Annotated in this window: 42 protein-coding genes and 2 pseudogenes (1 of these 44 running past the window's edge); 22 read left to right on the forward strand and 22 right to left on the reverse strand. The window is 42.6% G+C overall.

The annotated features are described in order from the left end of the window. The 3 genes from FNW02_RS14815 to FNW02_RS14825 form a co-directional block, all read left to right on the forward strand. Positions 1–431: the 3' portion of a 30S ribosomal protein S1 gene (locus tag FNW02_RS14815; RefSeq protein WP_191758299.1), read on the forward strand. 742 nt of this gene lie to the left of the window's left edge; the window shows 431 of its 1,173 coding nt (coding positions 743–1,173); the start codon falls outside the window, past its left edge; its stop codon occupies positions 429–431. Between the two features lie 139 nt (positions 432–570). Beyond that, entirely contained in the window at positions 571–1,305 is a 735-nt protein-coding gene (locus FNW02_RS14820; RefSeq protein ID WP_191758300.1) for an HAD family hydrolase, read from the forward strand. Positions 1,306–1,475: 170 nt separating this feature from the next. Then, positions 1,476–2,183 (forward strand): Uma2 family endonuclease, encoded by a 708-nt coding sequence (locus tag FNW02_RS14825; RefSeq protein ID WP_191758344.1) that lies wholly within the window; start codon positions 1,476–1,478, stop codon positions 2,181–2,183. Between the two features lie 7 nt (positions 2,184–2,190). Here FNW02_RS14825 and xseB read toward each other — a convergent pair whose 3' ends face one another. Then, positions 2,191–2,424, reverse strand: coding sequence for an exodeoxyribonuclease VII small subunit (gene xseB, locus FNW02_RS14830; RefSeq protein WP_191758301.1), 234 nt, complete (start codon positions 2,422–2,424; stop codon positions 2,191–2,193). A gap of 48 nt (positions 2,425–2,472) precedes the next feature. After that, a complete protein-coding gene (gene xseA, locus FNW02_RS14835) occupies positions 2,473–3,705 on the reverse strand; it encodes an exodeoxyribonuclease VII large subunit (protein ID WP_191758302.1) in 1,233 nt (410 codons plus the stop codon). A gap of 464 nt (positions 3,706–4,169) precedes the next feature. Between xseA and FNW02_RS14840 the strand changes: the two genes are divergently transcribed. Further along, positions 4,170–5,639: a histidine kinase dimerization/phospho-acceptor domain-containing protein gene (locus FNW02_RS14840; protein WP_191758303.1), complete on the forward strand. Its 1,470-nt coding sequence runs from the start codon at positions 4,170–4,172 to the stop codon at positions 5,637–5,639. Positions 5,640–5,701: 62 nt separating this feature from the next. Here FNW02_RS14840 and pip read toward each other — a convergent pair whose 3' ends face one another. Together pip and FNW02_RS14850 are read right to left on the reverse strand one after the other, a co-directional pair. Further along, entirely contained in the window at positions 5,702–6,640 is a 939-nt protein-coding gene (pip, locus tag FNW02_RS14845) for a prolyl aminopeptidase (protein ID WP_191758345.1), read from the reverse strand. A gap of 147 nt (positions 6,641–6,787) precedes the next feature. Continuing rightward, entirely contained in the window at positions 6,788–8,266 is a 1,479-nt protein-coding gene (locus tag FNW02_RS14850) for an amidase (RefSeq protein ID WP_191758304.1), read from the reverse strand. A 73-nt stretch (positions 8,267–8,339) separates the two neighbouring features. Between FNW02_RS14850 and FNW02_RS14855 the strand changes: the two genes are divergently transcribed. Next, entirely contained in the window at positions 8,340–8,933 is a 594-nt protein-coding gene (locus tag FNW02_RS14855; RefSeq protein ID WP_191758305.1) for a TetR/AcrR family transcriptional regulator, read from the forward strand. A gap of 300 nt (positions 8,934–9,233) precedes the next feature. Then, entirely contained in the window at positions 9,234–9,626 is a 393-nt protein-coding gene (locus tag FNW02_RS14860; protein WP_191758306.1) for a DUF1499 domain-containing protein, read from the forward strand. A 5-nt stretch (positions 9,627–9,631) separates the two neighbouring features. Here FNW02_RS14860 and FNW02_RS14865 read toward each other — a convergent pair whose 3' ends face one another. Further along, positions 9,632–10,717 carry a glycosyltransferase family 4 protein gene (locus tag FNW02_RS14865; RefSeq protein WP_191758307.1) on the reverse strand — a complete coding sequence of 362 codons (1,086 nt, stop codon included), beginning with the start codon at positions 10,715–10,717 and terminating at the stop codon, positions 9,632–9,634. Positions 10,718–11,567: 850 nt separating this feature from the next. Between FNW02_RS14865 and FNW02_RS14870 the strand changes: the two genes are divergently transcribed. Together FNW02_RS14870 and FNW02_RS14875 are read left to right on the forward strand one after the other, a co-directional pair. After that, positions 11,568–12,371, forward strand: coding sequence for an ABC transporter permease (locus FNW02_RS14870; protein WP_191758308.1), 804 nt, complete (start codon positions 11,568–11,570; stop codon positions 12,369–12,371). Positions 12,372–13,013: 642 nt separating this feature from the next. After that, positions 13,014–14,456, forward strand: a complete 1,443-nt coding sequence (locus FNW02_RS14875; protein WP_191758309.1) for an AAA-like domain-containing protein — start codon at positions 13,014–13,016, stop codon at positions 14,454–14,456. A 274-nt stretch (positions 14,457–14,730) separates the two neighbouring features. On the opposite strand, the pseudogene FNW02_RS14880 reads toward FNW02_RS14875, so the two are convergent. After that, positions 14,731–14,850, reverse strand: a pseudogene (locus FNW02_RS14880) (four helix bundle protein); the annotation flags it as partial. Between the two features lie 257 nt (positions 14,851–15,107). Here FNW02_RS14880 and FNW02_RS14885 point away from each other — a divergent pair. Further along, positions 15,108–18,671 (forward strand): AAA-like domain-containing protein, encoded by a 3,564-nt coding sequence (locus FNW02_RS14885; protein WP_191758310.1) that lies wholly within the window; start codon positions 15,108–15,110, stop codon positions 18,669–18,671. Positions 18,672–19,302: 631 nt separating this feature from the next. Continuing rightward, the gene (locus FNW02_RS14895) at positions 19,303–21,141 is read left to right on the forward strand and encodes a bifunctional serine/threonine-protein kinase/formylglycine-generating enzyme family protein (RefSeq protein ID WP_191758312.1); all 1,839 of its coding nucleotides are present in this window, start codon (positions 19,303–19,305) and stop codon (positions 21,139–21,141) included. Positions 21,142–21,200: 59 nt separating this feature from the next. Here the strand turns inward: FNW02_RS14895 and FNW02_RS14900 are convergent, their stop codons facing one another. The 3 genes from FNW02_RS14900 to FNW02_RS14910 all read right to left on the reverse strand — a co-directional run bounded on the left by FNW02_RS14900 (position 21,201) and on the right by FNW02_RS14910 (position 22,862). Continuing rightward, positions 21,201–21,401: a hypothetical protein gene (locus FNW02_RS14900; RefSeq protein ID WP_191758313.1), complete on the reverse strand. Its 201-nt coding sequence runs from the start codon at positions 21,399–21,401 to the stop codon at positions 21,201–21,203. A gap of 94 nt (positions 21,402–21,495) precedes the next feature. Further along, a complete protein-coding gene (locus FNW02_RS14905; protein WP_191758314.1) occupies positions 21,496–21,723 on the reverse strand; it encodes a DUF433 domain-containing protein in 228 nt (75 codons plus the stop codon). Positions 21,724–21,878: 155 nt separating this feature from the next. Then, positions 21,879–22,862, reverse strand: coding sequence for a DUF1517 domain-containing protein (locus FNW02_RS14910; protein ID WP_191758315.1), 984 nt, complete (start codon positions 22,860–22,862; stop codon positions 21,879–21,881). A 2,411-nt stretch (positions 22,863–25,273) separates the two neighbouring features. Between FNW02_RS14910 and FNW02_RS14920 the strand changes: the two genes are divergently transcribed. Further along, entirely contained in the window at positions 25,274–26,488 is a 1,215-nt protein-coding gene (locus tag FNW02_RS14920; protein ID WP_191758317.1) for a glycosyltransferase family 4 protein, read from the forward strand. Positions 26,489–26,519: 31 nt separating this feature from the next. Here the strand turns inward: FNW02_RS14920 and FNW02_RS14925 are convergent, their stop codons facing one another. The 3 genes from FNW02_RS14925 to FNW02_RS14935 all read right to left on the reverse strand — a co-directional run bounded on the left by FNW02_RS14925 (position 26,520) and on the right by FNW02_RS14935 (position 28,513). Then, entirely contained in the window at positions 26,520–27,038 is a 519-nt protein-coding gene (locus FNW02_RS14925; protein WP_191758318.1) for a GNAT family N-acetyltransferase, read from the reverse strand. Positions 27,039–27,088: 50 nt separating this feature from the next. After that, positions 27,089–27,301, reverse strand: coding sequence for a sulfur carrier protein ThiS (gene thiS / locus FNW02_RS14930; RefSeq protein WP_191758319.1), 213 nt, complete (start codon positions 27,299–27,301; stop codon positions 27,089–27,091). Positions 27,302–27,388: 87 nt separating this feature from the next. After that, positions 27,389–28,513 (reverse strand): thiamine phosphate synthase, encoded by a 1,125-nt coding sequence (locus FNW02_RS14935; protein ID WP_191758346.1) that lies wholly within the window; start codon positions 28,511–28,513, stop codon positions 27,389–27,391. A 246-nt stretch (positions 28,514–28,759) separates the two neighbouring features. Here FNW02_RS14935 and FNW02_RS14940 point away from each other — a divergent pair, with 246 nt between their 5' ends. Then, on the forward strand, positions 28,760–30,667 hold the full coding sequence (locus FNW02_RS14940; protein WP_191758320.1) for a DUF1565 domain-containing protein: 1,908 nt from the start codon (positions 28,760–28,762) through the stop codon (positions 30,665–30,667). A 563-nt stretch (positions 30,668–31,230) separates the two neighbouring features. Here the strand turns inward: FNW02_RS14940 and FNW02_RS14945 are convergent. Together FNW02_RS14945 and FNW02_RS14950 are read right to left on the reverse strand one after the other, a co-directional pair. Next, complete coding sequence (locus FNW02_RS14945) at positions 31,231–31,974, reverse strand: hypothetical protein (RefSeq protein WP_191758321.1); 744 nt, start codon at positions 31,972–31,974, stop codon at positions 31,231–31,233. A gap of 126 nt (positions 31,975–32,100) precedes the next feature. After that, a complete protein-coding gene (locus FNW02_RS14950) occupies positions 32,101–34,191 on the reverse strand; it encodes an S-layer homology domain-containing protein (RefSeq protein WP_191758322.1) in 2,091 nt (696 codons plus the stop codon). Between the two features lie 300 nt (positions 34,192–34,491). On the opposite strand from FNW02_RS14950, the gene FNW02_RS14955 reads away from it, so the two are divergent. Continuing rightward, positions 34,492–34,983, forward strand: a complete 492-nt coding sequence (locus FNW02_RS14955) for a hypothetical protein (RefSeq protein ID WP_191758323.1) — start codon at positions 34,492–34,494, stop codon at positions 34,981–34,983. A gap of 431 nt (positions 34,984–35,414) precedes the next feature. Here the strand turns inward: FNW02_RS14955 and FNW02_RS14960 are convergent, their stop codons facing one another. From FNW02_RS14960 to FNW02_RS14970, 3 genes are all read right to left on the reverse strand, one after another. After that, on the reverse strand, positions 35,415–36,143 hold the full coding sequence (locus FNW02_RS14960; RefSeq protein WP_191758324.1) for a PEP-CTERM sorting domain-containing protein: 729 nt from the start codon (positions 36,141–36,143) through the stop codon (positions 35,415–35,417). A 162-nt stretch (positions 36,144–36,305) separates the two neighbouring features. Continuing rightward, the gene (locus tag FNW02_RS14965; RefSeq protein WP_191758325.1) at positions 36,306–39,407 is read right to left on the reverse strand and encodes a CARDB domain-containing protein; all 3,102 of its coding nucleotides are present in this window, start codon (positions 39,405–39,407) and stop codon (positions 36,306–36,308) included. Positions 39,408–39,528: 121 nt separating this feature from the next. Next, positions 39,529–40,263, reverse strand: a complete 735-nt coding sequence (locus tag FNW02_RS14970; RefSeq protein ID WP_191758326.1) for a hypothetical protein — start codon at positions 40,261–40,263, stop codon at positions 39,529–39,531. A 629-nt stretch (positions 40,264–40,892) separates the two neighbouring features. Between FNW02_RS14970 and FNW02_RS14975 the strand changes: the two genes are divergently transcribed. Further along, positions 40,893–41,657 carry a peptidylprolyl isomerase gene (locus tag FNW02_RS14975; RefSeq protein ID WP_191758327.1) on the forward strand — a complete coding sequence of 255 codons (765 nt, stop codon included), beginning with the start codon at positions 40,893–40,895 and terminating at the stop codon, positions 41,655–41,657. Here the strand turns inward: FNW02_RS14975 and FNW02_RS14980 are convergent. From FNW02_RS14980 to FNW02_RS14990, 3 genes are all read right to left on the reverse strand, one after another. After that, positions 41,654–43,378 (reverse strand): ABC transporter ATP-binding protein, encoded by a 1,725-nt coding sequence (locus FNW02_RS14980; RefSeq protein WP_191758328.1) that lies wholly within the window; start codon positions 43,376–43,378, stop codon positions 41,654–41,656. The genes FNW02_RS14975 and FNW02_RS14980 overlap by 4 nt on opposite strands. A gap of 67 nt (positions 43,379–43,445) precedes the next feature. Continuing rightward, the gene (locus FNW02_RS14985; RefSeq protein ID WP_191758329.1) at positions 43,446–43,985 is read right to left on the reverse strand and encodes a hypothetical protein; all 540 of its coding nucleotides are present in this window, start codon (positions 43,983–43,985) and stop codon (positions 43,446–43,448) included. A gap of 41 nt (positions 43,986–44,026) precedes the next feature. Beyond that, entirely contained in the window at positions 44,027–44,650 is a 624-nt protein-coding gene (locus FNW02_RS14990; RefSeq protein ID WP_191758330.1) for an exopolysaccharide biosynthesis protein, read from the reverse strand. Between the two features lie 543 nt (positions 44,651–45,193). Between FNW02_RS14990 and FNW02_RS14995 the strand changes: the two genes are divergently transcribed. The 3 genes from FNW02_RS14995 to FNW02_RS15005 all read left to right on the forward strand — a co-directional run bounded on the left by FNW02_RS14995 (position 45,194) and on the right by FNW02_RS15005 (position 48,731). Next, positions 45,194–45,976, forward strand: coding sequence for an ABC transporter permease (locus tag FNW02_RS14995; protein ID WP_191758331.1), 783 nt, complete (start codon positions 45,194–45,196; stop codon positions 45,974–45,976). Positions 45,977–46,141: 165 nt separating this feature from the next. Continuing rightward, positions 46,142–46,519 carry a hypothetical protein gene (locus FNW02_RS15000; RefSeq protein ID WP_191758332.1) on the forward strand — a complete coding sequence of 126 codons (378 nt, stop codon included), beginning with the start codon at positions 46,142–46,144 and terminating at the stop codon, positions 46,517–46,519. Between the two features lie 31 nt (positions 46,520–46,550). Then, entirely contained in the window at positions 46,551–48,731 is a 2,181-nt protein-coding gene (locus FNW02_RS15005) for a caspase, EACC1-associated type (protein WP_191758333.1), read from the forward strand. Positions 48,732–48,850: 119 nt separating this feature from the next. On the opposite strand, the pseudogene FNW02_RS15010 reads toward FNW02_RS15005, so the two are convergent. Both FNW02_RS15010 and FNW02_RS15015 read right to left on the reverse strand, forming a co-directional pair. Beyond that, positions 48,851–49,263 (reverse strand): annotated as a pseudogene (locus tag FNW02_RS15010) (hypothetical protein); the annotation flags it as partial. A gap of 88 nt (positions 49,264–49,351) precedes the next feature. Further along, positions 49,352–49,990 carry a Uma2 family endonuclease gene (locus FNW02_RS15015; protein WP_191758334.1) on the reverse strand — a complete coding sequence of 213 codons (639 nt, stop codon included), beginning with the start codon at positions 49,988–49,990 and terminating at the stop codon, positions 49,352–49,354. 193 nt (positions 49,991–50,183) lie between these two features. Between FNW02_RS15015 and FNW02_RS15020 the strand changes: the two genes are divergently transcribed. The 5 genes from FNW02_RS15020 (at position 50,184) to pabB (ending at position 55,374) form a co-directional block, all read left to right on the forward strand. After that, positions 50,184–50,906 carry a pyridoxine 5'-phosphate synthase gene (locus tag FNW02_RS15020; RefSeq protein ID WP_191758335.1) on the forward strand — a complete coding sequence of 241 codons (723 nt, stop codon included), beginning with the start codon at positions 50,184–50,186 and terminating at the stop codon, positions 50,904–50,906. A 172-nt stretch (positions 50,907–51,078) separates the two neighbouring features. Continuing rightward, positions 51,079–51,798 (forward strand): ester cyclase, encoded by a 720-nt coding sequence (locus FNW02_RS15025; protein ID WP_191758336.1) that lies wholly within the window; start codon positions 51,079–51,081, stop codon positions 51,796–51,798. Between the two features lie 64 nt (positions 51,799–51,862). Next, the gene (locus tag FNW02_RS15030; RefSeq protein ID WP_191758337.1) at positions 51,863–52,192 is read left to right on the forward strand and encodes an MgPME-cyclase complex family protein; all 330 of its coding nucleotides are present in this window, start codon (positions 51,863–51,865) and stop codon (positions 52,190–52,192) included. 192 nt (positions 52,193–52,384) lie between these two features. Continuing rightward, complete coding sequence (locus FNW02_RS15035) at positions 52,385–53,176, forward strand: hypothetical protein (RefSeq protein WP_225225652.1); 792 nt, start codon at positions 52,385–52,387, stop codon at positions 53,174–53,176. 29 nt (positions 53,177–53,205) lie between these two features. Continuing rightward, positions 53,206–55,374: an aminodeoxychorismate synthase component I gene (pabB, locus tag FNW02_RS15040; RefSeq protein ID WP_191758338.1), complete on the forward strand. Its 2,169-nt coding sequence runs from the start codon at positions 53,206–53,208 to the stop codon at positions 55,372–55,374. Positions 55,375–55,527: the final 153 nt, after the last annotated feature.

Genomic DNA, 55,527 nt, shown 5'->3' on the forward strand with positions numbered 1-55,527 from the left:
TGATGATCATTGACTTGGATGCAGAAAGAGGGCGAATTTCTCTTTCTACCAAGCAGTTAGAACCAGAACCCGGTGACATGATTAAAAACCGCGATTTGGTTTATGATAAAGCCGAAGAAATGGCTGCTAAGTATCGAGAACAGCTACTAGCTAAACAGCAAGGTATTACAGCTACAACTGCTGCGGCTGCGGAAGCTGATGCTATAGCTGAAGAAGATATTCCATCTGCAATGGAAGAAATTGAAGAAGATATTCCAGCTGCAACCGAAACTGAAGAAAATATTTCAACTGAAGAAAATATTTCAGCAGTAGCTAGTGAAGAAATTCCAGCCGCAACCGAAACTGAAGAAAATATTTCAGCAGTAGCTAGTGAAGAAGTTCCAGCCGCAACCGAAACTGAAGAAGAAATTCCGGTAGCTATTGAAGAGTAATACATTTATAGTTTTACTTGTCTGTAATTAAAAGTATCAAAGCATAGTAAAAAGAGGGATTTACCCTCTTTTTTTATGATATAAAATTGCTAAAAGTTAAGAATAAAACCTTATAAATTAATCAGCGAGGTAGAATTTTTTGCTAACTATTAAATGTGGAAAGATCACGTTTCCAAATATCCAAGCAATTTTGTTTGACAAAAACGGTACTCTAGAAGATTCAGAAACGTATTTGCGATCGCTTGCACAAAAAGCAGCACGGTTAATAGATGCTCAAATTCCTGGAATCGGCGAACCTTTATTAATGGCATTCGGTATTAATGGTAATAATCTAGATCCAGCGGGTTTAATCTCGGTAGCAAGTCGTCGTGAAACAGAAGTTGCAGCTGCGGCATATATTGCTGAAACTGGTAGGGGATGGTTTGAGTCCTTAACAATAGCTCGTCAAGCTTTGGATGAAGCTGAAAAATACATTGGAAGAACTCCTTCACCTCTGTTTGTAGGTAGCTTGGAGGTGTTGAAATATCTACGAGAGAGAGGATTGAAACTTGGTATCCTCTCAGCAGCGACAACTCAGGAAGTGCGTAAGTTTGTTGCAGATCACCAGTTAAGCGATTACATCCAGCTGGAAATGGGAGTAGATGAGGGGCCGAGTAAACCAGATCCCATACTATTTTTACAAGCTTGTCAAGCTTTAGGAGTTGAGCCGGGCGCTACGCTGATGGTAGGAGACTCTGTTGGGGACATGCAAATGGCGCGTAATGCCAAAGCCGCAGGTTGTATTGGTATCACTTGGGTGGGTAAGTCAGAGAATGTCCAAGGTGCAGATGTGGTAATTAATCAACTTGAAGAAATCCAAATTTTAGCAGCTTAATTTAGTTTTAGCGATCGCCTCGACCCCAAAATGGATATTATTTTCGCTATGTCGTTAAAACTGATGATGCAAATAGAAACATCGCCGTATCTTGTCTATTGCCGAATACCCTCATTGAACATCAATGCACTGCGGTAAAATTAACTTACTCATCTCTACCAGCTGCGATCGTGGTTAACACGTCTCCACAACATCCGACTCCAATCAATTCCCCTGTTTACATTCCGCCTCTTGAGAGTGGCGATCGTCTCACACGCTTTGAATTTGAGCGCCGCTACACCGCTATGCCTAATCTCAAGAAAGCCGAATTAATTGAAGGAGTCGTTTACGTGGCATCTCCCTTGCGCTTTGAACCCCACGCCGAACCGCATGGTGATTTGATGATTTGGCTGGGAAATTATAAAGTAGCTACGCCCGGTGTTAGGCTAGGTGATAATCCAACTGTACGGCTAGATTTAGATAATGAACCCCAACCAGATGCCATTTTGTTAATCGATGCAGCCTGTGGTGGTTCATCTAATTTAGGTACTGATGGTTATGTAGAAGGTGCGCCAGAACTAGTAGCAGAAGTTGCTGCCAGTAGTGCAACCAAAGATTTATATGATAAAAAACGTGCCTATCGTCGCAATGGCATCCAAGAGTATATTGTTTGGCAAGTTTTTGAAAGCACTGTGAGTTGGTTCAGCTTGCAGGATGGTGAATATGTAGCACTAGTACCAAATGCATCAGGCATCATTCAAAGTCAAGTTTTACCAGGATTGTGGCTTGATGTCTCAGCATTAGTTGCGGGAAATATGCAACAGGTATTGGCAGTGTTGCAGAAAGGATTAAGTTCAGTTGAGCATGAAGCGTTTGTTCAACAGTTAAAAAGTAACTAGAATATCTCTACTCATCGTTCAACGTTTCCATCAACAAATTTACCTGCTGCTGTCGTTGCTGTAAAAAAGTTTCACACTGACGTAAATACTCAACGGCGCTAGCAAATTGGTCAAACACCTCTGCTAGTTCCAACTCACCTGCTTCAATGCGAGCAATGATTGCTTCTATTTCCACAACCTTAGCTTCATAACTCCAACCCTCCATTGAATCAGAACTTGAAGCACTCTTACGTTTAACCATTCAACTCTTGGCATCCTTCTCTACGAGACGCTGCGCGATGACGGTGCATTAATGATTAACTTCCGTAACTTTCACTTTAACCTCACCTTGTGCCAATTGAATCAACAAATCTTGCCCTACAGCCAATTCAGCAGCAGAACGAGCGATCGCCCCATCTTCCTGTCTCACCACCGCATAACCACGCTGTAACACTGCTTTCGGGTCAAGACTTGCCAACTTTTGCCGTAACATTTCTAAATGTTGCGTTGCTTGCTGCGATCGCCCCATTGTTACTTGCACTAATTGCTGACGCTTCCAAGCTAGCTGCTGCGTCTCTTGTTGCACTTGTCGATCTAAGCGCAAACGTCGCAAACGGTTTCGTAACACTTGCAGTTGATTAAGATCAGTTTCCTCAGAGAAAAGCATCGCCTGATGCAAAGCCGCAACTCTCTGCCGATGCTCAGCATACAACTCTGAGAGTGCCGGTACAACTTTTTGTGCCGCCGCAGTTGGTGTATGCACACACGCATCTGCAACTAAATCTACCAAAGACTCATCTCTTTGATGACCAATACCAGTAATTACGGGAATCGCACAATTAGCAACAGATCGCACCACCCGCTCATCATTAAAGCAAGCCAATTCTTCAACCGCGCCACCTCCTCGCGATAAAATTAGCACCTCGGCGCGTCCATCTCGTTCCACCCGCTCAATTGCTTTAACTATAGATTCTGGTGCTTGATCACCTTGGACTGTGGCGGGAGAAAATAAAACGTGTAAACCCGGATACCTTTGCTTAAGTGTTTTTTGAATATCTCCCCAAGCCGCAGCAGTCGGTGAAGTGACGACGGCGATCGTTTGGGGATGAGGGGGGAGCGATCGCTTTCTTTGAGCGTCAAACAACCCCTCAGCCAGCAAGCGATTTTTCAGTTGTTGATAACGCAATGCCTGCAAACCAACACCAGCGGGTAAAGCCTGCCAAACTGATAACTGATACTCTCCTCTTTGCGGATATACTCGGATACTACCCAAGATAATTAACTGCTCACCAGGAATCGGCATTTGCGCGAGTTTTGCTACTTGGCTATTCCATGCCACACATTTAATTCCTGCTGTTCCATCAGTATCTTGCAGCGTAAAAAATAACCCACTGCGATGGTGGTTAGCACTGGAAACTTCGCCAGTAACCCAAACTTGCCGTAGCTGCTCATCTTGCTCTAACAGCAAGCGGATATAGTCAGTTAATCCGGCTACTGAAAGCGCTGTATCGAGAATGAGAGATTGGGGAACGTCGAAAGTCATCAAAGATGCCTGAAAGCATTAGTGCTGGAGCGATTTTAGCATTTTTCATCAAAAACTAAACCCAAACGGCTGGGTTCCAGCAACGCCTACAAACAGAGGAGCTTTGCCACCGCTTTCAATGAAAATGGGACTGAGGATTGGGAAGATAAGTCTGTGGATTCATACCCCAACCCAATCTTAATTATATTTTCTTTCCTAGTCCCCAGTCCCCATCGCCCCTTATCCCCAGAGGGGGCCCCGAGTTCCCCAGTCCCCAGTCCCGGAGCGTCCATTACAGTAAGTTGGGGAATCCTGGGCGCGACCCGATGAACTTTGGACTAATGATTAATAACAGGGGAAATTGCGCCCGAATTGTTCGGTTCTACGACTGTTACGAGTACACAAATGAATATAACCTCGTAATTAGTAGTGAAATGCCTACCCTATATGCTGTTAGTTGCTGTTGAGTTAAGGGGTGAAAATCTGTGTACGAATGGATCTTGCCGAGTCTGAGTGAAGTTTTAGCCGAAAGTCAATCAAGTGTGGTTGAATGTTCACCTGCTAAAGCAGAGCGGCAATGGCGTGTCAGCTTAGCAGCGACAGAACATCTGCTATTAAATACTTTAGCAACTGTTTCACCTGACGCTACCCAAGGATTAGTTTTAACTGCACCAGCACCTCTGTTTAGTCAGCCAAAATTGACGCAAAGCTTGCAGACAGTAACTTTTACAGCAAAACCATTTAACCCATTGGCATTAATGCCATTTCAAATGCCAGTTGCGATTGCAACTGTAGATGAAATTACTCCTCAAGAATCAGTGCTCGGTTTATTACCTGCCGATCCACTGGCGTCTGAGCAATTTTGCCTGGTTTTCACAGAAAAATTTAGATTAGTGCTGGTTTTAGCAGAACACAAAAACGGCAAAAAAACGTTTTCATTTTCCTTTGAGCCAGAAGTAGTACAGCAGGCGTGGCGATCGCTAGGAGCACGGGTAATGCTGACTAATCCAGAATTTTTCGTCGATTTGGATGCATTAGTACAAAAGTATTCCCCAGTTGCACCAGATTACCGTACTGTAATCCAGTTTAGCCAATTACTACTTCAACAATTACCAGAACCAGAAACCGACACCGGAAATCTCCCCCTCTCCTCCCCTCCCCCTCTCCCCCCCTCCTCTTCCCGTCCCGATGTCGAATTACTCCAAGCCTTTGCTCACGAAGTCCGTACACCCTTGACAACGATTCGCACCATGACTCGCTTACTGCTGAAGCGGCGGGACTTACCTGCAAACGTGCTCAGTCGCCTAGAGATAATTGATCATGAGTGTACTGAGCAAATTGACCGGATGGAGTTGCTGTTTAAAGCCGCAGAACTAGAAACTTCTGCCTCAACAAAATCTTCAAGAACTCAACTCACACCGATGTCTTTGGATCAAGTTTTGCAGCAGAGCATTCCCCGTTGGCAACAAGCAGCGCATCGGCGAAACTTGACTTTGGATGTTGTTTTACCTCAGCAATTACCAACGGTGGTGAGCAATCCCACTATGCTAGATCAGGTACTCACTGGTTTAATGGAGAATTTTACCCGCAGCTTACCATCTGGTAGCCATATTCAAGTTCAGGTTATTCCAGCTGGGGATCAACTAAAGTTACAACTATCGCCTCTTCAATGCAAAGACACAAGTAAACCAGCTACACCTGCACCGCCGCCAATTCGTAAAGCTCTTGGTCAACTGCTGATGTTCCAGCCGGAAACAGGTACGATTAGTTTAAATATTGCTGCCACTAAGCATCTGTTTCAGGCGATCGGTGGAAAACTGATTGTACGTCAGCGTCCACATTATGGCGAAGTGTTGACTATTTTCCTACCTTTAGAAGTTAGCAGTCAGCAGAAGTCAGGAGATGGGAGACAGGAGACGGGAGACAGAAGACGGGAGACAGGAGTTATGAATTAGCGGGAGATGGAGTTAGCGGTTAGGAAATGGGAGACAGGAGACGGGAGATAGGAGTTAAGAATTTAGAATTTATCAGTTGCTTCAATTAAAGCGCTGGTAATTCCTGGTTCACTCATCGAATGTCCGGCATCAGGAACTACAATAAATTCTGCCTCCGGCCAAGCGCGATGTAACTCCCAAGCGGATATCATTGGACAAACTATATCGTAACGTCCTTGAACAATTACAGCAGGAATATGGCGAATGCAGTCAATATTTGAAAGTAATTGATTTTCTGTTTCAAAAAATCCTTTATTAACAAAGTAATGGCACTCAATACGAGCGAAAGCTGAAGCAAATTCACTCTCACCAAACTTTTGCATCAGATCTGGATCTAAGAAAAGTCTACTTGTACTCGCTTCCCAAATTGACCAAGCACGCGCTGCTGCCAATTGAATTTCTAAATCAGGACTGGTTAAGCGTTTATAGTATGCAGTAATCAAATCATCCCGTTCAGAAATGGGAATTGGTTTTAAATATTCTTCCCAAGCTTCAGGAAAAATATAGCTAGCACCTTCTTGGTAGAACCATCGCAATTCTTTTTGTCTCAACATAAAGATGCCACGCAGAATTAATCCCGCGCATCGAGAGGCATGAGTTTGACTATAGGCTAATGATAAAGTGCTGCCCCAACTACCACCGAAGACTACCCACTTTTCTATACATAAATGTTCGCGCAGTTTTTCAATATCATTTACTAAATTCCAAGTGGTATTTTCTTGTAATTCAGCATGGGGTGTACTTTGACCACAACCGCGTTGGTCAAACATGACCAACCGCCATTTTTCTGGGTGAAAATATTGTCGATAAAAGGGTGGACATCCACCACCAGGGCCACCATGCAGTAAAACGATTGGCTGGCCTAACGGGTTGCCAGACTCTTCAAAATGGATAGTATGAAGGTCGGAAACCTGTAAACTACCTTCTAAATAAGGTTTGATCGCTGGATAAAGTTCTCGCATTCTGAAAATTTTACCAGTAATCAAGCAAGTGCGATCGCCACAGCTTCTTGGTGGCAATTGTGTGTTGCTTTGTTCTCTCGCATTGAGATTTGTCAAAGCAAATAGGAATAGTAGACTCATAGCGAATTGACAGGCGACATAAACTGCTCAATAGCCAGGTGGGTATTGAAAGTTACCAACCACTTTGTTGATCTCTTGAGCAATCGCGAACAATTCCATCTCGCGCCACCGCTTACCAACAATTTGCATTCCCATCGGTAGACCATTCTGAGTCTGCCCAATCGGAATCACCACGGCAGGATGTCCACTCAGATTAAAGGGCATGGTGTAAGCCCCGTTTGCCACTGCATGGGGATAGCGTCTGCCATCAATGTCAACAGCACTCCAAGCAGGACGATGGGTAAAAGCAGGGGTTGCAGCAACTGGCCAGAGCCACACATCCCAAGGTTCTAATGCCTCATCTATGTAGGCAGTGAAGCGATCGCGCTCTGTAAGTGCCTCGAAATATCCTTTAAGGCTTGGATTTAATAGCTCAGGTAAGAAACTGGTAAAATTTCCCATTTTTCGGAGTTTCTTGTCGCCTTGGGTTGCAGTACGGAAAAGCAGCTCCAAGCTGCGGCGCATATTATATCGATCCTGCGGTTCAGCATAGACGTTGAGGTATGCTGCCATCCGCCCATAGAGGTTAAATATTTTGGAAAAATCAAAGTCTTTAGTTAACCAACGCTCGATTTGAGCACCTGCTTGAGAAAGGCTTTGCGCGATCGCAGCCATTGCAACTCGAATTTCGGACGCAACCGGAACCTCCGCCCATTCATCAATCCAAGCAATTTTGAGAGCTTGCAAAGACTTACCAGAGGGTGTATCGAAGTCAATTGGCGGCACATCAGGACGGCGAATATCAGCACCTGCAATTAACGAAAAGCAGAGTTGGATGTCTTCGAGCGATCGCGCAAAACAGCCTACTGTCATCATTTGCCGAATACATACTGGCATCCCAGGCACTTCCGGAATTTGTCCAGCTGTAGAAATGCGGCGATCTGTAGGCTTTAAACCATACACTCCACAAAAGTGAGCAGGCTGACGCACTGAACCCCCGAAGTCGTTGCCTAAATCCAACGGTGAAAGCCCTGCGGCGACGGCTGCGGCACTGCCTCCAGAACTACCGCCAGGTGTGTAGTCGAGATTCCAAGGATTATTCACCCGTGGAAAAAGGGAATTCGTACTCTGATAATCGCCTGCCAGTTCTGCCATGTTTGTTTTTCCCAGAATGACAGCTCCTGCCGCCCGTAGCCTAGCAACGACGGTTGCATCTTGTTGAGGAATATACTCTTTGAGAGGAATGTAGCCTGCTGTAGTGCGTAGTCCCGCTGTTTCAAAAATGTCTTTAATCGTGATGGGGACGCCATGCAAAGCACCCCAGTTTTCTCCTCTGGCTAAAGCTTCATCAGCAAGCTTTGCTCTGGTACGGGCATTGTCTTCATCCAGTATGCAAATGGCATTCAGCTTCGAGTTGTATTTGGCGATTTGAGTTAGATAAGCGTCGGTAACTTCAACGGCAGAGACTTCGCGATCGCGAATCATCCGCGCCAGCTGATAGGCAGAGGCAAATGTCAGACTACTCATAGGCGACAAACGGGTAGTTTTTGATAAAGTTAATTATATTCACTTTTAGTTAATACAATTAACTAAATTTCTAATGGGTCGGCCAGTTAAAGAAAAGTCATTGACGCAGCAAGATGTGATTGCAGCTGCAATCGCTTGCCTCGACAAAGAGGGGGAAGTTGCTTTGGGCGTGAATCGGGTTGCACGAGAATTAGGCATCAAGCCTCCAGCAATCTACAAGCATTTGGATGGCAATACAGCCCTACGACGGGCAGTTGCACTCACCATCTGGCAGCAATATATTGAATGGTGTCAGCAGCGAACTGATGGTTTAGACGAGCCTCAAGCGTTGCTGCGGGCAGGTGGACGCGCAACACGAGACTTTGCCCGATCGCATCCAGAACGCTATCGAGCCATGACCCAATTTCAACTCAACTTCAACGACCCAGAAACAGCACCGCTGATTCAAGAAGTCTTCAGCTTCCTTAAGCGTGTGCTGCAATCCTACAATCTCAGTGAAACAAAATTAATTGATGCAATGCGAATAGTTAACGCAGCAATTACTGGATTTATCGCGATCGAACAAGCTGGATTAATGACGCTAGAAAGATCCACTGATGCCAGCTATGAGGTGATGCTCGATGCCTTAGCAGTTGCAATCCAACATATTGAACAAGTTGAGCCGTGATACTTAAAGCGTTTCTTACGTCTATCAGGAAGGATTACAATGGCGAGTGCATAGCCGATAAACGTAAAGTAACTTAAGTTTTCTTTGCTCTGGTAGTGGGCATAACTGCTTTGTAGATGGAGTTAAAGTAATTCGTAATTGAATGAGTTGGAGCCTAAATTCCCAGCTAATCCAAGAACACCAATTTGACAATTTAGTGGAGGACTTAAACTCGAAAGTTACAAATTACGAATTAGTAATTAATAAGTATTTAAATATGTGACAGTGTATTTGTTAAATTCTTACTTAAAAGATACAATTATGGTTTTTGCAGGCAAACGACCAAATAATTTAGGTGTTAGCAATGGTAAATTAGCACCCTGTCCCAACTCCCCTAACTGTGTTTCTAGTCAGAGTTCAGACGCAACCCATCAAATTGCACCGTTGATCACATCTAACCCAGAGGGAGCGATCGCCACCCTTAAAGGTATCATTCAATCCTTACCCAGAACTAAGATAATTACTGAAAGTCAGGATTATTTGTATGCAGAATTCAAGAGTGCTTTGATGGGATTTGTAGATGATGTCGAGTTCTATCTAGACCGGAAAGCTAATGTGATTCACGTTCGCTCAGCCTCACGGTTAGGTCAGAGTGATTTGGGTGTCAATCGTCAACGCATAGAGACGATTAGAGCGAACTTGAAAAAAGTTTAGACCGACTAGGTAGGACTATTAGCTAAACCAACCAAGCTGCGAAAATGCCCATTTTTAGCAAATTTCTCTGCTAGGATTTGTTGATAAACTGCTTCATAGCCATCAGTCATATGCTGAATACTAAAGCGGTTTTCAACATACTTGCGACAAGTATAGCGATCTAATTCTGTTACTTGATCAATAGCACTGATGCACTCTTGAATGTTATTGCACAGAAAGCCTGTCTGACCGTGAGAAATTACCTCTTCTGTAGAACCCAGTTTCATAGCAATGACTGGAGTACCCGAAGCCATTGATTCAACCATCACTAACCCAAACGGTTCTCGCCAAGTAATAGGGAATAAAGTTGCTACTGCACCTCCCATGAGGGCATTTTTTTGCTCATGGTTAGCTTCACCCAGATATTCAATTTGTTGACCGTCAATCTGTGGTTTGATTTCCTTCTCAAAGTATTCCACATCAACAGCATCAACTTTACCAGCCATTTTTAAATGCCAACCAGCTTTTTTGGCAATTTCTATAGCTAAGTGCGTTCCCTTCTCTGGTGATATCCGACCCAAAAACGCTAGATAGGGAGGATCTTCTGATTGAGCGTAAAACTTATAACTGCTGACATCAATCCCGTTGTAGACTGTCGTTAAATAGTTCAGCCCTAACCTTGGTTCCCGCTGTGCATTGGAAATACTAACGAAAGGTTGGTTTTTACCATAACTAAATATTTTTTCGTTATCAGGGGTAAAAATGCCATGCAATGTATGAACTGTAGGAGTTGTAACGAGCTTCGCACAGGCTAGTGGGCCATGCCCCGTATGGGAATGAATAATGTCAAATTCTTCCGCCCGTTCATACACTGAAGCTAGTTGCAGCATCTCATAGATACTGTAATCTTTGATAGTGGAATCGAGTCTTAAGGCACGGGGATGAACTGACAAGATTTTCGCCAGACTGATAGAATCTCCTGATGCAAATAGGGTGACTTCGTGTCCTCGTCTAACTAATTCATCAGTCAGTAACCCTACCACTAACTCTATGCCACCATAGGCGGGAGGTGGTACTCTTTCCCATAATGGGGCAATTTGAGCAATTCTCATCACAAATCTCCTAAAGAGTAAGAATTGAATTAGAAGTGTTTCTTTGTTGTTTAATTGGTGCTTACAATCTATTAACTCTGGACTAAATACTTAACTTAAAACACCAATCTTATAAGAATCTTCCTCGTATCTTATACCGTTACTTTTGAATATTTCGTCTATCTAAGTAGGGAAATCACCCTCTCCGAAGAGGTAAAATATGTTTTTTCTCTATTAAAAGTTGCTACTTTGATGGTATTTTTTATGGCAGATATTTTATGTAAAAATAATTTCTTCCAATGGCTAGAATGTAGGCTAGTAACTATGATTTAGCAAAATAGCTGTGCTATCAGACATTAATTATCCAATTTTAAAATGCCAATGAAATGTCAATATATGTAGACACATGAAGGGCGGTTTCCCGTACATTTAAGGAAAATCTATGGATGTCAAAAGGTTCTATTATTGTAGGCTTTTCTGATTGATAAATAGCCAATTATCCGGGAAAAAGCTGAAATTCTCTTGATATTTTATCTTTTGCGTTCTCCCTAAGTTTTTAACGGCAACTATCAAACTTTTTTAAGCTCATCCCACCCCTAAAAGGGGATGGGATAACACGAAAGACTGTTGACTGTTAACCGTCAACCGTCAACGGCGTCGGTGCGTCTTTCATCCCATCTCTAGAAGAAATGGGTTTTCCCGACGCCTTTTGATAAGGAAATTCAAACGTAATTAGAAAATTATCAGAGTCAACTTCTTTCTAGCTCTCACCACAATTCCCCAGTAGTTAACTACGAGGAGAAGAAGTCAGGGTATTGACTTATGAGATTAAGTATGATATTTTTGACTACCGTAATAAACACATATAAACATGAATATCTCTTCATCACTAAAAAAACCGCGTGTTGCATGGCAAGCGGTTTTCTCTCTGCTGATGTTTGTGTTCATGTATTTGCCTATATTAGTGCTGGCCTTTTATAGCTTTAACCAGTCACCCTACAGTGCAAATTGGCAAGGATTCACCCTAGAGTGGTATGGCAAGTTGTTTAGTGACGATCGCATCTTATCAGCTTTGAAAAACAGTTTGATAGTTGCTGGTTGTGCAGTGGGAATTTCAGTCGTACTGGGAACTTCAATGGCTGTAGGGTTGGCACGCTACCAATTTCCTTTTAAAAAATTGTATCGCGGTACTGCTTACCTACCGTTGATTATTCCCGATATTGCGATCGCAGTGGCGACTCTCGTTGTTTTAGCCGCATTTGCCATTCCTTTGAGTATATGGACAGTAGTGGCGGCTCATGTAGTGTTTTGTCTGGCCTACGTCGGACTTGTGGTTTCTTCACGACTTACCAATTTAGATCCCCACTTAGAAGAAGCAGCACTTGATTTAGGAGCAACACCAACGCAAGCCTTCATCAAAGTATTGCTACCGCAATTAATGCCCGGTATTGTAGCTGGCTGTCTGTTAGCCTTTGTCCTCAGTTTAGATGACTTTTTGATCGCCAGTTTTACTGCTGGTAGCGGTTCTAGCACTTTGCCAATGGAAATCTTTAGTCGGATCAGAACAGGAGTCAAGCCTGATATTAACGCTCTTAGCGTCATGCTGATTTTAGTATCTGCGATCGCTGCTTTTGTAGCCGAATTGATTCGCGCTTCTGGAGAGAGTCAAAGGTAATTTATAGTTGTTTGCGTAGTCAGGTGAGTTTTTACTCATTATTTATTATCATAAGCTTGGTTTGTATCCTCCGTAGGCAGCTTACTGTGTACGGTAGCTTTAGCAAAGGCAGGGTACTTGAGATTAAGTGTATGCTTTAGTATTCTAATTAACAGATAATTACTACAATACCAAGTTGTCATTAATTGTCATTCTAAATCTAGAGTAACCTGCGGAACGCTGCGCTTAGCTCGCTTTCCGCAGGAAAGAATCTCACCAGATACTTCCTTGTAAGCGTACAATACACTGCGTTTTGTACCCTGCGGGAACCAAGGCAAACAGTATGACAATATACTATCTTTGACAACTTGGTATAAGTGCTTAGTTAAATAATGTTAAACAATAGTCTACTAATATACTAACTAGGTTTGTTAGATGATTTATTTAGTAGGTATAAATAAATAAAACTCAGTATTTGGCGTTTAAGTGCTAAATTGCTAACAATATGTCACAAAGTATCTTTTGTTTAATTATGCCCACTTACTTTAAAACCAAGCAACAGCTTACAAGCAGTTAAATAACAGTTGAATAACTGATTCAAAATATGGAAAAATTAGAAAGCAGTTAAAAAAGTTAATAAATAGCAGAGTAACAACTAGCGAAATGAAACCACCTAAAAGCACGCGAAGGCGGGGATTTGTGCTGACTCCTGTTGGGCTGAAGCGCTTACAAGCGGCGATTTTAGCTATGGAGATAGCAGAGAACAACGGCGAGCATTTTACTCTAGAACAGCTCGGTGATCGCATGAATGTTTCTACCAAAACACTCAGTCGATTGTGGTCATTGAATCGGAGTGTGGATCAAAAAACACTGAGACTGTGCTATGAGACCTTTAACTTGGAATTGCGTAGAGAAGACTACGCAATCATGAATGAATCAAACAAGACTGAAATATCTAAAGATTTCTCACCGAGTATAGACACAAGAGACAGCGATCCGGTTCAGTATTTACCCGTAAAATCATTTATTAACGAACACCATGACCAACATGAACACCTTTGGTCATACCCAGATGGCCCTGTATCTTTAGATTCTCCATTCTATGTTGAACGCCCCGCGATTGAGGAACTAGTCTATCGGGAAGTGATTCAACCAGGCTGTGTGATTCGGATTCGAGCTCCAAGAGGAATGGGTAAAAGTTCTCTTGTGTTGCGGCTGTTAGCCTTTGCAGAAACGCAAGGATATCGCACGGTAAATTTAAATTGCAGCCAAATCGATGCAAACTGTCTAACTGACTTAAATAGGCTGTTGCGTTGTCTTTGCTGGCGAATTGCGATGGAATTAGGCATTGATCCCAACTTAAATGATCGATGGGATGAAGAAATTGGCTGTAAGTTGAGTTGTAGCCTTTACTTCCAGAGCTATTTGCTCAAGCAAAGTCAAAGCCCAGTGGTTCTAGTTTTAAATGAAGTTGACCGCTTTTTTGAACACCCTCACATTGCTCACGAATTCTTTGCTTTGTTGCGCTCGTGGTATGAAGAAGCACGGCATAATTCCAACTGGCAAAAGCTGAGACTAGTGGTGGTTTACTCCACAGAAGTATATGTATCGTTGGATATTAACCGCTCTCCATTTAATGTCGGACTACCAATCCGCCTCCCAGAATTGACTCAGCAACAGGTAGAAGACTTAGCAAGTCGGCACGGATTAGACTGGACTTCTGGGAGCGAGGCGACTCAGCTGATGTCACTCGTGGGGGGACATCCAGCATTGATTCAGATTGCTCTGTATCATCTGTGCTGTCAAGGCATGACCTTAGAACACCTGATAAACGAAGCGATCGCCAACGGCGGCATCTTCCGCTATCATTTATGGCGACACTGGGTACTCCTGCAAACAAAACCCAATCTGGCAAAGATATATGCTGGACTTGTAGAGGCAAGGCAAAGTATTTATCTTGATCCAATTGATGCTTACAAACTCGACGGCATAGGATTGATCAGCTTTGAAGGCGATCGCATTAAACCGCGTTGCGAACTTTATCGCGCTTACTTTGAAAAACAGCTGTCTACAGTTTTTAATGATAGGGATTGTCAAGCTGTCTAATTACCCAAATAATTAGCTGATAAGTAGGTAAGTATAATTAACATAAAAAATCTTAGTTCGTAGTGAGCGATGAATCGCTCACTACAAGGATTACCAGGACTAAAGTCCTTACCCTCCGGGTTCGTTAGTCGCTCATGGGGGAAACCCCCTTCTCTACGAGACACTACGTGAACGCGTAGCGTCTCGTAGAGAAGACCGCGCTAACTCACTACAAACTTTAATTTATTTACGCCTAGCTACTTATCATCTTTGCCGTTAAAGAATCATCCAGCAAGCGTCTAATCTGACTAGTTAATCCGTAAAGTTCACACTTGGGGAATTTTTCGGTAAGTCGATAGCAGTTAATGGCAACTTTGACTTGACGCTGCCAGATAAATTGCTCTCTGTAGCTCATGGTTTAGTTTAGAAGTTTGAAGTAAGAAGTTGGAAAAAGCTACTTAAGCTCATGCCACCCCTAAAAGGTGATGGGATAACACGAAAGACTGTTAACTGTTAACCGTCAACTGTCAACGGCGTTGGCGCGTCTTTCATCACCTACCGAGAAAGAATGGGTTTTCCCGACGCCTTTTTATAATTTTACACCTCCTGCCTCATCTGACTTTTTCGCGTTGCTCCCGTGCAGATTAGGATTTTCCCAACCCAAAATCAAAAATGAGATACCAAGTTGGCGGCAGTCTCCACAGTGATGATCCCACATACGTTGTCCGTCAGGCAGACGAAAAACTTTATACCAGCCTAAAAGTTGGTGATTTCTGTTATGTCTTAAACTCTCGCCAGATGGGCAAATCATCCTTACTACAGCGCACAAGTCATCGTCTTAAGCAAGAAGGCTATGAATGTGCTTACTTGGATGTAACCAGATTGGGAAGTGAAGATACCACACCTGAACAATGGTATAAAGGCATCATTATCAGCCTGTACCACAGCTTAAATCTGGCAAAACACATCAACTTTAAGCATTGGTGGGATATGCAAGTAGGCATATCTCCAGTGCAACAACTACACCAGTTCGTAGAAGAAATATTGTTGCCAAATGTTCAAAACGGTTATCAGTTAGGTCAAGGCGAACGCATTTTCATCTTTATTGATGAGATTGATAGCTTGCAGAGTTTGAGTTTTCCTGTCAATGACTTTTTTGCCTGGATTCGTCATTGCTACAATCAGCAGGCATACGATCCCAATTTTCAACGTTTAGGATTTGCCTTGTTTGGGGTAGCCAGTCCATCTGACCTAATTACCGACAAACGCCGGACACCCTTTAACATTGGGACAGCGATTGAGTTATACGGCTTTCAATTACATGAAGCTACACCATTGCTAAAAGGGTTAGAGGGAGCAGTAAGCCAACCTCAAACCGTGCTGCAAGAGATTATCTACTGGACACAAGGACAACCGTTTCTGACCCAAAAGCTTTGTCAGCTAATTGTTCAGACTGCCTTAGAAACATCAAATAGAACAATTTTCCTACCTCCAGGAACCGAAGCATTATGGGTAGAGCAATTTGTGCGATCGCATATTATCCAATATTGGGAAGCCAAAGATGAACCAGAACACCTCCGCACCATCAGAGATCGTTTACTTTTCAATGAACAACGAGCAGGAAGATTACTAGGACTTTACCAACGAGTATTGCAAGCTGAGGTAGCAGGTAATGAAGAACAGACAGAGAATCCTGTACCAACCGATGACAGTCGAGAACAGACAGAACTGTTATTATCTGGTTTAGTCGAGAAACACAACGGCTATCTCAAAATTAAAAATCCCATCTATCGGGATGTTTTCAATACCGAATGGGTGATCAGGCAGTTAGATAATCTCCGCCCTTACTCGCAAACTTTCAATGCTTGGGTAGCATCAGGCTTTAAAGATGAATCGCGTCTGTTGCGAGGAAAGGCTCTAAAAGACACTCAAAATTGGGCGCTTTTGAAAAGTTTGAGCGATTTGGACTATCAATTTTTGGCTGCAAGTCAAGAATTTGAACAGCTAGCAGTACAAACGGCATTAGAAGCAGCAAGGGCAAAAGAGGTAGAAGCACGACTAGCCCAAGAAAAAAGAACGGCTTTATTACAAAGATTTTTGCTAGTTGCAGTGGGTATTGGGTTACTCGTTTCTAGCAGTTTAGGGGTAGGAAGTTTCATTTTGTATCGCCAAGCCAAGAAAAGCGAAAGTCAAGCTAGGAACAGCGAAATTCGAGCGCTTGTATCTTCTTCTAAGGGGCTGTTTGCCTCAAATCTTAATTTAGATGCGCTCATAGAAGCAATTAAAGCCAAACATAAACTGCAAAAACTAGATAAACCAAATAAAAATATTCAGCGTCAGGTAAACAATGTATTACGGCAAGCAGTTTATGGAGTAGATGAATATAACCGTTTTTCTGGTCATACAGCAGCAGTTCTAGCAGTAGATGTCAGTCCTGATAGTTCTCTGATTGCCTCTGCAAGTATAGATAAAACAATCAAACTTTGGCGGCGTGACGGTACAGAAGTTACAACTCTCAAAGGTCATCAGGCAACAGTTAGAGCAGTAGATTTTAGCTCTGACAATCAAAGACTTGTCTCGGCTAGTGAAGATGGTACTGTTAAAATCTGGAAGCGAGACGGTACTTTGCTCAACACGTTTCAAGGTCACACAGCTTCGATTTGGGGAGTAGCGTTTAGTCCCGATGGTCAGTTTGTTGCCGCTGCTAGTTTTGATAGAACGGTGAAACTCTGGAAGCTAGATGGAACTTTACTGAAAACGTTTCAAGGTTACAAAGCAGGATTTTGGGGAGTAGCGTTTAGTCCCGATGGTCAATTCGTTGCTGCCGGTAATTTAGATGGGACAGTAAAACTCTGGAAACGAGACGGTACGGGCTGGCAAAACGCCAAGCCTCTGCAACCTCTCCAAGGTCATACAGGTTGGGTTGTAGGAGTAGCTTTCAGCCCTGACGGTCAGACCATTGCTTCAGCGAGTGAAGACAAAACTATCAAACTTTGGCAGCGAGACAGCAATGGCAGCTACCGCCTGAATAAAACTCTTAAAGCTCACAGTGCCGGGATTTGGGGAGTCGCATGGAGTCGCGATGGTCAGACTATTGCCTCCGCCAGTCTCGACAAAACGATTAAACTTTGGAACATTGATGGTACAGAACTAAGGACGCTCAGAGGACATAGTGCGTCAGTTTGGGGAGTGACTTTTAGTCAAGATAATAACTTTATCGTTTCGGCGGGTGCAGAAAATGTTGTGAGATTGTGGCAGAAACAGAATCCATTCCAGAAGAGTATCATTGCCCATAAAACCGGGATTTGGTCAATCGCTATCTCCTCCGACAGTTCAACCATCGCCACCGCAAGCCACGAAAACGCCGCTAAACTTTGGAGTCGTCAAGGTAAATTGCTCAAAACTTTTACTGAATCTGGGAGCACAATCTTCGAGGTTTCATTTAGTAGCAATGGCAAGTTAATTGCTCTGGGCGTTAATAATGATATTGTAAAACTCAAGAAGCCAGACGGTACTTTGGTCGCTACTTACAAAGATCCTCTCGGTAGACTCTTAGCAGGAGTATTAAGCCCAGACGGTCAAGCGATCGCAATGGCAAATGTTGATAAGATTGTTCAAATATGGCGGCGTGTTCAGTTAGCACCGAAGCTTCTCAAAGGACATCAGGCGGAAGTTTGGCATGTCGCATTTAGTCCAGATAGTCAGCTCGTGGCCTCAGCCAGTGGCGACAATACTGTTAAGCTGTGGACGCTTGATGGCAAGTTGCTCACAACTCTTGTAGGACACTCTGCGGCAGTATGGAGAGCTGCCTTTAGCCAAGACAGTAAAATGATTGTTTCTGGAAGTGGCGACAATACCGTTAAGCTGTGGACGCTTGATGGCAAATTACTGAAAACTCTCAAAGGTCACACAGCCGCAATTTGGGGAGTTGCATTTAGTCCCGATGGACAAATAGTTGCTTCTGGCAGTGTCGATACCACAATCAAGCTTTGGAAAGTTGATGGTACGGAACTAACAACCCTCAAAGGACATACCGCAGCGATTAGGGATATTGTCATCAGCCGCGACGGTACTTTGCTAGTCTCAGGGGGTGATGACAACCAGCTTATTGTGTGGAACTTGCAGCGAATTCTCCATCTAGATGCACTAGCTTATGGTTGTGCTCTAGTGCAAGACTATTTGAGAACTAACACAGCATTAGAGGAGAGCGATCGCTCTATTTGCAACTATGATTAGGGAACACTAGTAGTCTGCCAAGGAAACTTTGCATGGTGATAGGCTGAGGAAGCTGGAGAGGCTGGGGGAGAAAAAGCATTATTGAAAAAGAATTCTTTCTCCCCCTGCTCCCCCTGCTGCACCTCTCCCCCTGCTTTGCCTACACGGCAAAATTGGGTTGGTGAACTACTAGCTAGATTCAAAGTCTAACAAAATTAATATTCTTAGTTGATGCAATTAACTAAGTGTATAAATATATATTTACTGAGTTATTTGTATATCTAAGGCGGATAATTTTTATTGGATCATGTCGCTGTTTATATGCAACTTTCTAGTTAGAAAAATATCTTTCAAATTAGTCAAATAATTGGCTATTATCAATAAGTTTTTACCCTAAGATAACTATTTTTAATATTGACATAGTTCAAGGTATCGCGTAATATTGTATATGTAAAAATAATTTATTGTTTCTATCTACTAATACTTAGAAATGCCCTAAAACAGATAAATAAAGTTAATTCATCTTTATATTCTTGGATTGAGAGAACTTTTAAGCACATCGAATAATATCCGTGTTCGTTTCTCTACATAACTATTTTCAATTAGATAAAATTGGGGCTAACTTTGGACAAGATGCTATTTCCCCCTCGTTATGCAAATTTGCCAAAATCCCAATTGCTCAAATCCATTCAACCCTGACAGCAATAGATTTTGCGTGAGTTGCGGCCAAAGCAACTTTGGCAAACTTCTCAGAAACCGTTACCGTGTATTGAGACTGTTAGGTGAAGGTGGGTTTAGCAGAACTTATGCAGCCGAAGATGCAGATAGACTAAATGCTCCTTGCGTTATCAAGCAATTTTTTCCCCAAGTTCAGGGAACAGGACAACGTACCAAAGCCGCAGAATTCTTTAAAGAAGAGGCTTTTCGGTTGTATGAACTAGGAGAAAATCATACCCAAATACCGAGATTGCTTGCTTACTTTGAACAAGGTTCTAGTTTATATCTCGTGCAAGAATTTATTCAAGGGCAAACCCTCTTAAAAGAAGTTCAGCAACAAACTTATGACGAAACACAAATTCGGGAACTTTTAGCCGATTTATTGCCAATTCTGGAGTTTATTCATTCTCATAATGTTATTCATCGGGACATTAAACCAGAAAATATTATCCGTCGGGACAGTGATGGCAAACCTGTATTAATTGACTTTGGTGGTGCGAAACAGGTAACACAAACCAGTTTAGCAAGACCAGCTACGGTAATTTACACAATCGGTTATGCCCCAACCGAACAAATGGCTGGATTTGCTTGTCACGCCAGTGATTTGTATGCTTTGGGTGTAACTTGCGTGCGTCTTTTAACTAAATGTTTGCCCTTTCAGGATGCTTATGGACAGATTAATGATCCTATTTATGATGCCATGAATGTTAAATGGTTGTGGCGTGAACGGTTACAGGAAAAAGGTATTACTATTAGCGACAACTTAGGAAAAATTTTAGATAAATTGTTAAAACATTTACCAAGTGAAAGGTATCAAACAGCAAAAGCTGTTCTGGATGATTTAAAGTCTACAACATCTGTTTTGACGCCAGTTGCCTTAAAAATTGTGGCAATTCCTGAATATACATTATTGCGATCACCCGAAAAAATAATCCTACCATTACCCCCGCTGGAAACCTTTGAATTTGACGTCGTGACAGTAGATACAGCAGGTAGAGAAGTTAGCCGCGATCGCCGAAATGCAAAATTATTTACTGAACAATTGAGTCAAACCATCACATTAGAAATGGTATCGATACCAGGTGGTACATACATGATGGGTTCACCAGAGTATGAAGGAGATGCTGACGAACGTCCTCAACATCAAGTTACAGTAGAACCCTTTTTTATGGGCAAATTCCCTGTAACTCAAGCACAATGGAGAGCCATAGCAGCTCTACCTAAAGTCAAACAAACCTTAAATCCCAACCCATCCAAATTCAAAGGTTTAGATAGACCGGTAGAAAATGTATCTTGGCATGAAGCTGTAGAATTTTGTCTCAGGCTGTCGGAAAAAACCGGACGCAAGTATCGTTTACCCAGTGAAGCTGAGTGGGAATACGCTTGTCGTGCGGGAACTACGACATCCTTCCACTTTGGCGAAACAATTACCCCTGAGTTAGTTAGCTACGCTGCTGAACCAAAAAGCAAATTCCGTAAAGAAACAACAAATGTAGGCAGTTTTCAGGTAGCCAACGCTTTTGGATTGTACGATATGCACGGGCTAGTTTGGGAATGGTGCGCTGATTCGTGGCACAACAATTATAAAGACGCACCTTTAGATGGAACAGCTTGGGAACTTGGTGGCGATGCTCATCGCCGGGTATTACGCGGTGGTTCTTGGAATTTCAACTCAGAACTCTGTCGCAGTGCTAGCCGTAGTTGGAACGAGTCAGACGGTGGGTTGAGGATTTGTGGTTTTAGGATAGTATTTTCCACAGAGGAGATTATTTAGCCAAAACATTAGCGATCGCTGCGAAGCGAAAAATCTTAATCAACAAAACTAGCATCTAGCTAAAGAGAGATTTGCACGTACATTCCTAATGAAACGCTCTCAACTTCTGTCAAAATTTTGCCGATGATAGTTGCCAATATCTTTAATCGATTTGTGGGAAGCTCAATAATCGCTATGCTTTTTCCAGTCAAATTTTGCTGGTATTTCAAATTCTTATCTGATGTGATAAAAATATCATACACACCATCAATCTTTACCATCAGTTCGCCATTCTTAACTCCAGCCCATCCCTACTCGTGAACAGTAGTTACTTCATAAACTGACAAATAGCGCTTCAAAGCTCTTGGTAAATTCTCATCCAGAATAATTTTCATTTTGAACTTGTTCACGAGCAAGTTTCAGAAAATTCACTGCATCTACACGAGTGACAGATGGGAAATTGTCCAAAAACTCCTCAAGAGAAAATCCATCATCTAAATACTCAAGAAGCGATTGGGCTGGGACTCTCGTATTTCGGAATACCAATGTCCCGCCCATCACTTCTGGATCGGAACTTACTGGACTTTGGAGTAAGGTAATCATAATCTTTGTTTTTGCTATTTTTTCGTCCAGTATATCGTCTCTAAACCCTTTCCCATCTAGAGCTACAAAAAAAAGGCTGCTACCGTGCAGCCTTTTTTTGTGAGCTAGTGACTTCCAGTTTGTGGTCATCAACAGACTTAGATAACAGGTTGAAGTTAAACGAGTCTTAAATCGGGATACTCCGCTAACACATCATCAGATGTGAGGGTATCACCTTCAGCTTGCGGAGTCCAAAGAACTTCAATTGCTAGAAGTTTTTCGCTGGTGATGCTACCAATTTGGCGCAAAGCTTGACGCAGATCTTCAGCGCTATTAACTGTTGGGATTTCAAACTTACCTAATGTCGCAGCTAACAAGGTGACGATAATATATTCACCAGGGCCTTCGGTAATTAGACGAGTTGGGTTATCCAGTTCACCAGCAGGAGGTAAAGCATCTTTGGCACGAGCTGCTTTTAGCTGATTATTGACATTAGTAAGAGTTTCTTCACTAAATTTGCTGCGTTCTGCTAGCGATAGGCGGTTGAACTGAGCTTCGGCGGAATTTAAACTTGCTTGTTGGGTTCCACCACCTGCATACACACAGTATTCAGGGTGGCGCAGTAAAGCCAGACTAGTTTCTTGGAGAATTTCTGCTCTCCCCTCTGGGGAGTTAGTATCAGCGGTTTCGGCAATATGGTTGAGTTCAGCTTGCAAACCACGAGCCTGAGCTAATAAACCTACCTGTAAACGAGTTACAGAAACAGGCGGGTTACTGCTGTAACCAACTTCTTCCGTTTCACCACTAGAGACGCGGCGGAAAGATTGGACTAAGAAGTTAGCGATCGCCAAGAAAATTAAAATGCTAAACAGACCGCCAAAGCCTCCCCCAATACCCCAAAAAGGAATTAGGAAGGGAAAGCCAAAACCACCACCAAAACCACCACCAGGATAGGGAGCGTAGCCCCCACCAGGAGGCGCGTAGGTGCGCGGTGTATAAGTGCGGCTAGAAGGCGCTCTAAAAGAACCACCGCCGATCCGACCACCACTACGGGCAGCTAATGCTCCATCGGCGTGACTAAGCGCCAAACCTAACACTAGGCTCAGTACAAAGAAAGTTTTTAACAGAGGTTTGATGGTTTGTTGTAGTTTCTTACGCATAATACAGTCGAGTCGTTTGAAAAACGCTATTGGTTATGTCTCCTCACGCTGGTAGGAGTGTCACGATATTTAGGTGAAGCCAGCCCGTAACAAGAAGCGTCTAAATTAGCTGTGGATCTTTGTTAGGCTACATACTTAATCTACCGCGTCTTATCTTGGGTAGACAGCGATCGCAGGGGGGATTTCTTGAGCAGATAACCGTACCTCAAAACATGTCCCATAAGTCTTTAGGCTCAACTAATTATTTCTGGCTCGCAGGGTTTCACCACCTCTAAGAAGAATTCATCACTTCCACGTCCTAGGATAGTGCTTTCCGGCCACAGTCTGGAATTATACAGATGATTTTAATTTTTTGTGATTATTTTGACTGATTTTTTTAATGCTAGTGAGATAAACTTTAACAGTTGCAGGGAAATAGTTTTAGTTATCATTGCCTTCAGAGGTTAAATTGTGCACTTACCACCCATGATCCTCAATCAACCTTAATATGGAGTGGCAAAGTAATACGGTGCTTGAAAATTAAATCTCATTTGGGAAGTTAATCATTTAAATTACAGTGATTTCGCATAAACTAGATGCGGATATACACTTGTGATACAAAATCACTTGCAAAAATATTCTTACGCCTAACAAATGTAGAGACATGATAAGCTGTCGCGCACTGAACTTGCATATTGTTTCGTTTAGGCAGTCAAGAATCTAGAGTCCAGATTTACCTTGACTTTTGAGCACCACTTGCTTTAGACGGAGAAACCCCTACAACGCAGTGGCTCCTCTTGACAACCCTCATGAGTAACTATGCAATTTAAAAGCGTAATAGCTTAACTCTCAGATTTATCTATTAAAGTCAGAGCAACTCTAGCCAGCACATAAAAGCTAGAAAATAGATGTCATAACCGATGCTATAAGTATTAGTTCTTTACATCAGCAATTAAAAATCATTACTAGTAGTCTGCCAAGGAAACTTTGCATGGTGATAGGCTGAGGAAGCTGGAGAGGCTGGGGGAGAAAAAGCATTATTGAAAAAGAATTCTTTCTCCCCCTGCTCCCCCTGCTGCACCTCTCCCCCTGCTTTGCCTACACGGCAAAATTGGGTTGGTGAACTACTAGTTGCTGTCGATAAGTGTTTTCGGTAAAAAGCAAATTTATTGAATACGCTACTCAATACTTAGAGACATTTTGGCATTTTGGCACAACAATACACGGTATTAACGATAATCTGTTGAGAGTAGGCGTAGTAATCCGATCTGAGTCGTGAACGTTATTTTGACATAAATGCATACTCTTGCAAAAAAGCAAGCTACGCATTAAGTATTTGAGATAAGAACCTGCTTCCTTTTGGCTGATAGCGTTCCCGTGTTCCCATGTTCCTGCGCGAAAGTAAACAATGGGAAGCATTGACCACAACAATGAGGTAGAGCATATAGCATCAAAAAAAATATAAAGATGATTTTACGAATTATTTAGTGCTGCTTATATATCAACCATTTCCGCAGCAGGTTTACCAGTAATTAATTGAGGATAAATACTAGTTATTAGTTTTTGACAGTCCTATATAAAAATTATTAAATGGTGAAAGATTGACAACAACAAATAAAATTTACTAAAGTAAAAAAGTATTTAAAAAACATAAAATTGCTACTTTTATCGATCTATGTAGTTTAATATATATAACGGATTTTTGTTCTATATCAATAGATTATTTATCATTATTCTAAATATTTTTGTTATTAAAAATCGTTATAATATGTGAAAACAAATTACTAAAAAATGCTACATATACATTTTTCTTGTGCAAATCGTTTCGTTAGCCAAAATAAAGGATAAACAATGATAAGAGAGCAAAAAATCGAATATAGAGTCAGCGAATTCATAAGTAAAATAACAAATAAGTATTTTTGCTCATGGCATGATATGATAGATTCTTAAGTCTGTAATCATTAGCAAGTAACATAAGCAGAGACTAGCAAGTAAAGTCTTCTTGTTATAGTCCCAGCTTGATTTGTGGCGTATATTCCTAACTTCATCCTACTCTAGGTAAAACGCTATCCAGTACTACAGACTTCATCCTTCATTTGATTCAAATGCTTTAGCTCAAGCAATGTCAACACTGATAAAAAATTTTAATTAAAAAATGGGATAGCTAGGGTGAAAACGATTTATCAACTCCTATTACTGGTAGTCAGCTAGTATTCTTTTTAGGAATCACGCAAGGGCCATATTTTTTCGTAGAGGCTGAAAGAAATCAAAGGTTAATAGCCAAAGTCCAAAGACTTTTGATGCTTAACCCTTGACTCTTGACCCCACAACAGAAAATATATGTGCCAGTTGTGTAAGTTCTGAATTTTCTTGTTCTAGTTGACAGTATGAAAAAACTAGAAATTATTTGAAGTTTAGTTATCAAGTTGATCATGGAACATATTTCTCAACTGACAGCAAAAATCAGAGAGAAAACTGCATACCCGGACATCCTAGTCATATCCCGTATCTTTCTACCGAAAGAAGCTGTAATTGGGGAATATATTTACAATCGATGTCTCCAAGATCCAGAACGAGTGATTGTATTGGCGGCTGGTTGCTCAGGGGATAAAGTATTTGATCAAACTCAGCAGTTTCCCGTATATCGCTGGACTTACCCAGAATACTGGCGTAGTGGTTTTATCGGCAGTATCCTAAAGTCTTGCCTCAATATGGTCTGGTCATTTGTGCTAGCAATTAAACTCTATTTTCGCTATCACTACCGCTATATTGAGTGGGGCCACGGCTATGAGTTTCCTTCGCTGTTGCTATTGAGCTACTTTCTACCTATTCGCTTTTTTATCTACCTGCACGGTAACGATATTGTTTGTGCTTTACGCAACCCCGTGCTGCGATCGCTATTTAAATTGACACTTCATAGAGCTGAAGGGATTGTTTGTAACAGTTCCTACACACAAGATTACCTCAGAACCACTTTTCGATTAAATACCCCTACCCATGTAATTAACCCAGTAGTTAGACCAGAAAAATTTGGCATTGGAGCGAATTCAAGCAGTCTTGATGATTTACGGGTTAGCGTACGTCAGGCTCATAATATTCCAGAAACAGCAATAGTAATCCTTTCAGTTGGCAGCCTGGTCAAGCATAAAAACTTTGATCGAATAATTGATAACATCCCACTACTGCTAACTATTGGAGTCGATGTCCACTATATACTCTGCGGACAAGGGCCTTGTGAGTCTGAGCTGCAATCTCAGGCGAATCGCTTACGAGTAGACAAACGGGTGCATTTTGCCGGACATATACCAGATCGAAAATTAGCTAGCTACTATGCAGCCTGTGACATCTTTGCAATGCTGATATTGGATACCAAAGCTAACAATATAGAGGGTTTTGGCATCGTTTACTTAGAAGCAAGTTACTTCGGAAAGCCTGTAATTGCCTCTCGCTTAGGTAGTGTTCTAGATGCAGTTCAGCACGAAGAGAATGGCATACTAGTTAATCCCGATTCTGGCTATGAAGTTTTTCAAGCTTTTAATCGGTTGTGTCAAGATCAGCAGCTACGCGAGCAACTTGGGCGCAGAGGTAAAGAATTAGCTAAGCGCAAAACTGCTTATAAATGTCTATACAAATTTGAACACAGGTGAGCAAACTTGTTAATAAGCGTGTCTCTGTAGCTCAGAAGGTTAGACGGTAAATAAATTCATCAGATGATCTGCCTTTGACTAACTCTGCGTTCTGATTAACTTGATACAACTCGAAGCCAAGCTTCTCGATTACCTTACGAGAGGCAAAATTGTGCTCGTTCACCGATGCGTGTAGTGCAAATAAGTTAAAGCGCCGTTGAGTTTCAGCAATGGCTAAAGAACAGTAGACTGGGGCATATCCCCGTTTCTGGAAATCAACGAATGTCATAAAGCCAATTTCCGCGTACTGTTTGTCAAAAATACCTATCTCGACAACACCTACAGGTTGATGTTGGGGAATTATAGCAACCCATTTGAGCCAGATCATGGTATCGTTATCGGGTGATTTTTCTAGCGCGGCAAACTTGAACTTTTGCTTAACCTCCATGAAGGTTGGGATTTGCTCCTCAAGATATTCGTACAGATGCGGATTGCTCATGTAGGAGTACAGGATATCAGCGTGCTGTTCTGTAACCTTTTCTAAGCGCAAGATACCCGCGTTTGTTGCCATGATTTTTCAGATTCTTCTGTTAGGTTGACTTTATCTATTTAGAAGTTTATTTAACCTCCGCCGACAATAGTTACTACTTCTAAGCGATCGCCTGGCTGCACTTTTGTTTCCGGCCAAAACTGGCGGTGTAAAATTTCGCCGTTATACTCCACCGCCACCAGGCGAGGATTAAAACCCAATTGTTGGAGTAATTCAGGTAAAGGAGTTTGAGACAAACAGGTTTGATTTTCCCCATTTACCTGAAGGGTAATCTCATTAGACATAAGTTATGTGGGGCATTGGGCATTAAAGGAGGTTTTTATTGTTTGTGGTGAGTAATAGGTTATGGGGTATAACCCAGTTACCAAAAATCATTTTGAATTTTGAATTTCTAAAGGCTGTGGTTTAATGCGATTGAGCTGGGAGAGAAAATATTGTGTTACTAGGGTAGGTTGTTCAGCTTGCATGAGCGATCGCACTACCGCCACACGTTCTGCTCCTGCATCAATCACATCATTGATATTATTCGCATCTATTCCGCCAATGGCAAACCAGGGAATTGAGCAATTTTTGGCGGCATAGCTGACGTACTCTAAGCCTGCTGCTGCTTTACCTACTTTCGTGGGAGTTTCATAAACTGGCCCCACGCCAATATAATCTGCACCTTCCGCAATTGCCCCTTGCATTTCATCTGGATTTGTGGTAGAGCGACCTATCAAGCGTTGTGAACCGAGTAATTGCCGGGCCATGGCAATAGGCATATCTTGCTGTCCCAGATGCACCCCATCTGCATCTACCGCCAAAGCTAGATCCACGCGGTCATTGATGATGAATAGAGCACCGTAGGTGTGACATAACTGCCGCAGCTTCTTAGCTTGTTCTAGACGAAAGGAATCATCGGCGGTTTTGTCGCGATACTGTAGGAGCGTTAATCCACCTTTGAGTGCAGCCTCAACGGTTCCTAACAAGGTTTCACTAGGAGAAGTAACAAGATATAGACGCGATCGCCACAACAGTTGATGCCGTTGATAACCCATCAAACTACTTTCTAGAGCATAAACCTGATAGCGCATCTGCTTACAAGCTTTAGACATATTTGGGTGATAAAGCTTGCCATATTCTTCCAAAACCCGCAGTGCTTCTTCTGTGCGGCAAAAATTCGCCTGCAACAAAGATTTGATGCTGGCCCGTTTTTCTTCTTGAGGATGGGTTAATTCAGTCCCAGGATCACCTGGTGTATCTCGCGCCGCCCGCAATTCAGATGTATGCCATTTAGCTATCTCTTGCCGCAGGTGCTTGCATTCAAGGGTCAACTGTGCGTCATTCAACCCAAAACGACACCATTCTTCGATAATTCGCAAACCCTCACGAGCGCGGTCTAAATTGGCGTCTAAAATGCGGTGAACAACTTGCTGTATTTGCTCTTTTTGGCTGTATGGCTCGACCATTACAACAACCCCATTAGTGCTTTCATCGAAACAGCCAGCCTCTTTCATATTTGTACTGTTTTTCACATTGGTGATTGTTTACAAGGGATTGAGGATTGGGGATTGGGTATTGGGGATTGATTAATTTATTCACCTTGTACCCAGTCAACAGTCAACAGTCAACAGTCCCCAGTTCCTTCGTTTATTACTCTGTATTAAAAATCCCCAATTGGTCAATATGTGAGTAATATTATCGACATATTAGTGTTTGAGAGTATAAGAATTTATTGTTACTTATAAGGAGTTGCGTTAAAGATGATACCCCCTGTTGAAGTTTCTCAGTACCGTGAAGAAGATATCTCGAAAGCATTGCTGACGTTTCTGGAATCAGCAATGCTTTCAATTTTTCGTCTTTCAGTATTATCTTTGACCGTAAGCATGGGAGTAGTAAGTATGGCGTTCCTAAGCGTAAAACCTAATAGCGCCATTGCTCAGATCCCATCTGCACCAGATTCGATCCCACCAGGTGAGAAAACAATTTCTCAGGTTAACGTGCTGTTTGTCAACCCAAGTGTCGGAGATGACAGTGCAGGCAATGGCGGTGATGTCTCTCGACAAGCCACTACGCGTCTACGCGCTCCTTTGAAAACGATCGCCCAAGCACTGCGATTAGCTAATGCCAATACTGTAATTATGCTCTCCACTGGCACTTACAGTGTTGAGACTGGAGAGGTATTTCCCTTAATACTAAAATCGGGGGTTTCCATTCAAGGTGATCCTGGCAATAAAGGCAAGGATATTATCATCCAGGGAGGCGGTGCATACCTCAGTCGCAGTTTTGGCGGTCAAAACGTCACAATTGTTGGAGCAAACCAAGCCTTGCTCACTGGGGTAACGGTGACGAATTCCAATCCCCGTGGTTATGGTTTGTGGATTGAATCCAGCAATCCAGTAATTGCGGAAAATACCTTTACTGGCAGCACTCAAGATGGAATTTCTGTCAATGGTAACGCTGCACCGACCATTAGCAAGAATTACTTTTATCTAAATGGAGCAAATGGGATCACAATTAGTGGAAGTTCTCGTGCCGAGGTACGGGAAAATCTCTTGCAAAAAACAGGCTTTGGGATCAATATTGCCCAAAATGCTGCTCCTGTAGTGATAGGCAATCAAATTCAAGACAATAGATCAGGAATTTTAGTCCAGGCAAATGCCCGCCCAATTTTGCGGAATAATTTTATTCAAAATAGTAAAGAAGATGGTGTAGTAGCGATCGCTCAAGCAATGCCAGATTTAGGCAACGCCTCCGAACCAGGAGGTAATGAGTTTCGCGATAATGCTCGTTACGACATCAACGCCAGCGCTGCCAAGCAGGTGATTTCTGCCTTTGGCAATAACTTTACTGGCGATAAGATTGCTGGCAATGTAGATATTAAAGGCATCACAGCACCCATTGCCCAGAATCAACCTACCCCCGTCTCTAATAATGTGGTGCGAGAGATACCAGCAAATGGAGAAGTTTCCTTCTCGGCTCCCGGAGTCTCTGAAAGGCAAACAATACCATCACCTAGCAACAGCTCCCAAAATAACGGCGCTGCACAATTAAACAGTCAGCTGTTGCCACTTTTGCCAGCCAATGCACCAATTTCCGTGCCCAAATCGAATCAACAGCCATCTACCTCAAGAGTTGCTGGATTTCCTATTCCTAGCAGCTTGGTAGGTAGACAAATACCGAAAGCCACTCAAGTTGTTCCAACAAACATCACTCCCAAACCCGCAAATTTGCCTGATGTACCGCAGTTGAATTATGTGCAGATTGATCCCAAGACGATTGAGTTTACTGCACCTCAGCCCCCATCTGAGCTAGCATCACAAGTACCAAAACCAAGGGAGCAGCCGTTACCAACGCTAGAAGCTGCTCCTGTTGGCAACACTCGCAATCTGCAAAAAATGCCAGTACCCGAAACTACAACTGTTGCCTATGGTGGGGATTTGTCGCCTGCTGCTACACAGTTTGGTGCTCGTTACCGGGTGATGGTGCAGCTAGCAACTGATAACGAGCGCGATTTAGTGCGCTCGCTTGCCCCAGGTGCGTTTTCTACAATCTGGCAAGGTCGAAGAGTCATGCAAGCGGGTGTCTTTAGCAGCGAATATAACGCCCAGGAAATGGTCAGAACACTCAATGACAAAGGTTTAAGAGCTATTCTTGAACCTTTGAATTGAAGGGACTGTTGACTGTTGACTTCCCGCCGCTTTCTATGAAAAAAACCTTCATCAATTTAAATTGATGAAGGTTTAAACAAGTGGATTTTTGCAGTTATCAATCTAAGCACAGTAGGAACAATGATTGGCAAAAAATGTTAGAAAGAAGCCAGGGGGCAAGTCCTGGCTAACTAGATCTGAACATAAGATGCCTATAAAACGAATATTATCAGTCGAATATTACAACAACAATAGATAAGAAACAGATATGCAGTATCTATAAAAAGTTCGATTTTTAAAGCTAATTACCAGTTGGTATATTTATAATTCGAGCAATAGTATATCTATAGCTTTTGCCAGGTAAGTAACTAAGCGCAAATAAATTAAAGTTTGTAGTGAGTTAGCGCGGTCTTCTCTACGAGACGCTACGCGAAGGGGTTTCCCCCATGAGCGACTAACGATAGCGCAGCGTAAAGCCTGCGGCATAGCTACGCTTAGAGCGACGTAGGAGCGTCACCCTTCAGGGTAAGGACTTTAGTCCTGATAATCCTTGTTTTGAGCGATTCATCGCTTACTACGAACGTTTAAACGAGTGGTTGACGCTGTTCGCCATACATCGCTTTGAGTTTTGATGTGAAAGACTCAGAGCGATCGCTTTTTTCTGGGGTAAATTGCCCTATGGGAGGATGAATAGCCGCAGGTGGCAGCAGTTTTGTTTTGGTAGGGATTGGTGATGTAGTGGGCGGTGGACTTCCGTCAGAGGTTTGCCTGTGGCTGACAGCAGACGCTAACTGTCGCGTTGCCAAAGAGGCAAATTCCCTAGAATGAGGGAGTTTTGGGATGTTTTGATTGTCCTTACTTGCTTGCTTTGTTTCGGCTGCGCCTAACGCTGCTTTTTGTTCTCTAGTTACCAGTTGTATGGATGCAGTATTGCTTTGTTGATAACCTTTACTGACTTTAGCAGGTGGTAATTGAAGATTCTTCGTCTCAGCGCTAGTGTTTTTGTGGATAGGGGGTAGAGTTGGTGCAGTTGATGCAGTTAGGCTCTCAGGAAATTTGCTACAAATCAGGCGTTCAAATTCCATATTGAAATGATGAGTAGCTTGTCCTCGTCGTTGCCAAAAGACTAAAATTTGCTGTACGGAAACCGCTTTATAACGACCTTGATACAGCGCTTCAATTACTGCAAGATGTAGCCAATAAATTGGGTATTGCGTTTGCCATCGGTTAACTAAATCAACAGCGTTATACCCACCAAGATCAAAACTATAGTGAATTAATAAGGCGGTAGCTAAGTCGGCGAAAGTATCTGGAACTGTTTTTAACATGGGCTATTAGCTTCAGGCAATAGGTATAAGTTTTCGACCCATCGCATATAGCCTAACGTGCTTTTAACTACATGGAAAATTTCCAAGAGTTGCCAGGTTGATAGGCAGTGTTTCCCATTCTACTTGTCAACTGCTGGAATGCAACACTATATAGGGGGAGTTAATCGCGGGTGTTCGCTGGATAGCAACTAATGCTTGATAAATCATTGCTGCAACTTCAGCACGTGTTGCGGGACGGGAAGGTTCAAGCAGCTTGGGGTCTGGGTAATTGACGATGATTCTTTGTTGTGTCGCGGTAGCAACGGCTGTCTGGGCGTATTCAGGAATAGCCTGACGATCGCTGTAAACTTTTAAGGCATTGTTATCAGTTGTTGATAATCCCAATCCATTAACTAGGGAGACAATTACCTGTAATCGTTGCACATTTTGGTCAGGGCGGAAGGTGCGATCGCTAAATCCACTGACAAAGCCACCACTAGCAGCGATTTGTAGGGCTTTATACGCCCAAAAGTTCTGAGGTACGTCCGTAAAATCGGGTGCTGGGCGTTTGGGAGTAGGGTTAAAGGCTACCGCTACTAAAGCCGCATACTGGGCGCGGGTCATGGGTTTATCTGGCTGGTAACTACCATCGGCAAAACCATGAGTTAAATCCATACTCACTAATGCGCGAATGAATACTTCTGCCCAGTGTCCCACAATGTCTGTAAAAGAAGGTGTATCTACCTGGGGATTGACAATATAAGGAGATGTGATAGAATTTTCTTTGCCACTGGCGACTAATGCTTGGTAAATTAATGCCGCCACTTCCGCACGAGTGATATCCCGCAGTGGTTCGAGCTGTTCTGTTTGGGGATAATTCACCACTAATAGTTTTTGGGTGGCAACGGCTAGAGAATTAGTGGCATAACTGGGAATTTGAGCGCGATCGCGATATACAGTTAACACATTCGGATTCCCTCCGCTCAGCTTTAACCCATTCACAACAGATACTATTGCTTGTATTTTTGTCAAATTTTGCTCTGGTCGAAACGACCCATCGGGAAAGCCGCTGATAAAGCCCATATTCGCAGCACTCAAGATTACTGAAGCTGCCCAATAGTCTGGTTTAATATCTGTAAAATTACGCTTATTATTACTTGCAGGTAACTGAAAAACCTTAGAAACAAGAGCTGCATACTGAGCGCGGGTAATTGGAGCATTTGGCAGAAAAGTTCCGTTAGGAAAGCCCTTAATCAAACCTTTGCTAACCAATGCTTCGACAAAAGCCGCCGCCCAATGCCCATCTAAATCAGAGAAACTAGTGCTAACTCCCACTTGACTTGGGGTATCTGCTGTAGTAGCGATAAATTCTACCAGCCCTTTAACTTGAGTAGGATTCAACTGATTGCCAACGGAAACCAACTTTTGTGATGTCGCATTTTGTAAATCAAATTCGCCACTTTCACGAAAGATATTATTTGCGGGATCTTGGGCGCTACCTAAATCGGGGACTGCATTGCCATTGACCAACAAACCACCTTGGGTATTTTTGGCAATGAGATTCTGACGTAATACAGGACGGGCGTCTCGTGAAAGCGCGATCGCCGTGCGATTTTCTGATAATTTATTATTTGCAATCAAAGGAGCGGCAAAGTCACTAACTGCGATGCCCAAAGGATTTTTTTGAAATACGTTTCGTAGTACTTCCCCCTTGCTATTCCGTGCCATGAACAACCCGCTGGCCAGGTTTTGCACAAACACGTTATCAATAATTGCGGGTTTAGCATTGCCAGTTGTAAAAACCCCTTCTCGCCCACAGTTGATCAAAGTATTGTTAGCCAGAGTCGGCGCAGCCGATTCAATCCAGACACCAGTCCCTTTTGCTATGGCATTTGTAACCGTTACACCCAAGAGACTGGCATTACCTAGTAAAAGTAGCGTGATATTTTGCGTACCAAAACTGGGACTTTGATACTCACCACTCCCAGAAATTATAATTCCTGTACCTTTGTTAGCTTCATTACCCACCACCGTCACCCCCGCCGGGATGACCAGTGGAAAAACTTCGCCTGTAGTGGCTTTGTAAATTCCCGATGCCAGCTGAATGATTGCAGGTGCTTTGGTTGCTTTTAAGGCACGGGTGAGACTTTTAAACGGACTCAACCGTGAACCAGCATTATCATCATTCCCCGTAACGAGGTTGACATAGATTGTTGCAACGAGGGTAGAGTTCACCATTAATAATTGTGAGTCAAATGTTTAAATTGTGACATTCATAAATGACACTACTTATAACAAACTTTTTCCAAGTAGTATCTCTGTGTATAGAAAATATATCCGCCTGATATTATCTTGTAGGCAGCTGATATGTACACATCAGTTATAGACGCTCACGCAACGTTCTGAGTTCATTTCTAAGTTTTAAGTTTTTAGCTTGGCATTAATAGCCTGAGTTTTTGCGTAGGCGTAGCCCGTCGTAGACATCGTCTAGTTCACTTTGGGAATACTGAACTTAGATCATCCAAAGGAGTATTGAAAATGTCAGAAAATCGCATCAGTGCGAATCTTTCCCAAACAGATCGGTTACAAATAATGCAAGTAATCACTACTATTCGCGAAAAATTACCGTTTTTGATAGATTTGACCGCAGAGGAGCGTAAATCTTTGCCTAAACTAGGTGACAAAAGTCGAGCCTTTGTTAGTAAAGCATTGGAAGTAGCAACCCAAAACCCAGATTTTTTACCTCGGTCGTTTGATTTAGATGAAATGCGCCGGGATATAGAATTATTCGATGCATTATATCCAGTACTTTTATCTTTAACCCAACTGCAAGAACTGGTAGATGATACTTTTATTGCAGCTGGTAGTGAAGCTTATACAGCAGCTTTAGCAGTTTACAACTATGCCAAAGCGAATGGTAACGTATCAGGCTTAGATGCAGTAATTGATGATATGGGGCGCAGATTTAGCCGTAGAAATCGGAAAACTCAACCGCCAACAAACCCGTCAGCTACAAACTTAACTCAGTGATTCAACTATAAAAAGTAAAACTTTTAGCTTAGAACCTCGGAGTTTGAGCATAAATCTCGAACTTCCGAGTTCCGAGCACGAACTTTCGAGTTCTGAGCACGAACTTTCGAGTTCTGAACACCAACTTTTGAGTTCCGAGCACCAACTTTTGAGTTCCGAGCACCAACTTTTGAGTTCCGAGCACCAGCTTTTGAGTTCCGAACACCAACTTCCGAGTTCCGAGCACCAACTTCCGAGTTCCGAGCACCAACTAGTAAATTTTAAGTCGCGACAGCGTAACGCACCGCCATATAAAACGGTGCGTTAAGCGCTTGGATCATATTTTTCGGAACAAATTAGCTCAAAATATGCGCCTAACACACCCTAAAACTCCTGCTCTCCTACCTCCTACCTCCTGTCTTCTCCCTCCTCCCTCCGCGCTTCAGCACTCCTCATTTAGAAATCCCTAATTTTTTCCCAAAACGCCGCCGCATACCCATACCTAACCCAAACACCGCAAGTAAACCCACGAGAGTCCCTGGTTCAGGAACTCGCTCTATGGTGGCATTTCTCACCTCTAGGGCTGATGTAGCCACATAATCATCTATATCCACCACCCCAAAGGCTAAAGTGTAAATTCCCGGCTGACTGAAAGCGTAAGAATTAATTCCCGTTTCCTGAATAAAGGGACTAGAAGCTTGGGTTGCATCAGTGAAGTCAGCCAACTTAATCAGCGTGTTATCCACCAAGAAAAAGGCATAATCTTGGTAGCTAGTTTCATTCGTGCGAAAGTTCCAATCGAAGCGCAAGACATCACCAGCCGCAACACTCACTGTATTTTTGATGGCAGACCCCTCTAATGCATCGCCCTCAATATCCAGAGCTTCCGGGACTAAGCCGAGAAAGTCTTGCAAGTCTGGCAAAGGGTTGGCCAGACCTGCGGGATTACCGGAGTAGTTGAAAGTTGCATCGGGTTGAGGGAAGTCATCATCTAGTAAAGCGTTATTAGATAGATTAGCCTGACCTAAAGCCGGGGTATTTATATCACCAAATTGCTGCCAATTACTAAAGTCCAACTGGATAGCATCAGCGGGGGTTGTGCTGATTGGTATCCCAAAGCTAGCAAGGCTCAAAAGACTTAGCTTGAAAGTTGAATGTTTGATGAATGTGGAAAGTTTCATGAGATTCCTGTTTTCTATGGGTGTACATTTGGCAAAGAAATGAAACGGAATGTGATCCGCTGATGCCAATTTCTTTAGAAACCTTGCAGTAGAGACGTTGCATTGCAACGTCTCTACAATGGTCTTGGTCTCAGCGACAGTATTTGCTGTTGCAACTACAACTTAGAACAAGAAATTATTGGCATTAGCTAAAGTCGCTTGGTCTAAACCTTGCACCATCACCAGAGTTGTAGAACGACCCCGACCCCCTAAGCCATCTGAGTCGATGAGCACAGTGGTGTTGTTGCCCTTAGTTCCAAAACTCAAGTAGCCTTGTGTTGTGGCACTTGCGTAGTTGAGGTTATCGAGACTCAAACTTTGGAATAGTGGGAGCAAGGCAATCTTGTCTGTACCAGCCACAAAATCAGTAATTTCATCCCCCGCATCCCGAATATTGGTGTAGACAAACTGGTCACTACCAGCGCCACCCGTAAGGGTATCTTTGCCTTTGAAGCCAGTGATGATGTCAGTGCCATCAGAGCCAACTAGGGTGTCACGCCCTGACGTGCCGTTAATTAACTGATCGTTGTCTGTAATACTGACATTTATAGAAGCGATCGCAATGTCGTTGTAACTGGCATCAGCGCTTGCTGCCGTTAGGCTCAGCGTGCTAGTGTGATTGCCTTCTACAACGTCATCATCCACGGCTGTCACGGTAATGGTCTGAGCTTGATTCCAATTTGCAGCGGTGAAGGTGAGACTATTGACACTAGTAGTGATTTGTGCATTGGAATTGAGGGCGATCGCTACATCTGCGGTAGGTTGGCTAGTCAGCGCTATGGTATAAGTATCCGTTGCTCCGCCTTCTGTAACGTTGGTGCTGCCATCCGATTCGGTAATTGTTACACCTGCGCTCAGGGTAGTTAACTCAATCTGCACCACTCGGATGTTGTCCGTTGCATCTGTTTCGCCCTGGATGCCGTCCCCAAAATATTCGTTTTCATATCTGCCATACAAGTCGTAATCCGCTACAAAGATCAGGTAGCCATTACCTCCTGTATAATTGGGAATGGTGAGAGTCTGGTTAAGTGTATAGCTAGCCCCTGCTGCTAGTGGTGTTTGCGCCTCTGTCGATACCTCTACCAGTTGCAGATCAAAGACATCTAAATCATCGTTAGTTGAAAAGAAAACAGCATCGTTCCAATCAGCTGGAGCATATACTGTTCCCTGGTTGGTAACTGTCCAGGACACATCAACTGTCCCACCTGTGACGGCTGGTGTTAAAACTTCAGCATCAGAAAGCACCAAGTTTGGGGCACTCAGGTTAATTGGTATCGCTTGCAGGATATTGCTCTCTTTGTAGCTTAAAGGTTGGCTAATAGACAAATTATCAGTTGTAATTACCAGGTAGCGATCGCCTAGAAAGTTAAACGGTATGTAAGAGTTAATTTCGTTACGAGGAAGAAAAATATCAGCGCTGGCTGTATAGCTAGCTCCCGGTGCTAGAGGAGTATCCCCTTCTGACAAACGGTAGCCTACACTGAAAAAATTGTTCTCTCTAGGTATTGCTTCTAAGTACCGATCATATGAAATGTAAATCTTGTCATCCAAGTCAGCAAAAGCGATCGCATCACCTTGGTTGGTAACAGTCCAAGACACACGGATAGTCTCACCCAACACCGCAGATGATGGGGCGATGATATTAGAAATGACTAAATCTGGGGCACGTAAGGTAATTGGTTGAGCAAATACATTGTTATCCTCATTTGTTTCGCTCAGGTTGTTATTTCTATCTGTACTAAAAAGCAGATAACGGCTATTTTTTCTAGCAAAGTCGGGAATAGTAATATTCTGGGTGATTGTATAGCTATCCCCTCCTGCAAGAGGTGTATTGTTTTCTGAAGATACTTGAGTAAAAAAGATATCTTCGTCGTCTAGAAATTCGTCATCTGAAAGGTAAACATTGTCATACCACTCACCCAGTGCGGTATAAATACTCTGATTCTTGACAGTCCAAGATACTGAGATAGTTTCACCTGAAGCAGCAGATGTTGGGGCTGTGGCACTCTCGACGACAAAATCCAGACCAGCCAAGTTAATAGGTACTGCTCGGAAGTTATCATTCTCATCTGTTTCGCCCTGGATGCCAGTTCTCTCCCATTCCAAACCGTTGATATTTGCATCCACCATAAACAACAAGTAGCCACTGTCCTGTATATTATTGGGAATGGTGATGGTTTGGTTGAGTGTATAGCTAGCCCCAGCTGCCAGTGGTGTTTGCTCCCCTATCGACACCTCTATCAGTTTTGAATCATACTGATATTTCTCAAAAATATCGTCATATAGATCTAAAACATCGTCTTCGGAAAAGTAAACAGCATCATACCAATCAGTAGGAGCATAAAACTCTCCTTGGTTGGTAACAGTCCAGGACACATCAACCGTCCCACCTGGGACGGCTGGTGTTAAAACTTTGGCATCAGAAACTACCAAGTTTGGGGCATTCAATTGAATTGGTATTGGCTGGTAGCTACTGATTCCTAGAGGATTGTAAAGAAAGCTATAGCCACCAAGACCAACCCCTATGTAGCGATCGCCTACGAAGTTAAATTTCTGAGCAAAGATGGAATTCGATTGTTTATTACTGGGAAGATAAATGTCTGCGTAGGCTGTATAGCTGGCTCCGGGTGCTAGAGGAAAATTTTCTTCTGTCAAGCGGCTGCCTACTTCATAAAAGTTGTAATCTCGGGGTCTTACCCCATCTAAGTACGGTTCAGCTGAAATGTAAATAGTATCAACCGATAATGAAGAAGCGATCGCATTACCTTGGTTGGTGACAGTCCAATACACGCGGATAGTCTCACCCAATACCGCAGATGATGGGGCGGTGACATTAGAAATCACCAAACCTGATGGAGTTAGAGTAATTGGTTGAGCAAATACATTGTTATCCTCATTTGTTTCGCTTTGGTCGTTGTTTCTATCTGTGGCAAACAACAAGTAGCGGCTGCCCGCTGTAGCGTCGTAGGGAATATAAGTACTCTGGGTGGTTGTATAACTATCCCCCGCTGCAAGAGGAGTATTGTTTTCTGAAGATACGCTGGTGACAAAGAGATCGTTGTCGTCTAGAAACTCGTCATCCGAAAGGTAAATGTAGTCATACCAGTTAGCGGTGGTGATCTCTTCACCCTGGTTAGTAACTGTCCAGGACACATCAATGAGGCCATTCACATAGCCAAATAGTGGGGCTGTCACAGAAGACACTATCAAATCAGGTTTAACCATAAATAATCTGTCTCCGATTTATTTAGAAAATCTGTTTTTTGCAATTAAGAGACGTTGCATTGCAACGTCTCTACATGTTTTTACGGGCGTGTGGACTTTACTGGTATCCAACCATTTGTCCTCAGAAAGTTGGTGCTATGGGAATGACGGTTTCATTTGGTACTAGATTTAACTGATATGGTAAGTTGAGAAACTTGGTGTTTACCACTTCTTTGTAAATCTCTAAATCTGTATGCCAATTGCTAATTATTTTTGATAAACTAGCAAGACGTTGGCTTTGATCCTCTTGGGCGATCGCATGACTGAAACTCGCAGTAAATAGAACTATAGGACATACTGTTTTATCTGGCAGTTGTAGCCCAGCTTCATTGATATCTAAGCTCAGCTGCGCCTCTTCGAGAGTATAATTAAACCGCATTGCAGCTTGTACAGGAGCTTTACCAAACTCATGCCACGGCCCAGGATTCAACAATGTTCTAAAAATATAGTTACGTGCTGTGTTGTTCTGCTGCTCAAATAAAACATGTCCTCGAAAATTAATCGCTACCTCTTGATACTCTAGTTGCGTCAATGTCTGTGAATATTTCCGAGCGATCGCTGGAATTTGTACTTCTTTTAATTCTTTAGTAGCTATTAGCTCAGTGAAAACAATCTTGTTGACTTGGGCAATTATATTAATGCCGTTTTGGAACTTCACCTGAGCAGCATAATTAGTCAGAATAGGCGCTTGTGATAGTTCCCATTCACTAGGAACAATGCCACTATATTTAAGAAAATCTGGGGTTAAGATTATTGGATTGTGCTGTTTAGCTGCGATCGCAATGTTAAGTTCTTGGATATTTAGATTTTGATTCATCTATTTTTGACTCTCCCTAAATTTAATTTTTACAGAAATAATTAAGTTCAAGTTCTGTAAAAATCTAGGTATTAAAAATCTGTGGTCTTTTCGACCGCACCATAATTTCACTCATGTTTTTATTTTTTGCTACCTTTATTGAGATAAATTATCAAAATTTTGTCAGTAAACCTAGTACAATTTACGTTATTCAATACATTTTATTGGCAAAATCACTTAAGTAGTTTACAGGTCATTTGGGTGTATTGTAATCAGACTTAGTGTAAATTTACTCATTTCTTTAAAAAGAAAGCTTTTTCCCAAATGCTTTCGAGAAAGATAAAGTTTTTGTAAAGTGCTACCCGATAGCCGTTAGCTGTAAAAGTAAGCATAATTACTTGAACTATGGAATAAAAAAACATTAACCACAGGAGCCGCAAGTTTCCCAATCCCTGTCTTTACGTAAAATCTATAATAAAAACTCATATAGCGTGTATATTTTAAAATAGGCTGGCAAATCAATATTTATTAGTTGCGAAACAGAGGTTAGCTGGCCTTAACTCGGCGGACTAACACAAAAGCTCTCACTGAGTGGGCTACAGTATAGCTTCTTTAACAGACCAGTTATTTTTACATATGCCCGGAAGCTAATGACTGAAACGATCCAAATTGGTAATCGTACAATCACAGCTAGTGAACTGATTCCCTTGCTGGCAAATTACCAAATGCTGCCACAATTGCGGCGGGAATTAATAATTGACGAGGCGATTGAGCAAATCTCACGCTCCGCAAACGCAGTAGTAGAATGCACGCCTGAAGAAGTAACCCAAGCTCAACAGCAGTTTTTTGCTGAGAAACAGTTAAACAATGAAGTTGACATCCAAGCTTGGATGGCATATCAAGGACTGACTCCCGATCAACTCGAAGCTGTTACTACTCGCAAGCTGAAGATTGAAAAATTCAAGCAAGCTGTTTGGGGTAATAAACTAGAATCCTACTTTTTTCAGTGCAAGGCAAAACTGGACAAAGTTATTTACTCCCTACTGCGAACCCAGGATGTAGGAATTGCTCAAGAACTCTACTTTCGGATTCAAGACCAAGAAAATTCTTTTGCCGAAGTGGCGCGGGAATATTCACAAGGGCCAGAAGCCCAAACTGGCGGTTTAGTGGGCCCGATTGAATTGAACGCACTACATCCGGTAATGGTGCAAATGCTTTCTAGCAGTCAACCGGGTCAAATATTGCCCCCGGCTCGCGTCGCCGAGTGGTTTGTGATTGTGCGGTTGGAGAAATTCATCCCAGCCAAACTAGACGAACCCATGAAAGTCCGCCTGCTAAATGAACTCTTTGAAACCTGGCTACAGGAACAGCACAAGCAGATTATGTCTGCTTCAACTGATGAGCCGCCAAGCTAACTAAACTGCTGAGCATAAAACCGCGCATAACGACGTTCAAGTGACAACAATTCTTCGTGGGTTCCTGATTCGACAATTTGTCCTTGTTCGAGGACTAAAATGCGATCGCACCGCCTAACTGTAGATAGACGGTGGGCAATAATAAACACAGTCCGGTTTTGCATCAGTCTTTCTAGTGCTTCTTGTACCAAAGCTTCTGACTCAGAATCTAATGCAGATGTCGCCTCGTCCAAAATCAAGATTTGCGGATTGAGGAGAACAGCACGAGCGATCGCAATTCTTTGTCTTTGTCCCCCTGATAAGTTTACTCCACGCTCGCCCACCCAAGTATGATAGCCCTCTGGTAATTGGGTAATAAACTGGTGGGCGTTAGCAATTTTTGCTGCTTCTGCAACTGCTTCCAAATCAAACGAGTCTTGTCCAAAAGCAATATTTTGGGCAATTGTCCCGGAAAACATAATAGTTTCTTGGGGAACAATCCCAATTTGTCGCCGCAGACTATGAAATTTGACATCTCGAATATCAATACCGTCAATTAAAATTTGACCAGTTATGGGGTCATAAAAACGCGGTAAGAGATTCACAAAAGTGGTTTTACCAGCACCAGAAGCACCCACAAGAGCGATCGCTTCACCTGGTAGAACCAACAAACTGATATCTTTTAATACAGGTTCACCAGGTTTATAAGCAAAAGAAACATTGTGATATTCTACTTTGCCACTTACTGGAGGTAAGGTGATCGCGTCTCGCTTCTCTACTACCGTCGGTTGAATTGCCATCAATTCAAAAACGCGGTCAACAGATGCTTCACCCTGTTTAAATTCGTTGTAGTTGTTAGTAACGTGACCGATAGGGTCAATTAACAGCACTGCTGCGGTCAAGTAGCTGAAAAACTCCGCCACTGTTAAGTTACGTTGGGAAATCTGCCATCCTCCCACAATCAGCAACGATAATGCACTCAAAGCTTCCAGAAACCCAACTACAGGAGTCTGAATCGCTTTGAGCCGTTCTGCCGAGTATTTTGCTTGCAAACTGCGTTCTGCTTCATGACCAAATCGGGCGATTTCGTAATTCTCAGCAGCAAAAGCTTGTACCAGACGGATACCGCTAAAAACTTCCGTGAGAATTGCCGATAAACCCGACACGCGATTTTGACTTCTTAAAGAATACTTGCGTAACCGTTCGCCAAACCAACCAATTAAAACACCCATCAGCGGCGCAACAATTACCGTTGCAAGTGTCAACTGCCAATTTAGGTAAATCATGTAAATCGGAATTGCCAGCAGTTGCAAAACGCAGGGGATAAAGTCGTGAAATACTTTATTTACAACTTCCCCAACTCGGTCAACATCTTCTGTGAGGCGGTAAGATAAATCACCTGCTTTTGCTGTTTCAAAATAGCTGAGATTTAGCTTTTGGAGATGAGTATAGACTTGCTGACGCAGATGAAAAGCAACTCTTAAAGAGGCTTTGGCCATGTACATATCTTGCACAGACTGAAAAAAGCCTCTGATTAGAAATACTAAAGCACAAGCCCCGGCTATTTGGGCGATCGCTACTACATTACCTTGTCCAAAAGGAATTGCCAATTTACCGGCGAGATTAATCAAAGTTAATGTCGCCAGCACATATCCCACAATACCAACAAATCCCTTGCTGATAGTTTGCCATTGGGGCCGGAGATAGGGCAGCAGTTGCCAGTAATTAGAACGCGTTTTCAAGCTTTAACGTCCACAACGATATTTTTCCTTGTTTGACGCTATCAGTTTTTGGGGAGTTTCTGAACAGTTAACTGATACTGTTGTGATAATTTGTTGGTGTTTCCCAGCGTAGTAGCTTTGGCAACTGCGACAAGTGGACACCATAGTTAAAAATCCACAAAATAATCTCTAAAATCAATAAATTTCGTACCCAAATAAGTTCTGGTTGAGGATTTAAAAGCGTTAGTCCTTGATAAAGTTGCCAGATGCGGTAAGGCAAGTACAAGCAAGGTATCATCACCCACACGCAGGAGTGAAATCTCTGTACCGTTAACTTTTCGGATAAAATTTGCAATCCCAGCATCAGAAAGTAAGAAGCAAGCACAATCAGTACTTGATGGTAACTCCACCAGACGCCCCACAAAATCATTGTTAACAGGGGAAGTGCCAAACCTAATACTAATACAATCAAGAACCACACCTTAAACCACGGCGGTAATGGTTCCGGGATGCTGAAGGGTTTAGAATCTCTCCAAACCCAACCAACAAAAGCCAAAAATGATGTAGCACCCACAAAAAACAGGAGATTTTCTAAGAATAGGTAGAGGTTGATGTTAAAGGGAGTCATTATTATCAACGTCAGAAATATATGTCGTTCATTTTTGCTCTTTAACGACCCAGCCAAGTCTTAATAATGTCAAGAAGACTGGAACCACCCCAAATCAATGCCAACAGAATCGAAGTAGTCAAAATTGCTCCCATCACACACAAGACTAAACCTCCGAGGCTGATAGCACCATCATCTTCCAGCAAGCCAAAGCTAGTTACGAAAATACCCATTGCTGGTAGGGTATTGGTTCCCGGAATTGGAATCATCATCGAAATTGCCATTAAGGCGATCGCACAGCCAAGTGTGATTCTACCTGGTAAAGTAGTACAAATATAGCTGAGGCGGGGACGAGCGATCGCTTCAATTCTTCGTAACCAAGGAATCCCCGCTTTCAAGAACCCCTGCACTGTTTCGAGTTTAATTGGATGGTTGGTCATTCGCTGAGGTAGCCAAGGGATTTTAGCACCAGCAATCAGCTGTACCGCTAGTAAAAAAATCAAGATACCAAAAGGAACCGAGTACCCTGGTGCTGGAACAGGCAAAGCAGAAGGTAAAGATAAAACAACTAGCAAAAAGCCAAAAATTCTTTCCTTTGCTAGTAGCAGAATCTCTGCCAAAGTTACTTTTGAGGGTCTTTCTTCCTCAAAAAAATAGCGTTGTAATTCGTTTGATAGTCTCGCCATAGATTACCTAAAATTTAGTATATGGGGTTCTCAATTGAGTAAGGTATAGGAAGGAGCGATTAACCACAGATCAACACCGATAAGCTAATGCGCGTCTAAATTGCATGACTACTCTTTGTAGTTGTTAACTGTTGACTTTTGACAGTTAACGGTTAACAGTCAACCTTAGTATCGAGGTAATATGCAATTTAAATGTATAACAGCTTATACACCGATGAATTTGTACTCAGTAGATGAGGAAACGCTATAATTACACCAAAAAGTACACTTGTTAACCACACAATAAACACTATATCTGAAAGTACATAAACAGCGATTAGTAAAAATATACTAGCTAGTTATAATCAAAAATTTACCGGCTTTTGGGCTTTTCACCTTTGTGTCTATGTGCCTTAGTGGTTAAAAAAGTGATTTAATCAGTTTGCACAAAATATCTTAGCATTCAGTAATTTTTTAGAACTCAAATTAATATTAATACATTAACTTATTTTGTAATCTTAAAAATGGAATTATAGATAGTAGATTTTGGGTTATGGATATAATATGCAACGATATTTGAAAGTACTTGGACTATTTTGGAGTGCTGCTATAGCAGCCGAGTTGGAATATCGCGTTAATTTCCTCATCGCTACTCTCAGCAGCTTAGGCAGTCTTGCAGGCAGCCTTTTCGGACTATTCTTGTTTTACCGTACTGGCTATACTTTTAGTGGCTGGTCATGGGAAGCAGCTTTAGTAGTTTTGGGTATTTTCACTCTACTGCAAGGTTTTTCTGCTACATTTCTCGCCCCCAACTTGAATCGCATTGTCCGTCATGTGCAGGAAGGTACTCTTGACTTTGTATTATTAAAACCTATCCGCAGTCAATTTTGGCTTTCTACTCATACCCTTTCACCTTGGGGACTCCCGGATTTAGTTTTTGGAGGCATCATCATTGGCTATGCAGGTGAACGCCTCGGCATAGGCATAGACGACTACATGCTGAGTGTAGTGCCGTTGTTGTTCGGCTTGGTGATTCTTTACAGCTTGTGGTTTATGCTGGGAGCGATGAGTATTTGGTTCGTGAAAATATACAACGTCACTGAAGTGCTGCGTGGTTTATTAGAAGCTGGAAGATATCCGATCGCAGCATACCCCAGTGCTTACCGCTTTTTCTTCACCTTTGTAATGCCAGTAGCTTTTTTAACGACTGTACCCGCAGAAGCGATGCTGGGTAGAGGTCAAACTAGCTGGTTGATAGGCGCGGCTGGGTTGGCATTAGTCCTGTTTTTATTTTCCACCTGGTTTTGGCGATTTGCGTTGCGATTTTATACCAGTGCTTCGAGTTAGATAAGAAGCGGCTCATCTTTTTACCGAATTTTTACCTAAACTTTATGATGTTTTGTAAAAATATTGAATAAATTTCAGGAAATTTACATAGCAGATATGATGTCAATAGAGAAATTACGCAAATACATTTGACAGTCAACTGCTTAAAACCAAAAAAGGTACAAAATGAATTCTGAATCTAACGTCAAACTGACGATCGCTCTTGATAATCCAGATTTAGATGCTGAGGAGCAAGAGGAGGAAACACGAAATCTCTTGCGAGAAATTAGAAACTTAGATGTAGAAAGCGCTGAACTTGTAGCAGTTACAGAAACACCCAAAGGCTCAAAGGCTTTAGGAGGTTTCCTGCTAGGAGTGTTGCAAGCAGAGGTGAGCCTGGCCAATTTTAAGAAAGTATTGGGATTTGTGGGCGATCGCCTCGGTAACAAAACCATTGAATTAGAAATCGAAGCTAACGGTAAAAAACTCAAAGTGAAAGCTAGCAGTCGGGAAGAATTAACCGCCGCCATTCAACAAGCGCAAAACTTTGTAGCAGCAAGCTGAGAAATGTCATCACAGGAAAGAGGATAGAGACATGAGGAAGGTAGCACTCTTAATCGGAATTAGTGATTATGAGCCTGGTCTTAACCCATTACCTGCGTCGGTCAAGGATATGGAAGCGATCGCCAAAGTTTTGCAGCATCCAGAAATGGGTGGATTTGCCCAAACAGATATCCAAAAACTGGAGAATCCCGATCCTCAGAAAATGCAGGAAGCGATCGAGACGCTGTTTAGCGATCGGCGTAAAGATGACCTTGTAGTACTTTACTTCTCCGGTCACGGCATTAAAGATGAGAGCGGCAAACTTCACCTCGCTACTCGTCTGACGCGCAAAAATCCCCAAGGACGACTCATCAAATCAACCACTGTTCCCGCCAGCTTTGTTCATAACATCATGAGCGAAAGCCACTGCAAACGCCAAGTCGTAATTCTCGATTGTTGCTTTAGTGGGGCGTTTGCCGAGGGGTGGTCAGCCAAAGATGACAGTTCTGTCGATATCCGGGCTGAACTTGGTGGCGAGGGGCGAGTTGTCTTGACTTCTTCTACCGCTACTGAATATTCTTTCCACCAACAAGAATCAAATCTTTCGATTTATACCCGTTACCTGATTGAAGGTATTGAAACAGGTGCGGCAGATTTAGATAATGATGGTGCAGTTTCGGTTGATGAGTTGCATGAGTACGCCAAAAAGAAAGTTCAAGAAGCGGCTCCCGCCATGCAACCAGAAATTTATGCAGTCAAAGAAGGATTTAAAATCCTGTTGTCTAAAGCACCGATTGGTGATCCAAAACTGAAGTATCGCAAAGAAATAGAAATTTATGCCAGTCGGGGCGAGATTTCGATTATTGGTCGCAGAATATTAGATGCTCTACGTCAGAATTTGGGATTGTTCCCTGAAGAAACTGCTGCAATCGAAGCTGAGGTTTTAAAACCTTATCGAGAGTATCAACAAAAATTACAGCAATATGAACAAGCATTAGTAGATGCGATCGGACGCGAGCCGACTTTGAGTGACCATACTCGCAATGATTTGCGACGTTATCAAGAAATTTTAGGACTGAGAGATGAAGACATAGCATCAATTGAGACTAAAATTAGCCCCCAAAATGAATCAGTTATATTTCGAGATAAAGTTATAGCCTCCAAAAGCATCTCTCACAAAGATGATGTCACACCAGTTACAACATCAAACAAAGCTATTGCAGCAAGTGAAACTGAAACTATTGCGCCCAGTATAATAAAATCTCCAAGTATTCTTGCTACTTCTGTTGCAGTTGTCAGAAACTTCAGAGTCATGATTGGAGCAGGTATCCTTGCTACTGTGGTTCTAACTTTCTCTTTCTTGGTGAAACCGCGTGATGCTTCGGTGACAACGCCTAGCCAAGTAGAATCATCTACTCTTAGTGTCACTCCCACTATCTCGCCGACAACCGAGATGAGTGCTAAAAATTTTTATGATCGGGGACTTGAGAAGTCTACTAAAAAAGACCATAAGGGAGCGATCGAGGATTTTAACGAGGTGCTGCGGCTCGATCCCAATTTTACGCTTGCTTACTACAAGCGAGGTGATGCCCGTAGTGCCCTTAAAGATTACAAAGGAGGAATTGAGGATTTAAACCAGTATATTCGGATCAATCCCAAGGATGCTAACAGTTACGTTAGTCGAGGCTGGGCCTACTATAACCTTTACAATTACAAGCAAGCTACTATCGATTACAACAAAGCGATTGAAATTAACCCTAAGCACGCTCTTGCCCACAACAACCGAGGGGCAGTCTACGCTGATCAAGGCAACTACGAACAGGCAATTTCCGATTACACCAAAGCTATCGAATTTAAGAATGATCCCCTTAAGTGGCCCTACTACAACCGGGGTGATGCCCGCCGTAACCTGGGAGATAATAAGGGAGCGATTGAGGATTATAACCAGGCTATCCGTATCGATCCCACCTATACCAATGCTTACAATAACCGAGGTCTTGCCTACGCTAACTTAAAAGATTATAAGAAAGCAATTGACGATTATAGCCAAGCTATTCGTATTGATTCTAATTATGTCTATGCTTACTACAACAGGGGTAACACCCGCTCTATTATCAAAGATAAGCAGGGAGCGATCGCAGATTATCAAATAGCCGCAAACCTTTATCAAAAACAAGAAAACACAAAGCAATATCAACAGACATTAGAGAAACTCAAAGAGTTGCAAAAGTAGCTATATTTTGGCAATAATTATCTGCTAAAGGTGGGAAGCTATGCATACATCGACCAAAACAGTTTCCAGATTGTCTTCTGGAATAGGACGACCTTCTTGTTGTAAAACCTCAATATATTGACATCAGGATAACGACCGTTTTCTTCCCAGACTACCCAACCTTGTCTAGAGTTATTACCGTCAACATTCAGCACCGCAAAGAAATCTGGGCCACGGAAGTCGAGGCAGTGCGTTGCGGGGGTTCCCACGGCAGTCCGCTCAAGTCGGGAAACCCGCCCACGCGGCTGCCTCCCCGTTGTAGCAACTGCCGTTCGGTTACGAACTTGGGTACTGCTGTAGTAAATAAACATATTGCCCCCAGTGAAAAAATCATTGCGCTCAGCAAAAACTGCTGCAATGACCGAATCAAGACATTCATGACAATACGGTGGCGATTTGATTCCAAAGGTTCACCATCATCAAAAATTAAATCTGTAGGTGGCATTGGGGGTTCCCAATCCACAACGGCTGCTGGATTGTTCTCAGTAGTCATGAGCGATCGCCTTTCTCAAGAAGCCTTAAATCTTTATCATAATCTGCCCATAAGCTTACTCAGATTAAGGTGTGCAAATTATAAATGCTTATAAATTATTTTTAACCCAATTTCTAAAATTACGAATAGCTTGACTTCTACCAATAGTTAAACACTGTTTAACATACTCATTGACTAATTCAACAATTGGTATATCAGGAAAATTAGGACTAGATTGAGATTTTATATATTTCCCCTGTTGTAGCAACGAAATTTCTAAACCTTGTTGTGTATATCGCCAGAGTTCAGGAACTCCCAAAATCTCATAGTTCTCAAATCGAGTCCGGGAAGTAATATCAACTTCGATTGCTAAATCTGGCGGTGGGTCTATAGTTAAATCAATACGATTTTTCCCAATCACAGCAGCATAATTTTGAATATAAAAACTGGTATCGGGTTCTACTGCTTGCCGCATTCGTTCATTTTTAAGTGTTGTGGAACCAAAAGGTTCAAAATCAATTTGGAGTATTTCTAACAAGATTTTGACTAAATCACCAATAAGTTCTTTATCTTTTTCGTGTTCAGGAAGGGGAACCATAATTTCTAACCAGCCATGACTATAAGAAATACGTCCAGCACGCTTTTCTCCCATTTCTTCTAAAATATTTTCTAACTGCTCCCAGCTAACATCTTGGAGCAACATTTGTTGTCCTGGTTTGACGATAATTTGTTGCAGTTTTAAAAGCATATTACCTCAAAGAGTGGGTGTAGATATTATTCTAAATCCGTCAAGTAAGTAATGCGATCGCCTAACTGAAGCGCTCCTTACCAACACTCTAAAATAAGAGTTACGCTCAACAGTAATTGCCCCCACATTCAACTTACAACCAAGATTTCCGGTAAAATCAATTTCTGAGGACTGTGGATAGGGGGAACTTGGGATGTCTACACTTGGCGTGAACATTGACCACATCGCCACCATCCGACAAGCGCGGCGGACGGTGGAACCAGACCCCGTGGCGGCGGCGGTGCTGGCAGAATTAGGGGGTGCTGATGGAATTACGGTGCATCTGCGCGAAGATAGACGGCATATCCAAGATAGGGATGTGCGTTTGTTGCGGCAGACTGTGCGATCGCATCTGAATTTAGAAATGGCCGCTACAGATGAAATGCTAGCGATCGCTCTCGATATCAAACCCGATTACGTGACTTTAGTACCCGAAAAACGCGAAGAAGTCACCACAGAAGGCGGATTAGATATTGTCGGGCAAATTGCTAGAATAGGTGAGATAGTTGATAAATTGCAAAACGCTGGCATTCCAGTTAGTCTATTTATCGACGCCGAACCAGCACAAATTGAAGCATCTGTCAAGATAAAAGCGAAGTTTATTGAACTCCACACTGGGCAATACGCTGAGGCTAAGGATGAAATAAATCGTCAGCAAGAATTAGCCGTGTTAGCTAAGGGGTGTGAGCAGGCAATTCAAGCTGGATTGCGAGTGAATGCTGGTCATGGACTCACTTACTGGAATGTTTATCCGGTGGCTGCGCTTCCAGGGATGGAAGAATTAAACATCGGTCATACGATCATCAGTCGGGCAGCATTAGTAGGTATAGAAAGAGCCGTCCGTGAGATGAAACAAGCTATACGAGGGAATGGGTAATAGGGGAATGGGGACTGGGAACTGGGTATTGGGTACTGGGGACTGGGTATTGGGTACTGGGTACTGGGGGAAGAAACTATAAGCTGTACCCTGTAACCTGTAACCTGTAACTTAGAGGGGTTGTAACTGCGAAATCTAGAAACTTGGAGCCAATAATTAAGCAAAAACTTCCATGAGCGCAACACAGTCTAACAACCTTCCGCTTTGGGTACAGGATCGGGATAAAGTGATAGCAGAAAGCACTGATACACAGTGGCGCTATCAAACACCTCCTGATTATTCTCGCTCAAAAGAGAACCTTGCCAATGAGAGTACACGCAATCATCTTGAGGGTACACTGGAAGCGATCGTAGAAAACTTGGTGAGAACTTTTGAGATGGAGGTATCTTTTAAAACTAACCCACAGCAGTGGTTGTCTATAGTGAATGACAAGTTTCGCGTGAGTAGTAATGGCGGATTAGAGTACACAGCAGCAGATTTAGCTGCACAAGGTACTTACAACTTGTTTATGGCTGATTCAGAACATTACAAAGCTTCAGAAGAAAGCTTTGAATCATCTGCCAAAGTTTTCCACACAACATTTCCCCAAGGATTTCCGTGGGAAGTGCTGGAAGTTTTCTCAGGGCCACCAAATGTAACATTCAAGTGGCGGCATTGGGGACATTTTAAAGGTGCATATAAAGACTATGCACCGACTGGAGAGACATTAGAAATTATCGGCATGAGCGTTGCACGCGTCACCGATGACTTGAAGATTGTTTCTTTGGAACACTACTTTGACAACAGTCTGTTTTTAGAAAAACTGACAGAAGGTGGCAAACAGTCAAATAGTGAAAATCAAGGAAGTACTTGTCCCTTTAGTTCTTGGTTCAAGAAATTCCACAAGAGTTAGTTTGTAAGGGTACAGTAGTGTACGCTGTGCCCTTACATTATTTAATAGTAACCAAAGGATAAAAATGCAAACATACTATTACGTTTTGGCTAGTCAACGCTTTCTCCTCGAAGAAGAACCCATAGAGGAAGTTTTGAAAGAACGCACCCGTCATTACCACGAACAAGAAAAACAAATTGATTTTTGGTTGGTTCAGCAACCAGCTTTCTTGGAAGCGCCCCAGTTTGCAGAGGTAAAAGCAAAGTGTCCTCAGCCGGCAGTAGCAATTATTTCCACTAATTCTCAATTTATTACCTGGTTAAAATTGCGATTGGAATACGTCATCACCGGAGAATTTCAGGCTCCTTCTGAAACAATCCCTGATGCATTGGCATCACTTTCTACTGTGTCTTAAGAATGAGCATGAGGCATGGGGCATAGGTAAAGAATTATTCTTTTGCTCCTTTGCTCCTAGTCCCCAGTCCCCAATCCTCACTTTTCTTTAGGGGGAACAAAAGATATTTTTATAAAATCTTGTAAGACACCATCATTTACCCATATAACTTTTGTGCAGAGACTTAAGATACCAAGTGTTTTAGGATTAGCGATGTCTGTCTTGAAAAGTTCAGATGCCTGCGGCGGGCTACGCCAACGGCGGAAACCGCTGCTCCACGCCAGTTGCTTTCCGACGCAAGGCGACAGGAACGCACTGGCTCGACTTTTCGCTACGACGAGCTTCGCTTATGCAGGTTTAATTGGTGGCATTAGTTCTGTCTTTGCCCAACCAGCTATTCTTGCTTGTCAACCTCCGAGTGCGGGTGAGTATCTTTTATTAGTAGTCAGTCCCACAGCAGATAATCAAAAGCAGTTGCGTAGTGCCTTACCGCCTCAACTCAAGACAACCACCTGTAAATATCTCAACGAGACAGTGACACGAGTTGGCGGGTTTAACAAAATTGACGATGCCAATCGTTGGGCAAGGTACATCGGCAATATTGTCGGGTTGTCTGCCATTATCACCACTCGACCAACAGTAGCAAATGTACAGCCATCACAGCCATTACAGTCATCGCAGCCATTGCAGCCATCGCAGCCATCGCAGCCATCTCAGCCATTGCAGCAGCAAACAATCAGTTATAATCCCCAAGCTTTAGGACAGGGTTATGCAGTACTAGTGGATTATTTCAACCGTCCAGAACTGGCAAATAATGTGCAGCAAGTGGTAGGGGGTAACGTGGGTTTTGCTTCCTATGGTCAACGTCCTTACTTACTGGCAGTTCATACCACCAATCAAAAAGAAGCATACAGCACATTGGAAAAACTGAACGATCGCGGTTTTTTTGCTGTCCTAGTAGATAGTCGTAAAGTAATGCTACTGCGCCCAGTTGTGCGTTTATAGTAATTACCAAGTTGCTAGGGTGCGTTTACGTGCAAACATTGATCATCGATAACTACGATTCTTATACATTTAATCTGTATCAGATAATTGCAGAAGTAAATGGAGAACTGCCGCTGGTTATTCATAATGATCAAGTTGATTGGAGCGAACTGACAAAACTGGTATTCGACAATGTAGTAATTTCTCCTGGGCCTGGTCGTCCAGAAAAAGCTAAAGACTTCGGTATTTGCCAACAAGTAATCCAAAATGTGGACGTACCCTTGCTTGGTGTTTGCCTTGGACACCAAGGACTTGGCCATTTATATGGTGGAACTGTTATCCATGCTCCAGAAGTTATGCATGGACGATTAAGCAAGATCTATCACAGTGGCTCTGAGCTATTCAAGGGAATTCCTAATCCTTTTTGGGTTGTACGCTACCACTCCCTGATTGTTTCAGAAGAATTGCCAAACTGCTTAGAAAAAGTTGCCTGGACTGAGGAAGGACTCGTAATGGGTCTACGTCATCGTTATTTACCATTTTGGGGTGTGCAGTTCCATCCTGAATCTATCTGCACAGAATATGGCAGAAATCTGCTAGAAAACTTTAGAGAAATCACTTGGCAATTTGCTCAAAAAAAAATCAGAACTGGAACACAATGGACAGGATACAAGGGAGTTTCTCCACTTTTTACTAGCTGTACACGTCAGCAAAGGCAGGAATTTGAAGTTTATAGCAAAAAATTGGATATTTATCCTGATGCAGAACAGGTATTTGTCCATTTTTTTAGCAAAGAACCAAACAGCTTTTGGCTCGACAGTAGCCTAGTAGAACCTGGTCTTTCTCGCTTTTCTTTTATGGGAGGGAGTGGTGGAAAAAACAGCCTATTAGTTCAGTACCGCACCCAAACTAGAGAACTGACCATTACTCAGTTAGGCAAAGTAACACGTTGCACAGAAAATATTTTCGAGTATCTCAAACGTGAACTTGAGCGCCGACACTGCTTGTCTGATGAACTTCCTTTCGATTTCAACTGCGGATTTGTTGGCTACTTGGGTTATGAACTCAAGGCATCTGGTTCTGAGCTAGTACATTCTGCATTACTTCCCGACGCCGTTTTTCTTTTAGCTGATCAAATAATTGTCTTTGACCACCAGGAACAGACTACCTATTTGGTATATCTTGCCAACAAGGGTCAAACCACATCAGCGCAAACCTGGTTTGAGTCAATCGAGCAACAACTTCGCATACTCTCACCCCTACCTCCCATTGTGCCGCAGGGTAGCCAAGACCTGATCAGATTCCGTTTAAGCAGGTCTTACCAAACTTATATCGACGATATTCAAAAATGTCTACATGAAATCCATGAGGGAGAGAGTTACCAAGTTTGCCTAACGAATAAGCTTTACACAGATATAACTCCTGACCCGCTAAAATTTTATCGCACATTACGCCGAGTTAATCCAGCACCTTATGCAGCATTTTTACGCTTTGGTGAAATTGCTATTGCTTGCTCATCTCCAGAACGATTTCTTCAGATTGATCGCCAAGGTTGGGTAGAAACTAAACCAATCAAGGGTACTCTGAGGCGTGGACAGACTCCTGAAGAAGACTTTGTACTGCGTGAAAGTTTGCGTAACAGTGAAAAAGACCGGGCTGAAAACCTGATGATTGTGGATTTGTTACGTAATGATCTTGGGTTAGTCTGCGAGGTAGGTAGTATCCATGTTCCAAAATTGATGGCTGTGGAAAGTTATGCAACTATGCATCAACTTGTTACCACTGTTCGTGGTCGTTTACGCTCGGACATGAGAGCCACCGATTGTATCCGCATGGCGTTTCCTGGTGGGTCGATGACAGGCGCTCCCAAGATTAGAACTATGCAGATTATTGATCAGCTTGAGCAAGAGGCGCGGGGAGTTTACTCAGGTGCGATCGGCTTTTTGGGTCTTAATGGTGCAGCAGATCTAAATATTGTAATCCGTACCGCAGTCCTGACTCCGCATGAAACTTCTATGGGTATAGGAGGTGGCATTGTCGCATTATCTGATGCTCAAGCGGAATTTGAAGAGACTATGCTAAAAGCAAAAGCTTTAATTCAGGCGATGCTCCTCACTGTCTATGGAGAATCCAAGTGTGAGTTATTCTCTATCGAAGCCAAGAGTAGGGATTTGAGCGATCGCTTTTGGTACTGTGCAAAGTGCGATCGTACTAAATAACAAATAATATATCAAATTCAATAAGCCAATACTCCGGACAAAATTAGGCGGTAATAACGCCGTAAGACCGTAGGTTTTGGTAGTTAGGATGGGATTTAATTATAGTCGGCGAGAGTCCTAACGTTGAAATAAAGGTGTCGAGCAAATGGTCAT

It is taken from the genome of Komarekiella delphini-convector SJRDD-AB1, assembly GCF_014831675.1.
Lineage (GTDB): Bacteria > Cyanobacteriota > Cyanobacteriia > Cyanobacteriales > Nostocaceae > Komarekiella.

Bases quoted from the DNA above. Each gene is read 5' to 3' on its own strand.
- FNW02_RS14960 (WP_191758324.1), bottom strand. From the start codon at position 36,143: ATGAAACTTTCCACATTCATCAAACATTCAACTTTCAAGCTAAGTCTT.
- FNW02_RS14855 (WP_191758305.1), top strand. From the start codon at position 8,340: ATGGGTCGGCCAGTTAAAGAAAAGTCATTGACGCAGCAAGATGTGATT.
- FNW02_RS14990 (WP_191758330.1), bottom strand. From the start codon at position 44,650: ATGGCGAGACTATCAAACGAATTACAACGCTATTTTTTTGAGGAAGAA.
- FNW02_RS15015 (WP_191758334.1), bottom strand. From the start codon at position 49,990: ATGCTTTTAAAACTGCAACAAATTATCGTCAAACCAGGACAACAAATG.
- FNW02_RS14970 (WP_191758326.1), bottom strand. From the start codon at position 40,263: ATGAATCAAAATCTAAATATCCAAGAACTTAACATTGCGATCGCAGCT.
- pip (WP_191758345.1), bottom strand. From the start codon at position 6,640: ATGCGAGAACTTTATCCAGCGATCAAACCTTATTTAGAAGGTAGTTTA.
- FNW02_RS14900 (WP_191758313.1), bottom strand. From the start codon at position 21,401: ATGGTAAAGATTGATGGTGTGTATGATATTTTTATCACATCAGATAAG.
- FNW02_RS14965 (WP_191758325.1), bottom strand. From the start codon at position 39,407: ATGGTTAAACCTGATTTGATAGTGTCTTCTGTGACAGCCCCACTATTT.
- FNW02_RS15020 (WP_191758335.1), top strand. From the start codon at position 50,184: ATGTCTACACTTGGCGTGAACATTGACCACATCGCCACCATCCGACAA.
- FNW02_RS14985 (WP_191758329.1), bottom strand. From the start codon at position 43,985: ATGACTCCCTTTAACATCAACCTCTACCTATTCTTAGAAAATCTCCTG.
- FNW02_RS14995 (WP_191758331.1), top strand. From the start codon at position 45,194: ATGCAACGATATTTGAAAGTACTTGGACTATTTTGGAGTGCTGCTATA.
- FNW02_RS15030 (WP_191758337.1), top strand. From the start codon at position 51,863: ATGCAAACATACTATTACGTTTTGGCTAGTCAACGCTTTCTCCTCGAA.
- FNW02_RS14895 (WP_191758312.1), top strand. From the start codon at position 19,303: ATGCAAATTTGCCAAAATCCCAATTGCTCAAATCCATTCAACCCTGAC.
- FNW02_RS15000 (WP_191758332.1), top strand. From the start codon at position 46,142: ATGAATTCTGAATCTAACGTCAAACTGACGATCGCTCTTGATAATCCA.
- FNW02_RS14870 (WP_191758308.1), top strand. From the start codon at position 11,568: ATGAATATCTCTTCATCACTAAAAAAACCGCGTGTTGCATGGCAAGCG.
- xseA (WP_191758302.1), bottom strand. From the start codon at position 3,705: ATGACTTTCGACGTTCCCCAATCTCTCATTCTCGATACAGCGCTTTCA.
- xseB (WP_191758301.1), bottom strand. From the start codon at position 2,424: ATGGTTAAACGTAAGAGTGCTTCAAGTTCTGATTCAATGGAGGGTTGG.
- FNW02_RS14885 (WP_191758310.1), top strand. From the start codon at position 15,108: ATGAGATACCAAGTTGGCGGCAGTCTCCACAGTGATGATCCCACATAC.
- FNW02_RS14945 (WP_191758321.1), bottom strand. From the start codon at position 31,974: ATGTTAAAAACAGTTCCAGATACTTTCGCCGACTTAGCTACCGCCTTA.
- FNW02_RS15005 (WP_191758333.1), top strand. From the start codon at position 46,551: ATGAGGAAGGTAGCACTCTTAATCGGAATTAGTGATTATGAGCCTGGT.
- thiS (WP_191758319.1), bottom strand. From the start codon at position 27,301: ATGTCTAATGAGATTACCCTTCAGGTAAATGGGGAAAATCAAACCTGT.
- FNW02_RS14955 (WP_191758323.1), top strand. From the start codon at position 34,492: ATGTCAGAAAATCGCATCAGTGCGAATCTTTCCCAAACAGATCGGTTA.
- FNW02_RS14865 (WP_191758307.1), bottom strand. From the start codon at position 10,717: ATGAGAATTGCTCAAATTGCCCCATTATGGGAAAGAGTACCACCTCCC.
- FNW02_RS15035 (WP_225225652.1), top strand. From the start codon at position 52,385: ATGTCTGTCTTGAAAAGTTCAGATGCCTGCGGCGGGCTACGCCAACGG.
- FNW02_RS14910 (WP_191758315.1), bottom strand. From the start codon at position 22,862: ATGCGTAAGAAACTACAACAAACCATCAAACCTCTGTTAAAAACTTTC.
- FNW02_RS14940 (WP_191758320.1), top strand. From the start codon at position 28,760: ATGATACCCCCTGTTGAAGTTTCTCAGTACCGTGAAGAAGATATCTCG.
- FNW02_RS14950 (WP_191758322.1), bottom strand. From the start codon at position 34,191: ATGGTGAACTCTACCCTCGTTGCAACAATCTATGTCAACCTCGTTACG.
- FNW02_RS14975 (WP_191758327.1), top strand. From the start codon at position 40,893: ATGACTGAAACGATCCAAATTGGTAATCGTACAATCACAGCTAGTGAA.
- FNW02_RS14935 (WP_191758346.1), bottom strand. From the start codon at position 28,513: ATGAAAGAGGCTGGCTGTTTCGATGAAAGCACTAATGGGGTTGTTGTA.
- FNW02_RS14905 (WP_191758314.1), bottom strand. From the start codon at position 21,723: ATGATTACCTTACTCCAAAGTCCAGTAAGTTCCGATCCAGAAGTGATG.
- FNW02_RS15025 (WP_191758336.1), top strand. From the start codon at position 51,079: ATGAGCGCAACACAGTCTAACAACCTTCCGCTTTGGGTACAGGATCGG.
- FNW02_RS14850 (WP_191758304.1), bottom strand. From the start codon at position 8,266: ATGAGTAGTCTGACATTTGCCTCTGCCTATCAGCTGGCGCGGATGATT.
- FNW02_RS14875 (WP_191758309.1), top strand. From the start codon at position 13,014: ATGAAACCACCTAAAAGCACGCGAAGGCGGGGATTTGTGCTGACTCCT.
- FNW02_RS14860 (WP_191758306.1), top strand. From the start codon at position 9,234: ATGGTTTTTGCAGGCAAACGACCAAATAATTTAGGTGTTAGCAATGGT.
- FNW02_RS14925 (WP_191758318.1), bottom strand. From the start codon at position 27,038: ATGGCAACAAACGCGGGTATCTTGCGCTTAGAAAAGGTTACAGAACAG.
- FNW02_RS14920 (WP_191758317.1), top strand. From the start codon at position 25,274: ATGGAACATATTTCTCAACTGACAGCAAAAATCAGAGAGAAAACTGCA.